Consider the following 50,172-nt stretch of genomic DNA (forward strand, 5'->3'; position numbering starts at 1 on the left):
GCTACCTAGACGGTTCGCTCGGTTTCATCTCCCAGCTAAAGAGCGTGGGAGCCTTCACCCATCGCTTTTCCGGTAATTAGAGTTAGCGGTCAAAAATCATGTACCGTTCAGAAGCTGAAGTTAGGCGACGTCTAAAAGGTACAGGAATTAAAGAGTAATGTAGATAATTCTGATTAGGAAAAGGCTAAGGATAGACAATTTTAAATCCTGTAGCGTCTAGAATTATCTCAGAACCTTGACGGAGAATAAGTCTTGTTGAACTCTCGGATATTTCAGGACGATCTGGATTATCCATTGGTTGTTCAATTACATAAAAATAATTTCCATTTCTCCACCCTATTGTACATAGCCCATCGCGACAGGTCACTCGACCGCTTGTTAAATTAATACAGTTACCTTGGGAATCACATCCCCGATAGCTCAGATTTCCGGTTCCATTCACTCCTGACCAAGAATCCCAATTACCAATCGTGATCGTCCAGTCACCATTACTTAGTGTTTGTGAATTTCCGGGATTTTCAGAGTTTCCGCCTCCAATAGTCTCCATTTGGGTAATCAGAGACTCTATTCTGGTCTTGCCACAGGGTTCAGCACTTTGGCAATCATTAACAGGAATTCTTTCATAAAAAAGGCGTACTTTTTGATTAACAAATAGGGTAGAGTTGGCACAGATATCAAAAGTCGCACCGACTTCATATTCAATATTATTTTCAGCAACCAGGGTAACGTAACACATTAGGTCACCATTAACCATACTTTTAACTCTACCAACTGTTGGATTATCGCCAACGATTGAGGTTTCCGAATCAGAAGTCGGTTGGCTTACGTTCGATGCTAATGTATCCGTACTGCTTTGGGCTGTACTGACGGAAGCTTTAGGCTTAGAGGGTAAGGGAGAATGGCAGGCGATCGCGAATGCTAACACCAGTCCCGATATAATGATAGTTTTCACGAGGGAATTGCTCCTAAAAAACAGACCGATGACCGAAGTTCTGCACCCAACGTATCACATCTAGCTTTTTCGGGATTGGTTAAATCTCTCTTGTATTTTTACTCAAGAGGGTAGTTAACGGATGCTTTTTTTTTTGTTACTTTACGAAAAATCTATTGTGACAACTGAAACGCTGTAATGTAAGTAAAATGAGAACTGTATCCCCCAATTGTACTCTATATTGAACCACAAAAACGATGAATTCTAACAAAAAAGTCCCTAGCGTTTCTATTTCCGATTCCCTCTACCAATCTCTGACAACCTACCAAAAGCAACACCAACTCGACTCCCTTGACTCGGCGGTTGTAGAAATTTTGACTCAATTTTTCCAGCTAGGAAAAGAAGCAAAACGCTATGCTACTGTCGAACAATTGGATACCCTTGCCGAAAAAGTTGACCGCCTCAGCCAACAAGTCGCGAAACTGAGTCAGGTAAAAGCTAATAATACCCCAACCGCCCCATCGTCGCCCACCCAGACAACTAAGCCAACACAACAATCCGCGATCGCGTCTGAGGTATCTAAGGATTGGAAAGACATCGATGACGAACCCGATGAAATCCTCCATGATTTCCTGGAGTATCAGTAATCACTTAACCTCGCCTCTTGCTCCCTTCTACCACCCTCCTTTATCCCCCCCTTTTAAAGGGGGGCTAGGGGGGATGGGGGTAAGGACTAAAACTTACAATAAATATATGCTTGAAGCTATTATTGTTTTATTAATTATTATTGGGATTTGCGCGTGGGTTCTATTAAGTCCACTTTTGACTAAATGGCGACGTAACCGTATCCGAAATAAACCTTTTCCTGGGCGTTGGCAAACATTTATCGAGCAAAACTTTCTATTCTATCACCGTCTCCCTCAATCCTTACAACCAAAACTCCAGGGTTACATTGCTGTTTTTTTAGCCGAAAAACAGTTTATTGGCTGTGGAGGATTACAGATTACGGAAGAAATCAAACTGGCAATTGCTGCCCAAGCTTGTCTGCTTTTACTGAATGATAGCGGTGACTATTACCCCAATTTGGTTTCAATCCTTGTTTATCCTAGCGCGTATCGGGTCAAACCGACGAAGCGAATCAGTGATTATGTCGTAGAAGAAAGAGATGAAGTGAGATTGGGGGAATCTTGGACGCGAGATCAACTTGTCCTATCCTGGGAGCAAATCGAATATGATATGCAGAATTGGCAGGATGGACATAATGTGGTTCTCCATGAATTTGCCCATCAGCTCGATCAAGGTGATGGTATGATTAACGGTGTACCGAAGCTTGAATCTAAGACTGATTATCTGACGTGGGCGCAGGTATTTACACAAGAGTATCAGCAATTACAAAGTGATGCTCAACGCGGTAGAAAAACAGTGATGAATAAATACGGTGCGACTGAACCCGCCGAATTTTTTGCTGTAGCGACAGAGACGTTCTTTGAAAAACCGACTCAAATGGTAAGGAAACATACCGTGCTTTATCGGCAATTGAAACATTATTATAAGTTAGACCCACTAGAGTGGACGTGAACGACAAGGGCTTTGTGATCTTGGACTATTCTCAGAATAGGAGGTATAGCGTGAGCATCCCAATTCATAGGAAAATGGCTCCGAACTAGAGGAGCTGAAAACATCTCTGGATAGTAGCAGACTTTAAAAAACTATCAAACATGCCATTTTTTGCTACCATAAAAGGATAAGTAAAGAACCTTTATTTTATTCATGCCGAAAACTCGGCTAACCTTTTTGATACCAAATGTTCTGAACAAATATGCCAACATAATCATAATTAAATAGTTAAGGGTAGTGTTGCTGAGGAAAAATTATGAACGCATTAATTATTTTGGCTGAAGTCAGTCTGGTAATTGTCATTTTCTTGGTTTTGACTTGGCTTGTGAGTCAGTCATCAAAGCTGTTGATTAAATACCCACTATTTAATATCAGCGCTCCACAAGTCAAAATCATGCGTCGGAACATCACCGGATTATTACTTCTGACTGGCTCAGTGCTATGCCTGGTGATTGTCGGTGTTAATGTTTTCTTGATCTATCAAGGGAAAGATTTACAAAAATATACACTCGACCTGATTAGGCTTATTCCACCCAGATTTTGGCTAGCCTTGGCAGTTGGCATGGCTCAAAGTCTTGGTGCGGTCATTTTATCGGCGATCGCTCTAGCCTTGATCAAATACTGCCTCGAACTAGGGAACACTCGTGCCAAAAACCTAGACAGCAGCAGCACCGATGATGAAAGTATTGATGCTTTTTTTAGCGAACTTTATAAAAGAATAAAATGGGGGAGTTGGCTGTGGATAATCGGTTCCTGTAGTCTGTTTTTAAATTTACCCGCCGTAATTTCTGGCTATATTTTTGTCGCCCTACGCATTTATTTGATCATCGCGGTTGGATTACTCATCATTAAAGCGACAGCCGCGATCGTGGATATCCTAGATGCTCTCAGTATCAGATACTCTAGCCCTGATAACCTATTAAGATTTTACGATCGCCTACGCCACCTCATCCCCTTTTTGAAGCGGTGTTTGGAATTGGTTCTCTACGCCTGCATCGCTACACTGGTAACTCAGCAGATTGAAGTCATCGCCAACCTGTCCGATTTTTGGCTGCGAATTATCAAAATTATTACCCTGATATTCTTGAGTCGGGTGTTTTATGATGTGGTTTATTTACTGGCGGAAGAATTAGTCTTTAAAGAGAAACATTTGACCGAGAGGCAAAGAAGCAGACGCTTAACCCTGATTCCACTGTTTCGCAGTATATTGCAATACTTAATTTATTTCACCGTTGGGGTTTCTATCCTGTATACTCTTGATATTGATCCAACTCCTATCCTAGCGGGTGCGGGTATTATTGGTCTAGCGGTAGGATTTGGCGCTCAGGAACTGGTTAACGATATGGTTTGTGGCTTCTTTATTCTGTTTGAAAACTACTATTTAGTCGGGGATTATATTGAAGCCGGGAACGTGGAAGAGAAAGTCGTCGAGGGGACGGTGGAGGCGATTGAACTGAGAACCACTCGTCTCAGACATCCTAATGGTCAATTACAGATTATTCGCAATGGTGCGATTGGCTCAGTGATTAACTACTCCAAAGAATACATATTTGCCGTCGTAGAAGTTTGCGTACCCTATAATGCCAACTTAGCCCATGTCTATCAAGTTGTTGAAGAGGTAGGACAGGAATTAAAAGCCAATTATCCCGATGTCCTTGAAACCACACAAGTAGAGGGTGTGGAAAGTCTAGGGGAGTCTAACTTGTTGCTGCGGACATTAACAAAGGTACAGCCAGGAAAGCATATTCTAATCCAGCGCATTCTGCGGAAGATGTTTATGGATACCTTGCGATCCGAAGGTATTCTCTGTCCGGCTCTGATTAAAAATGAAGAATAATTTAATAGGTGTGCCACGGCACTAAAATGTTTTAAGCTGGCTGAGTTGAGTGTCACTGTAGGAGAGTCCCATTGTTGAACAACTTCCAACAAGCAAAAGCCCATTTCATCGCCTCTCATCGGCATCCGATCAATCAGAGGCTGCACCACCTCACCAACCTACTCGCGATCGCAGCCGTAATTTTACTATTCTATGATTGGCGCTTAACCTTGGTTTGCCTCATCCTCACCCAAGTGTTTGCTTTAGGGGGACATGCGTTCTTTGAGAAAAACGAACCCGCGTTTCGCAAGTATCCCGGTATCACCATCCTCGCCTCCCTGTCTTGGTCATTCGAGAACTGGTTTGGCTTGCGTCCCGCCAGGAAGGGGTGATTGGGCATAGTGTAGAGACGTAGCATGCTACGTCTGGGAGATGGGTAATACCAAATCCCTGGGGCATTTTTTCCTTCTACCCAGGCGAGCCATTATCCGGTTAGAATTCTAACCATAAACCGCTCTAACCAAGCGGGCTAACAATAATATTACTGTCTGCGGAAGGCGGACGGCTGCCTGTGGACGCTGAGTAAGACCAATAAAAGGTAACTTTTGGAGGCGTCGGCGGATGAAACGGGAAATCCCGAAGACGAATAAGACCGTCCTTGCTTGCTAGTTGGAAGCCCCAACTTCAGCGAAGCAAGTTGGGGTACTTCACGCCTTCATCAATACATTGAGGAGTGAGAATGTATCAAGACTTGCTAGTGATCGATGCGGATGCTCATAAGCTAGAGAATCCGATGATTATGCGGGATTATCTAGAACCAGAGTATCGCGATCGCGTCGGTTTAGTGATTGATAGTCTCGGTGATCAACGGGCAAAGATTATCGACTTTAATCCAGAAACTGGGAAAAATGACTTCCTGCGGATGTTTCCCCAACCTCAGGGGTTAGGTAAAGGCGGCTTTCGCAATCTGCATCCAGATACCACATTAGGTGCGATGTTCAACCGGGTGCGGATTCAACACATGGATCAAGAGGGGATTGATGTCCATGTTATCTTTGGCACGCTGAATCTGATCTTTTCCAGTATTCTGGATAAAGACTTTGCGATCGCACTCTGCCGCGCCTACAACAATTACATGGCAGATGATTGCCGGGGTTACGATAATCGCCTCAAACCCATTGGGGTTATTTGTCTTCAGGATGTAGACGAAGCGGTTAAGGAAATGTATCGCTGCGTCAACGAATTGGGGATGATTAGCGTCGCCGTTGCGCCAAATATGCCCATTCCCCATCCCAAAGCCCCCGATGCGTTTCCCGAAATCCGCACCTGTAAGGCAATTAGCCATCCTGACTTCCGTCCGATTTTACAAGCGGCGGTAGACTTAAATATTGGCTTAGGGATTCACGGGGGACCTGGTTCCTACATGGTGGGCGGAATTGCAGATCATCTGGAAACCTTTGTCCTCAACCATATTTTCGTCCAGCGCAACCAGCAACAATTGGCATTAGCGCGGATGGTATTTGACGGGGCGTTTGAACAATTCCCCACCTTACGGGTTGGCTTCTTAGAAGGCGGTTGTGGTTGGGTGCCAGATTTAGCCCATGCATTCCACGAACACTGGGAAAAGCGGATTCGCGACTTTGACCCGAAACATCCCTATCGTCCCTCTTTAATGGAATTCACCAAGTTGATGATTCAAGAAAAAGGCGGACGCGATAATGTCAACATTATCTCTCAGGCGAAAAACCTGTTTGATTTGTTGTGGAATGCGGCACATGATCCGACCAAAATTGATGATGCTAGCTTGTATGAACATTATGACTTGCGTCACCGTGACCCCTTAGAGTATTTTGAACGAGGTCAAATTTTTACCTCCTTTGAATCCGATGATCCAGGTCCGGCTTATTTGCCCGTGGCGATGGGTGAGATTGGTAAGCATTTAACCTGTTTCTCTGGGGATTATGGTCACTGGGATGGTGTGCTGCACGGCTGTGTCCAGGATGCTGCAACTGTTGCCGATTATGACCGAGAACATCTAGGACTACTGTTGGCGGGGAATGCGTTAGCCTTATACGGCGAGCGTTTGCGTCAATCACTACCAGAAAAACTCATGGTTGGTAGCGTTTAAGACTAGAGAGCAACCTGATTAGTAGAGACGTTCCCCCGGAACGTCTCTTATTACTAGCGCTGCGGTTCCATATCCCCATACTTAATCAAAAGCGCGATCGCAATACTCACGGCAAAAATTAACACCATACTCAGCGCTGAACCAAATCCCCAGTTCTGTGTTGCTCCCAGAAATTGGTTGTAAATTAGACGAGATACCGTCATGCTGGAAGCCCCCCCCAACAACTCCGGATCAACAAAATCCCCTAACGCGGTAATAAACACCAGAATCGAACCGGCTGCAATACCCGAAAAGGTTTGGGGTATGGTTACCTTCCAAAACGTTTGCACCGGATTAGCCCCCAAATCCGCCGCCGCTTCTAATAAACGCTGATCCAATTTCTCTAAAGACGCATAGAGAATTAACACCATGTACGGTAAATAACTATACGCCATACCAATTAATACCGCCGAACTGGTATTTAAAAGTTCCAACGCGGGTAAACCAATCGCCGTTAATATGCTATTGAGTACCCCTGTGGGTCGCAGAATCGTAATCCAGGCATAAGAGCGCAACAGAGAGGAGGTAAAATTAGGCAAAATAAACCCCAACAACAGTAAATTCTGCCAACGCTTCGGTGCCATCTGAGCAATCCAGTAGGCTACTGGAAACCCCAACATCAGACAAATCACCATCGTACCCACCGCAAAAAACAGCGATCGCGCCATCACCTGAAGATTAATCGGTTCAAAGACGCGCAGATAGTTCTCCAATCCAGAGGGGTTGACAATATCCCCAGGTTTAATATCGGGAACCAAGCTCAACTCAAAGATGACCAGGGTTGGTAAAACCAACAATAAAAACAGCCACAGTCCAGCGGGTCCTAATAACGTCAAGGGTTCTAGCCACCGACGCCCTTGACCTGTGGGTTCTTCTATAAACGATGGTTCAGCCATACTATCCGTGGCTGCGGGATTGGGTAAGGAGGTAGGAGAAATTTTTTTGTTGGTAGACACAGTATAATGATAAATTATGAATTATTGACAAATGCCTGAATTTATACTAAGAGCTGGTTAGTTTTGTCCAGTAGCGTTCATAGACGGCTTCAACTTCTTCTAAAGGTTCCAAATTTTCGCACCGTTCCAGTGCTTCTTCTGGGGGAAATAGACTGGCATTATTTTTAAGTTCGGGAGGTAAAAGATTATAGGCGGCTTTATTGGGGGTAGCAAAACTGAGGCGTTCGACGATGCGTGCGGCGACATCCGGCTGCAACATAAAATTAATCCAAGCGTAAGCGCCATCGATATTGGGAGCGGTTTTGGGAATAGCTAGGGTATCAATCCAGAGAGAGGAACCACTTTCAGGAAGCACATAGCGTAAATCCTCATTTTCTGGCATGATTTCAGTGGCATCGGAAGAATAGCACATGGCGATTTTCAAATCTCCACTGAGAATTTGGGGACGCCAAGCATCGGACGTAAAAGACGCGATCGCAGGTTTTAAGTCCCTCAGGGCTTGATACGCCGCTTGAATATGTTCCACGTTGGTGGAATTGTAAGAATACCCCAACATTTTCAACGCAGCGCCCATGACTTCTCGCACATCATTAAGCAAGGTCATCCGTTTTGCCAATTGCTGCTGATACACCCACAGATAGTCCCAATCTTCTGGAGGAGGTTGGACTTGCTGGGTATTGTAAATCAAGCCTGTGGTTCCCCAACTGACGGGAACAGAGTGGCGATTCCCCGGATCATAATCGGCTTCCTGAAAACGGGAAAACAACCGATAGATCCCCTCAATGCGGGATTGTTCGAGTTCTAGCAACATCCCCATATTGATCATCTTTTGCACCATATACTCCGAAGGGTAAATGATGCTGTAAGCGCCCCCGCCACCCGCCTGTAGTCGAGCCAGCATCGCTTCATTAGAATCATAGACATCCGCGATCGCTCTAATACCTGTTTCTGCCTCGAAGCGGTCTAACAAATCTTGGTCAGTATAGCCAGACCAGGTATAAATGTATAACAGATTGCCATCGTTTTGACTCCCCGCTGCAGGGCTCACATTCGCCAGTCTCCAGCCACACCCTGACAGCGTTAGCCAGGGTAAAGTTGAAGCCGCCGCTTGTAAAAACTGACGGCGGGTTGGTCGTTTTCGGGATGTTGGCTGGTTAATCATTTTTAGCAATAGCGGACAGATTGTTCTAGGGGCAAAGGTTCGCCGGTTTCCGCATCAGTGTTGTGACAGGCAAACATGATCTTGGGGGGAAGTTTCTCAAATTCGAGATCATTCCCATTCCCTTGCAGGACATAGCCGCGTAATTCTTTTATGGGTAATTGGGTAAATTCGTCAATATCAGGCGTAAAAGAACGCAGGATTAACGAACCATGGGGTTGACATCCCCCCAAAAGTTTGGCGACAAAGAATTCCTTGATATCCAACTGTGTTCCGTAGGTTACCTTATTTCCCTGACGATTAAGGTCAATGGCAAAGGAGTCACCATTACTATTGAGGAACGTCGCGATCGCACTTGAGTTACAGTGGGACTCCAATTCGGATAAAAACAACCGTACTCCTGATTCTGCCATAGTGATTACTCCTCCAAAGCGATACAATCGGTCGTTGTCCAACGGGCGTACACTGAGGTATGGGGTTCGGGTAGCTTATTCATGGTATTATTCGGCAGCATCACCGTCAGGCGATCGCCGGTTAGGAGTTCCACGACCAAGTGAACGTGAGTTCCCAGATACATAACATGTTTGAGACGACCTTCAAAGCAATTCACGGTTGAGGAAGGCGGTGAAAGGCTCAAGCGAATTTTCTCCGGACGCACGCTAACCACCATTTCCTTGGAGTTACTCCCCCATTCTTTGACCTCAGGGGACTGCACAACCATCTCTAAACCACTGGACGTGATAATCTGTAGCGTAGAGGAATCGGCAGCGTGCAGGCGACCCTTAAACAGATTTGTATCACCAATAAAATCAGCCACAAAGGGGGTACGGGGACGTTCATAGATTTCAGTGGGATTGCCCACTTGTTCAATTTTCCCCGCCCGCATCACAGCAATCCGATCAGACAGACTCAAAGCTTCTTCTTGGTCGTGGGTCACCATAATAAACGTTAACCCCAAATCCTGATGCAAGTTGGACAGTTCCACCTGCATTTCTTTGCGAAGCTTAAAATCTAAAGCCCCCAAGGGTTCATCCAACAACAGAACCGTGGGACGATTCACCAAGGCTCGTGCTAATGCTACCCGTTGTTGTTGTCCTCCAGACAGTTGAGCGGGAAATCGATTGCTATAAGTCTCCATTTTCACCTGTTTGAGGGCTTGTTTGACTCGATCCTCAACATCTGTCCCCTTGAGCTTTTTCAGTCGCAACCCGAAGGCGACATTTTCCGCAACAGTCAGGTGATTGAATAGAGCATAACTTTGAAATACCGTATTGACCGGTCGGCGATGAGGAGGTATTTGATTCATAGGTTGCCCTTGAATCAAGACCTCACCCGCCGATGGGGACTCAAATCCTGCGACTAAGCGCAGGGTGGTCGTTTTACCGCAACCCGATGGACCGAGAATGCTAAAAAATTCTCCCCGTCGGATCTTCAGGTCAATTCCCCGAACGGCGGTCTCGCCGTTGAAAACCTTGAAAACCTTGCGGAGTTCAACATCAAGCTCAGCCGTAATATCCGGAGCGCGTTGGTCTTTGACGGAAGGTTGAAACATAATAATTCATTCACTAACACAAAGTCGCCCTGATTTGACCGATGAAACCCTATCTGATTTTTATACTTGGGTCTATTTTATCTGTCTACTAATTGTGTGGGGTGGCTTCAGATAACTGACCCGCTAAAATTTCCACTGCTCCCAGACATAGCCTGTTACCTGTAGGAACATTGCTCTCTGGCTCCATGATCCTGCACGCTGTTAGTCAAAAACGTCCCCTGGAATGCATTCTCGGAAAGGATGCGCTATTATTTCACCTTGTGTGACTGGGCTAACGACCTAGTTTGGGACAGATAAGCCACTTTTGTGAAAAAAGCGTCACAATCAACACTAGACTAAGTACAAATTACTGAAGAGAGTTGAGAAGCTGTTTACCATGACCGTAGTTCAGCCCTATTCCGTAGGTCGCCAAACGACACCCCGTACCGTTGGACGAAATTACCAATCGGTTATTGTCATGCTGATTATCAGCTTGTTCCTCGTTGGAGCCATGGGTTCTCGTCTGGCGTATTTACAGTTGGTTCAGGGAGAACGTAACCGACAACTGGCTGAAAATAACCGGATTCGGCTGGTGCCGAAGCAGCCGGTGCGGGGCAATATTTTTGACCGCAAGGGCAAAGTGCTAGCCAGTTCTCGCTTGTCTCATTCCGTGTTTTTGTGGCCCGTGGCGCTGAAAAAAGCCGAATGGCCCCAAACGCGCCAACGTTTATCCCAACTGTTAACTATTCCGGAAGAGGAGATTCAAAAACGGGTCGAACGAGCTGGCTTTAATTCACCCTCACTGATCCGAATTGAACGGGGTCTCTCACCTGCCCAAATCACCGCTTTACAGGAGTATAGTCATCAACTAGATGGGATAGAGGTGGATATCGAAGCGGTAAGAGACTATCCCAATGGGGATTTAGCTGCTCACGTTTTGGGATACACCGGTGAACTGAATGATCAAGAACTAGCAGAACGCCGCGCCAACGGTTATCGCATGGGTGATGTTGCCGGCAAGATGGGGGTTGAAGAAGCCTTTGAACCAACCCTGCGGGGAGAATGGGGCGGTCAGCAAGTTGAGGTCGATGGTGCGGGTCAAGTTCTGAGAATTTTGGGTGAAAAAGAGGCAAAATCGGGTAAAGATCTGCAAATTACTCTCGATTTAAAGACTCAGAAGGCAGCCGAAGCCGCATTGGGCAATCAAAAGGGAGCGATTGTTGCCATTGATCCCAGAAATGGAGCGGTTTTAGCCATGGTTAGCCGTCCCACATTCGATCCCAACATTTTCTCCAGCCGGATTACCCCAGACATGTGGAAGCAATTGCAAGGGAAAGGAAATCCCTTTGTCAATCGGGCGATGCGTGGGTTTCCACCGGCGAGTACGTTTAAGGTGGTGACCCAAACAGCCGGTATGGAGTCCGGAAAATATGGACCAAGTACCGTGTTGCCAACCTTTGCGGCACTGAATGTTGGGGGTACATCCTTTGGCGAATGGAACCGTGCAGGTTTTGGTCCGTTGGGATACCAGCAAGCTATGGCGTGGAGTAGTAATACGTTTCATGGTCAAATTGGCAAAGGGGTAGGTGGACCTACTTTGATTGAATGGGCGAGGAACTATGGATTTGGTCAACCCACAGGAATTGAGTTGTCTGAAGAAGCTGCCGGTTTGATTGCGGATGATGCCTGGAAGCGGGAGCGCTTTAACTGGGAATGGACAGTTGGGGATACCGTGAATATGTCCATTGGTCAGGGATTTACTCAGGCAACCCCCCTGCAAGTGGCGGTCATGTTTGCCGTTCCGGCTAATGGTGGCTATCGAGTTAAACCGCATTTATTTAAGGACAATGAGCCGGTGGACAAGTGGCGAGTGTCGATGGAGATGAAACCTTCAACTACAGAAACCCTGCGTAAGGGATTACGAGCCGTGGTTGCTGGTGGTACGGGGCAAGTGTTAAATGTGCCTCATTTACCTCCGGTAGCTGGAAAGAGTGGCACGGCTGAGGCGCCACCAGGAAAGCCTCACGCCTGGTTTGGTGCCTTTGCTCCCTTTGATAAACCTGAGATTGTTGTGGTGGCTTTTGCTGAGCATTCCGGTGGCGGTGGCGGTTCCGTTGCTGCGCCAATGGTTAAGCAGGTATTGGAAGCTTACTTTGATGCCAAGTCCCCGGACGAGGCAAAGGCAAAGTAGGTCGCGTGTCAAGCGTGGGGGAGTGGGGGAAGCAGGGGAAGCTTGTTCCAGACGTAAGGTGTGGAACTATGGCAAGCAGGGGGAGACAAGGAGGAATTTTCCCCAATCCTCAATCCTCTATGCTGTACTAGGACAAATAACGTATTCATTTTGCGCCAATTGGCTGATGCTAGTTCCGGGAAAGTTATTGTATGATTACGTTAGATTTCCGCTGCTCCTATATGTCAAAAACATTGAGTGTGCATCCTAAATATATCCAAGCTGTCGAACAAGCTTGGAGATATAAGAGTAACGGACAAGAGCAAGAGCTAGCTGAACAGCTAGGTCGCTCTCTACCTATTGTAATTAATAATCTTTTTCTCAAAGGTCAGCCGGTAAATCAGCTCAATTTCCTGCAAATTTGTCAGCTATTAGGACTGGATTGGCGAGAAGTTGCTGGCTTGGAGGGAAAAGAATCATCGTTAACCTCTTTATCTTTAGCTTTCAATTCGGGTGAAAATAAACTTAACTCCAGTTTGTTTGCCCAAAAAGTAACGGTTGATAGAGCGTTACAGGATCTGGTACGTACTCTTTGTGAAATGTTAGGTCGTATCACCCGTAAAGCTGGAGACTTGCTGAGTGCCGATCGCACCAGCATCTTTTTAATCGATCAGCACAAGGAGGAAGTAGGTTCTTTAATTGCTGAGGATGGGAAAGGGGGTTCCCTAATCATTGATATCCCAATGAACAAGGGGATTGTTGGTCTGGCTGCTCGCTCCTCAAACATGATCAATATTCCCTTTGATGTCTACGACGATCCCCGTTCAGAACAAGCGAAGAAAACGGATAAAAAAACAGGTTACCGCACTTATACGATTCTGGCTTGGCCCCTATTGAATCGGCAAAAAGACGTTGTTGCTGTTGCCCAATTCATTAACAAGCTCAAACCTAATTCAAACTCTAACGAAGACTTATCCCAGCGAATTGACAAGAAAGGGTTTACCTCGGAAGATGAATTCGTTTTTGCCAAGTTTGCCCCATCAATTATGGGTATCTTAGGGAAATGTCAGCTCTGTCATCAACTGGCTCACAAACTGCAAACGAATCAAAAAATTACCCGAGGTGGTGTTGTCCTGAGAGAAGATGAGCTGATTGCTGAACTCAGGCAGCGAGAGAAACAGCTACAGCAGAGCTTAGCTAAGCTATTATAATCCTTCTCTAGGGGCGACCCGCTGACATCAATTAACAACTCCAGTCCACCCACTCTGCAAGGGGTCGCCCTTTATTCAAGTCTTTGACTTAATTCGGGCTTGCTGCACAACGGCAAAACCCTTATCTATCAAGGCTTTGAGTAGCATGGACATTGGATCATCTTCAAGGAAATAGGGTAAAACCATTTCATACCCTTGCACCGCTATCAGGGAAAATGTATCATTGCTTCCCCTGCTTCCCCTACTTCCCCTGCTTCCCCGGCTTCCCCTGCTTCCCCTGCTTCCCCTGCTTCCCCGGCTTCCCCGGCTTCCCCTGCTCCCTACCCCTCCACAAGACTCCCTGCAGCAGACTCTAATTCGGTGGCGGCGGAAAGAAGAGAACGGGATGCCAACTACGCCGCATCAACTCTCCCGCAAAGCTACGGATGGGTAATTCAATAATACTGCCGATTGTTTCCGAGGAAACCGCGATCGCGCTGATGTCAAAAACTGTCCCAGCCTCTAAAACTTCCAGATAAGGATTACCGACGCGGACTTCTGTCTTTACCTGCAAACCCAGCGCTTCTAAGTCAGCTTTAATCTGCTTGAGCTTCTCCTGGACTACTTGCAACTGTTGCTCCTTCGATACGGGTTTACGTCCCACTTCTTCAATCACCCATATTAACAAGCACTCAGAGAGTGAGCGATCGGGGCGATTTTGAGCATAAGCTTTCACCTTTTGCAAGAGATACTCCGACGCCTTACCGCCATTATAAGGAATTAGAAAATAGCGGAATAGATGTTGACAGCGCAGATCGAGTTCTTCACAGGTATAAGTCGAAATCAGTTGGGGACGCAGAATCAGGAGTGGAATGGTAGAACTCCTCGCTAATCCGGCTGTAGTGCTACCAAAAAGCTTTTCTTGTAAAAAATTGCGGCTTTCCATCCCCATCAGAATCACATCGGCGTCGTAGCGTTTGGCAACTTTGGGTATATTATCTAAAGGACGCCCTGAGATAACTTCGATGTGAACCTCCACGCCCTCTGGTATAGTCTTTAATCCAGCTTCTAGGCGGGAGCGAGCGCGGGCAATTCCTTCCTCATCTATCCGGGGAATTTCCCCTTCCTCCCACAACGGTACGCTATGGAGAAAGATAATCTTTCGGATACCATTAGCCGCTAAACTGGGTACAAACTCGACTAACCGATACAAACCGTCGGCAAAATCGGTGCAAATTAAGCAACGCTGAAACATAGGATAGGAGAATTGTTTTTTTATCACAGATCCCAGAGGCAAAACAAGTTTGGCGTTGGGCTGCTTACGGATTCAAGCTTACCGCTTGGAGGATGTCTATGATTAACTTTTGCTTTTTCTTTGAGACAATACCAGGCAAATCAACAATGGTGTTGTTGAACGCCGTCTGCTCTAAACTATCCAAGCTCTACATCAGTTCGCTGTCCAATCATAAATGAGGACAAGAGTATTTTCGCTCAATGTAGCTAAATTATTTTTAGGCTAATCATTTCTGCCTATTCGCTGCACTCCCTTTTCACTGATGTGGCGTTGTGTGTTTGAGAGAGTGAATACTTCAAGCTAATCTAATCCAATTTTCCTAGGTTAATAGTACACCTGAAAGCAAGCAGAAAGGACAATCTTCAACAGTCCCTAACCTACCAAAGCCAAAATATAGAGTTGACGCCCCAGCATCCCCAGCTCCTTTCCACCGCAGGAACCGAGCAAGAGACGGAGGTCGCCCACTACATAGGGACCACTTCTCGTACTTTTAACTAGGTTCTAGACCCCATTCATGCTTGAGAAACTCCTTATACATATTCTCACGCATGATCATTTGCTCGTAGAGCTTGATGAGAAAGTCTTGAGCTTGCTCACGGCTCATTTTCTGCACCTGGGTTTCAAACGAGCGGATATTAAATTGTTGCTCTAGGGAAAGTTGAATGGGTTGGGACATGGTTATCTCCTCAAATGCTAGAAACAATGGACATTCAGATGACCCAAGCTGCCATTTGGCAAGGGCTAGGTTCTGTGAACGGGTCAAGGGTTCCCAAGCTATATTAAAAATAGTAACAATTGTTTGACAAATTGACCATACCTCCAAATGAAGATTTCTCTTAAATCCCAAGATGGAGAACCCCTCGGAAAAGTTTCCGCTCTTGGATTGAGGCAGTTGTATCAGCTTGTTCCTAGAGCAAACTGCTCAAGGTGAACAGTTACTTGAGTATATTTACTGAACATCAGCAAACTTTGACATCATTGCCATACTGGAGTTAAACGGCTCTAATTCCTACGAATTTGATGCTTTAGCGTTTGTTATACCAGATACAAGTATCGTTTAATACATAAGTATCGTTTAATATATAGTTATCAAGTGGGCAGGTCTGTTGTCGGGTTGAAGCCACCGTGATTTCCTGTCGCTGTTGGATTGTCACTACGCTAATCGTTGCTCTGAGCGTGGTCAATCCTTCCCAAAAATCTCAAGATTGATAAAGCTTTCCAGAAGTACCGCTACATTGAAAGCCAGAAGTGTTTTACCGTAAAGCTTTCGGATGAATGTCTCATCCATCATGTTCCCTGGAGTGTATCTAACTTGACAGAAAACCACTCTAGACGTTCATGACTCGTTGTTACTTTATACTCATCAGTGTCTTTCTTTATAAAAGCTTCATATAAATGGGGAAATTGATAAAGAGTTGATGAAAATTATCCCTTTAAGGGGGAAAGCCTCTAGACAATAGCTTATTGCATTCTAAAATGTAACCATGAGAGAAAAAGACATAGACTTCACGAGTTTCAGGTAATCAACTTAAGCCTAACTCTTCTCAAGTCAGGACAATTCCAAAAAATCTAAATTTTTCCCTCAACTATTCTATGTGCCAAAATTAAATCCTCAAGGGGAGGATCTACTGCCATGAAATTGCCAATTATTTCTACCTTAAGTCTCACTGCCGCTACAGCTACTGCCCTACTAATAAGTTTTGCCGCTCCTGCAGCCGCTATTAATCTAGGCGTTGATGTTATCGATGATAGCCCTTTTATGAAAGGTATCGGTCCAATGCCCATTCCCCATGGGACTCAAAAATTCATAGGTGATGGCAAAACCTACGAATTTAGTGTTGTTGTTCCACAAGGGCTAGGTTCCAGAGGTGCGACTTTCTCTGATTTCGGTTTTATGTCTGGGGGAGCTTTCACTTCACTGTTTACAGAAGACTTGAATAAATATGATCCTGGCTCCAATCGGAACAATGATTGGTTAGGTACTTGCAATATCAGTATCAGTCAACCTTGTACCATCCAATATACCTTTGCTAAAGATGTGGAATACCAGCTCGGGTTATTAGACCGTGGCTTCGGCGGTGGTGCTAGCAACTTTTCTGGCTTCGGGATCGCCCAAAAAGATAGTTATACTTTTAGCAAAGAGACAGACGAGTTTTACCCGAACCTAATGACGCCGGAATATGTGGCGAATAATCCCGATAAATTCGTGACTGTAATTGAGAAGAATGCCTACTTCCTCGGTATGGAAGATGGGATGTTCAAGAAAGATTCTACCAACTACTACTATGACTACCAGGACTGGGTAGTGAAGGTAACAGATGTGTCCGTACCTGAACCCGGTACGGTTGGAGCGTTGTTGGGCGTAAGTGCGCTAGGCTTCATCAGTCGTCGCCGCCAAACTGTGAAATAACCAGGAAGGCATCGCTTTTGGACTGAGCCAAATCCTGTTTCCTAACCCCTTCACATGGGTCATAGCTTAATATTCTCAGAGCAGGGCAAAATCCGACTAAAGCCGATGTCTTTCTTCATGAAAGCTTCATATAGATGGGGAAATTGATAAAGAGTTGATGAAAACCCCCCTTTAGGTGGACGATTATCTATACGAGAGTTTATTAAGGTTTAATATGTAATCAGGGGAGAAAAACAGGGTAGCTCCGAATAGCTTCAGCTCATCGGCTTCTGCCTAAGTCTTCCCACACCGCAATAATTCTTCACAGTTTAGATTCCTATTATCTGCTCTAATCTAGAATTAAAGCCTTAACAGTTAAGGATATACTATGAAATTACCATTCACTTCTACCCTAAGTATCGCGGCTGCTACAGCTACTGCCCTAGTTTCCTTTGGTGCTCCGGCGCAAGCCGCTAGTTTCCTAGGCATTGATATCGTTGAAGATAGCCCAGTGACGGGTACAGCTCCAACAATCCCCCACAAAACCAATGTATTCGCTGGTGATGGCTTAACCTACGAATTCAGTGTATTGGCTCCAGATGGGCTAGGTTCCAGAGGCTTATTCTACTCAGACTTTGGCTTTATGTCCAATGGGCAGTTTACTGCACTGTTTATGGAAGGTGCTAACCCAACCGCCGCTAAACCAAATGGCAATTCTTTTGATATCCCTAACAGTGCCTTCATCAATGATTGGCAAGGGACTTGTGACATCACAATCAAATCACCCTGTATGGTTGAGTATACCTTTGAAGAAGGTGTTGAATACCAGTTCGGAGTTTTGGAGCGTGGCTTTAGCGGCAGTGGAACACCAATGTTCCGTACCTTTGGGGTGGCTCAGCTAGACAGTTTCAAATTCCCCAGCTTGACCGATCAAGCTCCAAATAATCCAATCATAGAGGTATCTGATCCAGGATACTACTTCATCGGTATGGAAGATACTCGCTTCCCTCTTGCTAATGGTGAATTTTACTATGACTTCCAAGACTGGGTTGTAAAAGCGCAAGCAGAGTCAGTTCCTGAACCCGGTACAGTGGGAGCATTGCTCGGTTTAGGTGCGCTAGGTTTCATCAGCCGTCGCCGTCAATCTGTTAAGCGGTAATTGCTGACGGTGTGAATCAAAAACCGTTTAATCGAGATCTAGAGTAGGGGTACGACATGTCTAGAGTAGGGGCACGACATGTCGTGCCCCTACTCATAGTGGTTAAACGGTAAAACCTGCGTCCTCGTTTGATGGCTTGATAGTCTGCTCCGAAAAACTCACCCAAAGAATAGTCCTGTACAGGCAGATGCAACTCGGTAAAATGGGGCTATGTCTCAATCAAAGCCTGTGCCTAACTCCTCTCCCTCTGCTGAACCCATAACGACAGAGAAACCCCTGTTTATCCTGGTTGACGGTCATTCTCTGGCTTTCCGTTCCTATTATGCCTTCATTAAAGGAGGTGGATTGCGAACAAAGACAGGGATACCTACCAGCGTGTGTTTTGGCTTTCTCAAATCCCTGTTAGAGGTGATCAGTTCTCAGCAACCTCAGGCGATGGCGGTGGCGTTTGACCTAGAATTGCCCACGTTTCGTCACGAAGCTGACGATACCTATAAAGCCGATAGACCGGAAACACCAGAAGACTTTATCCCAGATTTGCAAAATCTGAAGGAATTGCTGACGGCGTTGAATTTACCCGTTTTGGCAGTACCTGGTTACGAGGCTGATGATGTGTTAGCCACCTTGGCACATCGGGCGACTGATGAAGGGTATCAGGTGAAAATTGTAACCGGCGATCGCGACCTGTTTCAACTCATCGATCCGCAAAAGCCGATTACAGTTCTCTATCTTAGCAAGGAGGATTTGAAGCGTAGCAGTTCCACAGGAATCCAAGAGTATAGCACCCAAGAGGTAAAAAATAAACTGGGTATTACACCCGAACAGGTGGTGGATTACAAAGCTCTTTGTGGCGATAAATCCGATAATATTCCGGGAGTGAGGGGAATTGGTGAAAAAACGGCGGTTAAGTTGCTGAATGATTTTGGTTCCTTGGAGAGCATTTATGCATCCCTTGATCAGATTAAAGGCGCAGTAAAAACTAAGCTGGAAACGGGAAAACAGGACGCTGAACATTCTAAGTATTTAGCGCAATTGAAGTTTGATGCACCTGTGGATGTAGAGTTAGAGGCGGGGAAGTTAGAGGGATTTGATACCTCTGTCCTCAAACCCCTCTTACAAACGTTGGAGTTTGAGTTTTTTCTGAGTAAAATTGACGAACTCCAGCAGCGTTTTGGTGGAAACGTCGTGGAAGAGACGGGGACAGAACCAGAACCATCCGTTGAAGACAGTAGTCCTGATCTTTCTTTCTGGACAGCCGATGAAACGGAAGACTACCAGAAGCAAACTGCACTCAGTTGTCCAATTCAACCTCAGATTATCGACACAAAAGATAAGTTGGAGCAGCTTGTCGAAATCCTGAAAAACTGCACTAACTCCGCAACTCCAGTGGCTTGGGATACGGAAACCAGCGCTTTAAAGCCACAGAACGCCGAATTGGTGGGAATTGGCTGCTGTTGGGGAATCGAACCAGCAGAAGTTGCCTATATCCCCATCGCCCATGAGCAAGGTGACAATTTAGAGCAACAGAGAGTTATAGAAGCACTCCGTCCTATTTTAGAGAGCGATCGCTATCCCAAAGTGCTACAAAATGTAAAGTTTGACCGTCTGGTGCTGCGAACTCAGGGGATTAAACTAGCTGGGGTAGTCATGGATACGATGTTAGCCAGTTATGTCCTCAATCCAGATAATAGTCATAACCTTAATAGTTTGACTGAGCGTTATTTACAAATTCGGCTAGAAAGCTACAAAGATTTAAAGATCCCCAAAGGAAAAACTATTGCTGCACTGAGTTGTCAAACAGTGGCAAATTACTGCGGGATGCAAGTTTATGCCACGTTTCAACTGGTTCCAAAACTTAGAGAAAAACTGGAGGAAATTCCAGCGCTAGAAAAGTTGTTGCTGAAAGTTGAACAACCTCTAGAACCTGTATTAGCCCAGATGGAATATCAGGGAATTCGGATTGATACGGCTTATCTCAAAGAACTCTCGGAATCCCTAGAAAAAAAACTCGCAGACATTGAACATAACGCTTATCAAGAAGCCGGAGTTGAATTTAATTTAGGCTCTCCTAAACAGTTAAGTGAGTTACTGTTTGAAAAACTGAACCTTGACCGCCGCAAGTCACGCAAAATGAAAACGGGGTACTCAACAGATCATGCCACATTGGAAAAACTACAAGGGGATCATCCGGTTATTGATGCTATTCTCGAACATCGTACCCTCTCTAAATTAAAATCCACCTATGTTGATGCATTACCGAAACTGGTTGATGAAAATACCCAGCGAGTGCATACGGATTTTAATCAAACCATAACCAGTACTGGACGTTTATCTTCATCGAATCCTAATTTACAGAATATTCCAATTCGGACGGCGTTTAGTCGCCAAATTCGTAAAGCATTTTTACCTGAATCGGGTTGGTTGTTAGTATCAGCAGACTATTCCCAAATTGAGTTACGCATTTTGGCACATCTGAGTCAAGAACCTGTACTGGTGGAAACATACAGGAATAATCAGGATATTCACGCGGTAACGGCGAAGTTATTGTTTGAGAAAGAAACCGTAACACCAGACGAACGGCGATTGGGTAAAACGATTAACTTTGGCGTGATTTACGGTATGGGACCCCAGCGATTTGCTAGGGAAGCGGGAGTATCGGCGGCGGAAGGAAAGGAGTTTATTGACCGATTGAAGCAGCGTTATCCCAAAGTTTTCGGGTATTTGGAGCAAATGAAACGGGACGCGATCGCGAACGGTTATGTGGAAACTATTTTAGGTCGTCGGCGTTACTTTGAGTTCAATAGCAACAGACTGCGCGAGGCTAAAGGGAAAAATCCTAAAGAGATTAATCTTGATGAATTTAAGGGAATCGATCAATATGACGCTGGGTTACTCAGAGCCGCTGCAAATGCGCCCATTCAAGGCTCTAGTGCTGATATTATCAAAATTGCCATGGTAAAAATGCATGAGGTTTTACAGAATTACCAGGCGCGGTTACTATTGCAAGTGCATGATGAATTAGTCTTTGAAGTTCCACCGGATGAATGGGAGGAGTTGCCAACAAAAATCCGAGAGACGATGGAATCAGCGGTTGAGTTGACTGTACCGTTGGTGGTAGATGTGAGTGAAGGGGAAAATTGGATGGAAGCGAAGTAGTAGAAGATGGGGAAGATGAGGAAGATGGGGAAGCAATTGGAACATCTGTTGTAGGGGCGGGTTTTACCACTAACCTTTGCTTTGCACCCTGATATAACTAAACCCGCCCCAAAGGATTACCAGTATTCTGCAACAAATGACGAATGACAAATGACAAATGACAATAAATAGAGTTTGCTTTGTCGGTGACTCTTTTGTGAAATGACAAATATTGAATTTGTGACGGTTACTGCTGTCCTATATTATTCAAATATTGCATAAATAAAATGCAATATAATCATAACCAAGCTCTATTTGCAAATTTGGCTACAAAATAATTGAGTTGAAGCGGATAAATTGAAGGGCATTGTCGGAGTTCATTTGCACACCATGCCCGATTTCGTTTTTCCCAAACAGATTTTTAAATTCTGTGGCTCAATTAAATTTGCGATTCCGTTACTCGCCGTTATTACAAGTATTTTAATTTGGGCAACCTTTTATGAATCTCAAGTAGGTTCGAGTTTAGTCCAACAAGACGTTTATAAAAGTCCTTGGTTTGGGGCATTAATGTTTTTACTTGCCTTAAATCTCACATTTTCTGCCTTAACGCGCTATCCGTGGCGAGGGGCGCGTAAAATTGGTTTTGCTTTGACTCACCTTGGTTTAGTCGTAATTATTATCGGTTCGGCGGCGGTGATTCACCTCGGTGTAGAAGGCATGATTTTAGTCAGAACGGATGCCGGGGCGAATAATCAAATCCGCTTAGAAGGCGATATTTTGGAAGTATTAATGCCGAATCAAGAATTACGAAAAACTGATGTTTTTGTTCATGCTGATGGACGGATTACCCCGCCTAAACTTGCCAATTTAAGCTTAGAAAAATATAGCAAAAATACCGTCAAAACTGTTCGTTTTGTCGAAGGCGCTACGGTTGAAAATCCGGCAGTTCAGTTATTATTAAGCAGTGATCGCATGAACCAAAAACTCGAAAGATGGCTCGCGATCGCGCCCACGGCTTATAGTCAAGTTCCTGTCGGTCCGGCAATCCTAGAAATTGTACAACCCCAAAATCAATCAGAATTACAACAACTCCTGCACCCCCCGCAAAACGTCAAAAAGCCTTGGGGAACATTACAAATTCAAACCCAAAATCAATCCCATTCTCTCGATATTGCCACCCACCTTAACCAATCGCAAAAACTCGATGACCATGTAACTCTCACGGTTAAGCACTTTTGGTCTGACTTTCGCCTCAACCGCGACAATCAACCGAGTAGTGTTTCAGAAGAACTCAATAATCCTGCGGTACAACTCGAACTCATGTCTTCTCAAGGTCGGGAACGGTGGTTTGTCTTCGGAAAACCGGAGATTCCTCCTGTTCGTACTGTAATTGAGGGAAAAGCCGCAGAAAATGTCGCCATTGCTTACAATTTCACACCCTCAGAACCCGATGATTACTTTCGCTTAATCGTCGCCCCTAATCGACAGCTATTTTACGCCGCTAAATCCTCTCGTGACTTTCACAGTGGCGCGATCGCCCCTGGGGATACTATTCGTCCCGGTTGGGCAGACTTCCAAATCACCTTTGCTGCCTATACTCCTCACGCGCAAGTCCAGCGTCAAGTCATCCCCGTCGCCGCGACGCAAGCCTCTGGGACTCCTGCATTATTGGTTCAAACCCCCGATTCTCAACCAACCTGGTTACCTTGGGGCGAACCCACCGCCATCGACACCCCTAACGGTGAAATGTTCGCTGCCTTTACCCCCAAACTTCTCGAATTACCCTTCGCCATTGCTTTAGATGATTTTATCGTCGAACGCAACGAAGGGTCAGAATCCGTGGCTATGTGGACCAGCAAAATCCGCATCCTCGACCCCGAAACCCAAACCGCCGTCAATCGCACCGTCTGGATGAATCACCCCACTTGGTATCGAGGCTGGAAAATCGCCCAAGCCTCCTGGAACCCCGGCGATTTAAGTCAATCTACCCTGCAAGTCAAACGGGAACCCCTCTGGGTCACAGCCACCACTTGGACGGGATCGACCTTAGTCATTCTCGGCATTGCCACCCTGTTCTACGGTCGCGCCTTAGCCAAAAAACTGCAACAAATTCCCGTCCTCACCGAGACGGAAAACCCCGTCGAACCTGAACCCCAACTTTCAGCCTTGAAATCCTAGTCCATTTAATCCCCCTCTTATCCCCATTAATATCAACCACCCATGAAACTGCTTAAATTCTTTGTCGGCTTTTGCTTAGGCATTGCCCTCCTCATCGTTCCCCTCAACCAATTCCACAGCAACCCCCTCAACAGCGTCCAAACCCTAGCCGTCCAACTCGACGGACGCAAAAAGCCCCTTTACGCCGTCGCCAAAGAAACCGTCACCCAAATTCACGGTCGTTCCACCTATACCCCCCAATCCGGGCAGAAACTCGACACCCTCAACACCTACCTTTCCCTCTGGTTTAATGACCGGGATTGGAACGCAGAACCCTTTATCCTCGTTAACTACCGCCCCCTCAAAACAGACATCGGTCTCGACCCCGAACGCAAATACTTCACGTTTGCCGAACTGATACGGTCTGGCTTGGGGGCAAAAGTGCAACAAGCCCGCCAAAAACAAATCGCTGACCTCGACCTCACTCGCGACGACCAAGAAGCCCTCACCATCGAGGATCGCCTCGCGTTGATGCTGCAAACCGTCGGGAACAATAACTTGCCTTTGATTCCTCACCCCAACGACCCCAAAGGCACTTGGGTCAGCTTAGAAGATGCCCAACAATACTACGCGGCTGAAGCAATTGCACCCATTGTGGACGAGTACGAGACCCTGCGCCAAACCTATCGTCTCACACCAGAACGCGCAGGCGCGATCGCGAATATTGCCAATCAACTGCAACAAGATATTCGTTCCCTCAGCCCCAAAATTTACCCCACCTCCGCCCCCCTACAACGAGAAGTGAACTTTTATTCCCTCCAGCCCTTTGCTAAGGCTTGGCGGGTCTATATCGCTGCCTTCTGGGTCATGTTAGCGGTTCTCTGCTTCAAGAAATTTAACTTCTACTGGGGTGCAATAGGTATCTTTACCGTTGGTCTAGGGATTCAAGGTTACGGCTTCCTCGAACGCATGGTCATCTCCGGACGACCTCCCGTCACCAATATGTATGAATCCGTGATTTGGGTCGGCTTTGGGGTTGCCCTCCTCGCCCTCCTGTTTGAACTCATCTACAAAGCCAAATACTACCTCCTCGCCGCCGCCCCCCTCTCCGTGGTCTGTCTCCTTCTCGCTGACGGTTTACCCGCCGTCCTCGACCCCAGTATCAAGCCCCTCGTCCCCGTCCTCCGGGATAACTTCTGGTTGAGTATTCACGTTCCCACCATTACCCTCAGTTACGCTTGTTTTGCCCTCAGCATGGGGATTGGTCACATTATCTTGGGTCACTACCTCCTCGCCCCCCAAGCGACTGGTCGCATTCGCCAGCTTTCCGGGTGGAATTACTCCCTACTCCAAGTGGGTGTTCTGTTACTCACCACAGGCATTATCCTCGGTGGCATTTGGGCACACTTCTCCTGGGGTCGCTTCTGGGGTTGGGACCCGAAAGAAACCTGGGCGTTGATTGCCCTTCTTGCTTATCTCGTTCCCCTTCACGGTCGCTTGGTAGGCTGGTTAAGTCACTTTGGCATGGGAGTCGCCGCTGTGGTTTGCTTTAATGCCGTTCTCATGGCGTGGTACGGTGTGAACTTCGTCCTCGGAACTGGATTACACAGCTATGGCTTCACCACAGGCGGGTCGCAATTGATGGTTGCAAGTATCGTGGGCTTAGATTTACTGTTCGTCCTCGCCGCTACCATCCGCCATAAAAAGTGGTTTTCTAGTATCCAGTTATCAGTCATCAGTCAACAGTCATCAGTTGTTGAGAACCAACAACAAACAACCAACAACAAACAACCCATAACCAACCATCAATAACAAAAAATAACGAGGTAAAAACAATGGATCGCCGTCAATTTTTAGGTTGGACAGGAATCGGAATGCTAGCTAGTTCTTTTCCTCTGGTTTTAGCCGCTTGTAACAATGATGAAGAAGAAACAGCCACCACCGAACCCGCAGCCAATACAGAAGCAAAACCCGAAATCGACCGTTCAGTACGAGAAGATGGTTTCCAGGCGGTGGGAACAATCCAAGACCTCGAAAGCGAAGGTCGTATCCTCGATAAAATGGCAGATGTCCTGGTCATCCAATCGCCCCAAAGCCAAGAAATCGCTGCCTTTAACCCTCTTTGCACCCATCAAGGTTGTACTGTGGCTTGGAACGCCGAAGCAACCCGATTTGACTGTCCTTGTCATGGTTCTCAATTCGATGCGTCTGGAGAAGTGGTTTCTGGTCCTGCAACGAAACCCTTAGCCAGTTATGAAGTCAAAACTGAAGATGATTGGGTACTGGTGAAAGTCTCCTAATTTGAATGTCACTGACTGGTATGCTGGTGGGCATTGCCCACCCTACTTTTTTTAGGAACCAAAGGACTTTGTAGTAATGACAGTTTTAACGCCCCAAGAACTCCTACAACAGTTAAAACAAGGCAAACAGTTTAAAGAAGCAGAACTCAGTCACATTGACCTCCACGGAGAAACACTGAATCGCGCTAATTTTGAACAGGCTTATTTACGCGGCGCAAATTTGGCGAAAGCGTCTTGCCAGCAAACAGATTTTACCCAAGCGGTTTTAATTTTTGCGGATTTGTCTGAGGCGAATTTAACTGCCGCTAATTTAGAAAATGCAAATTTAACCAGTGCGAATTTAACGGGAGCAAACTTTAGAGCAGTGCAAGCTCATAAGGTGAAGTTACGTGGCGCAAAATTAGACCGTTTAGAAGCACCCTATTCCCATTTTATTGAAGCCGATTTAGAAGTTGCTCGCGGTATAAACTTAAATTTTAGCGGTGCTAATTTTTCTAAAGCAAAATTGACGAGTATTCAGTTGTTTCAGGCGAATTTTAGTAATGCTTCTTTACGGGAAGTAAATCTCATGGATGCTACTTTGGGTGAAATATCAGGGCAACAAATTAACCTTGTGAAGGCTCTTTTAACTCATAGTCGTTGGTCAAATTCTGATCTCACAGAAGCAGATTTAATGGCAGCCAAAGGTAAATCTTGTCAGTGGATCGATCTGATTTTACGGGATTCGGATTTATACAGTACTACTTTAACCCATTCTCAATTAACTCGCGTTGATTTTAATCATGCGTCTTTGCTTTCGGCGAATTTAGAAGGAACTCATTTTACAGAAGTTAATTTTACCAATGCCAATTTACAAGATGCAAATTTAGAGAAAACAATTTGGCAAAATGTTGATTTTTCTAATTGTGTTGTGACGAGGGCGGTGTTTACTGATGCTCAAGGCTTGACGGCTGAACAGAAAGAATGGCTACACCATCACGGAGCTTTAAATATTCCCGATTAAACTTATATTTATAGGGGGATAATGCCCACAATTTGCGGTTAACTGTTCACTCTATAATTGCTGTAAAAGGTTGGCTAAAACAGCTTTAGGAACTTTGCCATAAAGGGTTTTTTGGGGAATGCCTTGAGGGGAAACCAGGGTAAATTGAGGAACGCTCCTGACGTTATAGTGTTGGATTTGCTCTGACCATTGGGGATCGTCAATGTTGAGCATCACAAAGTTGATTTGAGACGATTGGCTGTCATGTAACGCTTTAATAGTGGGAGCCATCGCTTGACAGGTAGTACACCAATCAGCGTAAAACTCAATGAGGGTCGGTTTAGGGTTTTTGAGGGCAGTAGAGTAAGCTACAGATTGTTTCGCCAGGTGCTTGAGTTCAACTAATCCGGTGAGGCTGGAGGGACTTCTTAAAGATAAGGCAGAAGCAGGATAAATGAAGCTAAAAAGGGTTAAAAGAAAACAGGCGATCGCGCAAAAGTTGAGCAAAACATTTTTTATTTTCATGACTTTTTTACTGATAGTAATACGCCAAAAAAATGTGAATAACAAGCATAACACAAAACACGCTGACTAAAAAAATATGAGTCGTCAGCCAAAGCGATCGTAAACTGCGAATGAGTTTGCCTTTAGGAATCCCTGGTGTTTGCTTAGAACCTTCAACCTTTCCGGCTTTTGCCAGTTGTAAACCAAAATACCGTTGTGGCGATTCGACAATTCCGGTTTCAGCAACAACGCCGACTAAAGCAGATAGCGTAACGAAAAAGAAAACCCACAGAAACACAGCGTTAAAGTTGAACCCATTTGCCCCAATGGTATGCACTAGGGTAATGCCTAATAAGCCAACTCCCGCGAAAATATGCAGGCTACGCCAAAATTGCATCGAACCGGGGAGGGGAATTTTAATCTTCCAGCCGCGACTGCGTTTGCGGAGGGTTAATGCCATTTCAAGAAAGACGAAAGCTAGGGCAGTAAAGCCGGTAATTTGTTTGTATAAATTGCCCTGTAAAAGCTGGAGTAAATCGAAGGCGTCTTCCCGCAATACTTCGATATACATCGAACTTAGAGCAAAGGGAGTTAGCAGGGCAACACAAACAAAAGTTAGGATGATGAGGGTCGAAAAATTGGGCTTCATAATCGGTTTGTCTTCCCAAAAGAGGGATAGGTTCATCCCTCTTTTTAAATTAAAGAGAATTAGATATTATCCACGGGCAAATTGATAATAATACCCCCCATGACATCCCCCATTTCAAATTGTTTGTCGGGGTAGCGTTCTAAGTGAACGGGGTGCGTGTTGTGACAGCTAATACAAGCTTCAGCAACCGCTTTATCGGGATACACGGCAGAAAAATACTGTTGTCCGCCAATTTCTTGATAATCTTTGTAAGGTTCGCCTGTATCCACCACGGCTTGCATCGCGGTTTTTTCAAATTCGGTTTTGGGGGCTTGGCTATCGTTGATATTCCAAGGAGAAATCAAGCCGTAGGTAAAAAGCCCTTCTTCGGCGGCAATTTCTGACCCTAAACGGAACATTTGAGCGGGTAAGGGAATACCGTCAGTTTGTTGCCAAGTTTCGGTGGCTTCAGCCGGAACAACACCGTCGTCTTTTTCTTTGCCTTCGAGGGTTTTTAAGCGGTTAACAACGTGTTTGGTATAGGCGGTTCTATCTGCGAGTAAAACCGTGTGAATATAGTCGGCTACCACTTCAGGAGAAACGCCTGCTGCGGCTTGGGGGGCTCCACTACCACCATTGCCGCCACAGGAAATAATGGTTAAGCAAATGGTGAGGGATAAAGCAATTAAAGCAACGGTTTTGGTTTTGAGGTGTTGCCACCAATAAGATGCAGTCATCATCGTTGAATTTCCTTGTAAAAAGATGAGCAAATGTGATAAAAGCTTGGGTTTACTGACTTGTTCTGCGTTTTTCGAGATCGCGGACTAATTCAAAGGTTTTTAACTCTAAATGTGGGGGCTTATCGAAGTTCGCTTCGACTAAATCATCGTCAAAGATGCTGTTGTAAGAATACTCGACCCCATGACAATTGAGACAGACTTCTTTGACCATGCGATCGCGCGGTAAAAGAGTATAAGTGTTGTTGTGATTGACTAATACCGTTTTACCTCGTTCTTGACGCGGTAAGTGGCAAGTAGCACAAGTTACAGATTCCGTACTGGGTCGAATTAAGTCTTTTTGCTTGGCAAAAATTTTAGCGTGTCGCGAGTTTTCGTAGTTCAAGGAATGGGAGTCATTGTGGCAAGATAAACAGGAATCCACTGATGCTTGTACCGTATTTACCGAGTGAACGTTGTGACAAGCATTACAATTCATGAATTTATCTTGTGCCGATTTTTTCATCGGCAACTTTGCCATAGCCGGGGTGAGGGGCGATAAGCCTTCATGGATTCTAATCCCATGCTTTCCCCAACCAAAAGTTTCCACGGCAAATTCATGACAGCTTTGACAACTTTCGAGGGTGGGTTGAGCAATAAATTGTTTGGTTTTTTCGTCTTGATGACAACTCGAACAATTGACTTGTGCCAAGGCGTGAGCGCTATTTTGCCACTGTTGGTCTATTTTTTGCAGTTGTGCTTCTGTGACAGAATTGGCACTCGCGATCGCGCCCCCAGGATATAACCAAATTAGCACCGCTAACCCCAAGGCTAGAATTGGTTTCACGATCGTCCCTCCAAAAACTCGTCGCTTAAATCCGGTTTGGGTGCGGTTTCCACGGTGGCTGTCACGGTGCGTTGGGGTAAACCGGGTTCGGGTAGCATGGGTGGTTCATCGAGGTGTTGGCGGATAAAACCCGTTGAAATCGAGCGATGATCGTGGAAGTTGTGACAACCCGCCGTCCAACAACCATCAGGAGAAAAGCCCGTATGACTGGCTAATTCGCCTTCAATTAAACCTTGATGACAAGCCATACATAAATCGGGTTTGAGATGAACGCCACGCCCAAACATATAAACGTGTTCTTCGTGACAAGCCGTGCAAGTTAGCACATCAACACGAGTTAATAATTCCGCCCAACGCGGATCGCGAAACTTCTTAGCACCGTGGGCATCTTCGGCTAATTCGGCTTCGTGACAACGATTACAAGTTTCGTTAGAAACAGGTTTAAATCCTTCGTGGCACGAATTACAAGAAACCTCAAACAGATAATGACCATCTGAGGTTTCTCCGGGCAAGAAGATGCTGCGTTGGTCGAGGGAAAAAGCCGCACCGAACCAAATACAAAGCAGAATGACAACGCCAATGATGGCAGTGCGTAGCGAAAGAATTTTGAAGGCAGAGAATTGACCAGATTGGCGCGTCATAGTTTACCCAAAAATCCGTTGAGTAAAATAAGGTAGTGCTGATGCTTTACGGAAAAATACAATCAAGTGCTGACTCCTGAATGAGCATAAAAAATTTATTTCTTGCTTCAGCCTTAAGAATAAGCTAAGAGGTTAAGAATCGGGCTTCATTTTGTCCGCCATTGCTTGAGCATCGAGATTCAGATCTTCGGCGGAATAGTCAGCACCATCAAGCATTATCTCGGTAATTGCACCGTAAGCATCAACCCAAGCTTGTTTAGTTTCCGGAGTCCAATCAGCCTTTAAAAATTGCTCAAAGGTCATTAATAAAGCATTCCCAACTAAGGGATAATGTTCGGGAAGTGCGCCGTATTTAACGTGCCGCGATCCTAAGCCTTTGAGGGAATCACTCAAGACTGCGGGTTTGCGAAGGTTTTCGACAACTAAGACCAAAGAAGCTAACAGCTTTTTGCTTTGTTCTTCCATGTTAGTGTTAGCAAACAAAGGCTTGGCTTCGGGATAAGTCGTGAATAAGTTGGTATAAAAGCTAGAGGCAAATTCATTGGCGTGAGGTTTGACTTTGCCAAAGCTTGTTTCCAGCAGTTCAACGTTTAGTGACATCGCTTTGTTGGGGTGAATTTTACGGTAGGTAAAAAAGTTATGGCAAAAAATTGGGCAGTTTATTTAACCCGAAATTCAGGAGATTTTGAGATTTATGGATTGGGGTTAATTTTTTAGCGACTGTTTTAATTTGCCACCTTAGTGTTGTACGCAAAAAAAAATTTTATTAATGTAAAAAGGAATACAAAAAACCTTGAATGTTTCCTTAATTGCATTGTAAAAATGCAAATTCTGCATTTGAGCAGCCCAGTTGAGTTGTCTCGATGCCACAACAATCCCCTAGGGCGATCGCGCTCAAGGGGTGACAAGATAGCTAAAAGGATACAGGGTGTAGGGTATGGGGTGTGGGGTGTAGGGTGTTTGAGAGGCGATGTGTCGCACTAAGGCGGTAAACAATCCTTCTTTTGACGCTCCTCTCCCTAAAGGTGAGAGGATTCTTGGTTCACGGACACACCTTGCAATTATCTATCCTTTCGGTAATACTTAAACCAAATACCCGTAGAGTACTACTAAGTATCGAGCTTAATTTAGATAACCCCAGAGGGAGCCTGCTCCTCAAGCGTTTAGGTACTTACTAAGAGTGTCTAACACATCCGTTTCTCTCTTTCCCTACGTTCCTGTCCGCCCGACAGTAAGCTTGTCTTTAGTCTAATGATTGACTAATGTTTTTACTTTTCTGGTATCGGCACTCGTTTAAGCCCATGCGTTTTTCAAGAGGTCTTTCGCTCCTCACGTACTAGCATCACTTTACGTGATAGGTATCAATTGCTTGATTGGCGATATTCACGAATTTTCGCCTGTGCTAGACTACTTTTCTAGTATACACTCATGAGATAGAATATTCGGAAACCTTGAAAATCCCGATGGCAGGGGGAGGCTTGTAACCCTATTATCCGGTCAGAAAAATGCTTGGCAATCGTGGTTTACATAACTTCATTAATCAGCGATCGCGCTTGCCAAAATTTCGCTAACCCAGATTGCGTCTTCAGGTGCAAGGGCGGGTTTGACAGGTTGTGAGTAATCAATGGCTAGGTCAAATCTAGCACGCTCATACATCTGATTAAGTAACTGTTGTAGGTCTACTATGGGTTTTGATGCTGGTATAGATGCGTTCCTCAATCGCCACCCGATATTTAGGAACGATTTGAGGGGTAATGGCATCTGCTACCGCCACAATAAGTCGATTATGGACTTGATGCCATAGGTCTGGCAACTCCAAGTAGGGGTTCATTCCTGGGAATGGATTGTGCATTATTTTTTGCCTAAATCATGCCCCAATACTCTTATAGCTTACTGCGATAGTACTATTGATTGCTTGACAAAACCCAATGGAGCCAGTTTTTTGTTTCCCCCAAAGTTAGTTCAAGTTCTAAATCCAATCTAAATGTATCGGTTATTCCTGCTTGCAGTTTACGGTTGTTCCTGTGCTATTTAGGTAGTAACACAGTAACGTTCTCCCTTAGTTTAGTAATATGTCTGACAATTTCCCATCTTCGGCTCAACTTCCACCAACCAGCGCCATCCAAAGTCACTCTTTAACCGCCACCACCGAACACTGGTTTGAATATCCGGTGCGGGCACATCCTCACCACAGCGATTATGCAGGGGTGGTTTGGCATGGTAATTACTTAACTTGGATGGAAGAAGCACGGGTAGAATGCTTACGGTCTATTGGGATCGAGTATGCTGACTTAGTGGCGATGGGATGTGAATTACCCGTAGTTGAACTCTCTGTGCGCTATCACCGTCAGCTTCGCATGGGTCAGACGGCGATTGTCAAAACCCGGATGACAGATATGGACGGAGTCCGCATCTATTGGGATTACCAGATTCAATCGCCCGATACCAAAGAACTCTATGTAACCGGTCGGGTGACGTTAGTGGCGGTTGACCGGGAGAAAGGCAAGATTTTGCGAAAATTACCGTCAGCCGTCAAAGATGCACTCGTGAAGCTTTCCCTTTAGTGTCTGTGATAGTTTACGACTCACTATGATTTGTCAATTATGTGAACGAGAGGTTGAGCGTTTAACTATTCATCACCTAATTCCTCGACAGAAGGCAAAGAAGAAAAAAGTCGAGACAATTCCCACTGCGATGATTTGTTCAGCCTGTCATCGGCAGATCCATTCTCTGTTTGATAATACTCACTTATCCCAAGAACTCAATTCTTTGGAAAAGCTAAAAAATGAACCTCAAATGCAGAAGTTTTTAATCTGGGTGCAGAAGCAAGATCCTTCTAAACGGGTACGAGTGCATCGTCAACATTTCTAGAGCTAGAGTGTTGATTGCCAGGAATCAGGAATCTATAAAACAGCAGTTGATTCTCCAAGGCGCAACGCGATCGCGAAAAACCCAATATCTTCGGTACAATCTCAAGGGTAATGGTTTATCCTCAACGCTTGTGAGTTCTCATCCCACCAACCCAATCCAGACTCATCCAGACTCAGCCGCCCCCAACTCCATATTCCCCGGAGAAGTCTTTGCCAAGACGGCTGAGTTTGATCTTTATATCCGGCAACTCTTACCGCGATATGATGAAATGCTAGAGGCGATCGCACGCTGTATTCCGCCTCAGGCGAAACGTATACTGGATTTGGGTTGTGGGACTGGCGAATTGAGTTTCAAGGTACTCCAGCGCTATCGAGATGTCCAAGTCGTCGGCGTGGATTATTCTCCCCGGATGATTGAGTTTGCCACAGCCAAACTAGAGACAGCCGGATATCGTCAACGGTGGATGGGTATTGAAGGAGATTTTGGCGATTGGGCAAATCATCAGTTATCGGTGGGAGAGGGTTTTGATGCTTGTATTTCCTCTCTAGCTATTCATCATTTAACCGATGAAATGAAGGTAAAACTGTTTACCAAAATTCGGGAAAGCCTTAACCCGGGCGGTGTGTTTTGGAATGCTGATCCGGTTGTCCCTGAATCACCCATTTTGTCAGAAACCTATAAGAAAATTCGCGAGGAATGGTGTATACAACAGGGAACTACGTTAGCCGAAGTCAGGAAGAAAACAGGCAAAAGTATCCCCTATGGTTATTCTCAACCCGATCAACTAGCAACATTAGAAGCCCATCTAGAAATGTTAAAAGCGGCTGGATTTGAAAGTGTAGCCGTACCTTGGAAATATTATGGGTTAGCGATATTTGGTGGAAACAAACCATAGGGTAGAGGTAGCAGGGGTTGTAGAGACGCCTCCATCTCATCAAAACTCATAGGTCAGGTTCAAGTCCTGCGGCTCGCAATTGTGCGGCTAATCGCTCTGCTTTTTGACGTTCTTGTTGGAGTTGTTCTTCCGCAACAATTGCCCGATTTTGGGCAGCTTGTAACTGTTGCTGCACCTCTAGATAATCAGCAAACGGTTGACCGTCAGGGCGGTAAATCACTAATGTTTCTTCAGTGAGTTCAAAGCGAATTCCCAACCGCGAGGAAACCCAACCATTCATCTGATCAATGACATCGAGCCACGATTCTGAGCGCATCCATCCCATTAAGCGATTTTTATAGGGATCGTAGAGATAGTATTCTTCGACTCCATAGCGATCGTAAAATAACAACTTCCGGTTCATTTCCTTGCGCGTGTTTCCTGGAGAAAGAATCTCAAACACAACCTGGGGAGCGATATCATTTTCTTGCCACTGCTGATAAGAACCTCTGTCTACTTTAGGCACTCCAAACACGATCATCACATCTGGGGCTTGACGCAATTTGTTATTCCCTTCCTCCGGATACCAAATTAAGTCTCCCGCCACGAAAACATTATTGTCTGAGGCAAATAACCAAGCTAAATTATAATAAATGGCGTTAATCCAGCGAAATTGAATCGTATTATCTGCCATCGGTTGTCCGTCACTATCAGGATAAATGATTTCGCTAGCGGTTTGGGACAGCAGTTGTGTTGTCATAGTTGCTTTTCAATTAGCTGTACTACTGTGTATTTTATGGCTGTTTTTATATTATAATTAGCAAAAGTTTAGTTATAGCAGTAGACACATCGATTAGGACAAGTAGAGACGTTCCGCCGGAACGTCTCTACCATAAGATGTGTCCTAACTTGTGTCCTTACCGAAAAAGGGGTAGTTAACCCGAATTTAGTATTAGTTGGATTTTTGGGATCTACCCAAATCGATAATAGGCTCGCATCCCTTACTAGGAACTACGAATGCCTGGAATATGATTTATGGACTTTCCTCCCCTTCCGGAAGTGGTTCGGGAAAATCGGGTGTCTCGTTATTACCAGGGGATGCAGTTGGTGCAGGTGTAGGCTGTTCACTTAATGTGGCAAGTTGCTTGACTTGATCTTTGTGCTCCTGCGGTGCGAGAGAAACCGCCGTGGTAAATAAAGGCTTAGCTTCTTCCGTTTTCCCTTGTTGGCGGAGAATTAGTGCTTTAGCCAATACCGGGCGAAAATCTTGGGGGTTTTCTTCGATCAGTTGATCATAAATGGTGAGGGCTTCTGTAAAACGTTGTTGACTCAGGTAGACTTCACCTAACAAAAGTTGGACGGAACTCACATCCACTCTACCGGGTTGAGTCTGATTCTGTTGTCCGGCATTTTTGATCGTATCTTGCAATAAACCAATTGCCGCTTCTGGACGGTTTTGCTGAATATACAGGGCGGCTAATCCTTTCAAGGCATTGATATCTCCGGGCTGTGAGGCTAAAATTTGACGGTAGGCTTGGGCTGCACCTTCGCGATCGCCTGTTTGTTCTTTCGCTTGAGCTAGCAACACCCCAAATTCCGGTTGGTCAGGATTCAGTTCAGCTAAGGCTTCTAGGGGTGCGATCGCGCCTTGAACATCCCCTAGCCGCAGTTTTGCCTCTAATAATCCCCGCAACGCGGTTTGATTTTGCGGTTCTCGCTGTAAAACCAGTTGATACCCTTTGGCTTGGTCTTCGAGTTGAGTTTGCTGTTCTGTTGATAGGCTGGGTTGGGTATTCGGTGTGGCGACAGCAGAAGGCTGATTGCTCTCTAGGACAGTTCCCAACAGAGGAATAATTGATACACCTACTAATGCTAAAACTGCCAGCCCTAACACGACTTTGATCCAAACCCTGCGTTTTTGAGACACAAAAATTCCTTGAACTCTACTGACATTATGAACGCCTTGCCGTCTTTTGTGCCTCCTCAGTAGAGATTTCTGCTATCTTAATTAAGATGAAACGATATCTGAACGTACTACAGTTGTTCTGGAGTACTGCCCTCGCCGCTGAGCTAGAGTATCGCCTCAACTTTCTGATTGCTGCCTTAAGCAGTCTAGGAAACTTAGTGGGCAGTGTATTTGGGTTATTTTTGTTTTACCGCACGGGCTATACCTTTCAGGGCTGGAGTTGGGAAGAAGCCTTAGTGATTCTGGGGATTTTTACCTTTCTGCAAGGGTTTGCGGCGACGCTGCTGAGTCCTAATCTCAATCGCATTGTCAACCATGTCCAACAGGGTACCCTGGACTTTATCCTGCTTAAGCCGATTAGTTCTCAATTTTGGCTGTCATCGCGCACCCTGTCTCCTTGGGGATTGCCCGATTTAATTTTTGCTGGAATACTTCTAGGATATGCAGGTGAACGCCTTGAGGTCAGTTGGTTTAATTACCTCTTGGGCGCAGTTCCCCTGTTTTTTGGTCTGATCAGTCTTTACAGCCTCTGGTTTATACTCGGAGCCACGAGTATTTGGTTTGTCAAAATTTACAATGTGACTGAAGTGCTGCGCGGGTTTTTGGAAGCTGGGCGTTTTCCGATGGTGGCTTATCCCGCCGTTTATCGATTTTTCTTTACCTTTGTCGTCCCTGTGGCGTTCTTAACTACGATACCCGCAGAGGTGATGCTTGGTCGCGGTGAGTTGGTCTGGGTGGTTGGTGCTGCTATTCTGGCATTAGGATTACTGCTAGCTTCAGGTATCTTTTGGCGGTTTGCCCTACGGTTTTATACCAGTGCGTCGAGTTAATTAGGGGAATGTCATTCGTCCTTTATCAAGGAATAGGGAACTTTTAAAGGAAAAACAATGCGATCGCAATGGGACTGTTTACTACAAAATTTAGGCGAATGGCAAGGCTCATTTACCCGCTTCTCGCCACAAGGAGAACCGTTGACGGATACGCCAACGGTTGTCAGCTTGGAGGGACTCAATCAGAATCAAACGGTGCGCCAGGTGATTCGTCGCTATCCCCCTGATCGCGCCGTAGAGGAAACGGTCTTAGAATACAGTTCCTTAGCCAGAAGTGTGCTAGTCTTCGAGACGGGCGCTTTTTCTCAAGGCTCAATGCAGTGGGGTCCTTTTTCCGAATTTGGTGCTGAATTAGGCTTAATTGCCGGAAATCGTCGCCTGCGGTTAGTGCAACTCTACAATAAAGAAGCTCAACTGTCTCAGTTAACCTTAATTCGGGAAAAACGCGCCGGAACCGATACCCCAGAACGTCCCCCCCTAACTGTTGATCAATTACTGGGAGAATGGCTTGGCGAAGCCATCACCCTCTATCCCGACTGGCGTTCGCCAGATACCTATTCCACCCAACTCACGATTGAACGTCAAGACAGCAACCACCTCATCCAACGGCTAACCTTTGGCGTTGGTGAATCCGTTCAGACCCTAACCTCCAGTGCTAGAATTGACGGAGCAATACTTCATTTCCAGGACGGCGCATTACCCGTTCAAGTGGTACTGCTTCCCGATGGCGCGTCTTCTAACTGTCCATTAACCATTAAATCTGGTCACAGTTTCGTCCTAGAAGTCGGTTGGTTAGTCGAACCCAACCTACGCCAGCGACTGATTCGTCGCTATAGCGATCGCGGATCTTGGGTGAGTTTGACGTTAGTCAGGGAGCAACGAGTCAGGAACCCCATAGCTGAAGCTAGGGGCTTGTAGATTGCCCGACTCTTTGAGCGGGAAGGAAGTAAGCCCACCTGACCAGAAGACCAGAGAAATCTGGTAGCCGTTATTAGGAAGAGTTCAAGTTCTCACCTGGGAATGCGTGCCAGTTCCAAGCTGCTGAAACCTCAGCATTAAACAGGTCTACAAGGGTTAAGCCAGTGTGTTGAGGAAAGTACCGCCTAATAACTACTTCGAGGCAAACTTCCACCCCGTAAGGGAGATATCCAACTCATGTTTATCCTAGTTGTAGACAAAAACAGAAAACCAATTAACCCCTGCCATCCATCACGGGCAAGGAAGTTCTTGAAGCAGGGGAGAGCCGTTGTACTCAGACGCTATCCCTTCACCATCATGATGCTTGACGTTGAAGAAAAGGAGGAATCAGAACAACAGGAATATCGAATCAAATTAGACCCCGGCTCGAAGACGACGAACCCTTAATTATCACTGCTACGGGGCATGGCACCCGTCAGATGTGTGGTACTGATCGATATGGGTTCCCGACTCGCCATCGGTCAAATATAACAAATTACCAACCCCAATTTTTCGGTGAAAAATCTTGCGTAAGCAGTTATCAATGATCATTATCAGTGGTTGCTGCTAAACCTATCGCTCACCACCCTAAAAAATAATCAATCATGACATCATTAATCTAGGCAACTTTCACGTTTATCGAACTTGGCGAGAAGACCCCAACTAACCCTCGACAGGTATAGTTGGGGAAAATGTTAAAGTAATCGGTAGACCCTTACTATCTAATAGTAAGTAGTTACCCAGCGTCACAGTACCCAGGAGGGAGGGTGAATATGTGGACAGTCTTGGCGAACCAATTTTTAGGGTCATATATTCCTCATGGACATTGTTATCTTTGGCAGCCAAGACTGGTATGGCTTCATCTATTGTCTGATTCGTTAACCGCACTGGCTTACTATTCGATTCCGGTAACCTTAGTGTACTTCGTCCACAAGCGACAGGATTTGCCCTTTGACTGGATGTTTTGGTTGTTTAGTGCCTTTATCTTGGCGTGTGGTACTAGCCATATTATGGACGTGTGGACGCTATGGCATCCCGACTATTGGGTCAGTGGAGTCATCAAAGCAATCACCGCGATCGTTTCCCTGTCTACAGCCGTACTGCTGGTACAATTAATTCCCAAAGCCCTAGCATTACCCAGTCCGGCTCAACTCGAAGCCGTTAATCGCCAACTTGAACAAGAAATCAGAGAACGCAAAACGGCAGAAACACAATTACAGCATACCCTAAAACGCCTCACCTTTCATGTGGAAAATTCTCCCTTGGCGGTAATTGAGTGGGATAGTGACTATCGAATCCAGCGCTGGTCTCCACAGGCAGAACAAATGTTTGGCTGGACAGTTGAGGAAGCCGTAGGTCGGCAGATTAATGAGTTGCAACTTATTTTTGACGACGATAGGGACGCGGTAAACGTGGTCATGAAGAATTTATTTGACGCGAGGACTCCCCGTTGTATTTGTTGCAATCGCAACTACACTAAAGAGGGTTCGGTCATTGATTGTGAATGGTATAATTCAGCGCTTTGCGATGATGACGATAATTTAGTCTCAATTTTGTCCTTGGTTCTGGATATTACCAGTCGCAAGCAAGCGGAAACTGCGCTTGTGCAAGTCAACGCGGAATTAGAACATCGAGTTGAAGAACGAACCACTCAATTACAGCAACTTAATCAGGATTTAGAACAGGAACGCCAGCAACTCCGACAAATTATTACCGTTGCACCCGTGGCGATGGCTATGTTTGATCGTCAAATGCGCTATTTGGCTCACTCTCAACAGTGGCTCACCGCTTATGGTTTAAACGAAAAATCCCTGATCAATCGGTGCCACTATGATATATTTCCCGATCTACCAGAACCTTGGCGAGAAGACCATCAACGGGCGTTACAAGGAGAAATTATTACCAAGAGTGAAGATGTCTGGCAACGGGCTGATGGTAAGACAATTTATGAACATTGGGCAATTCATCCCTGGTATACCCCAACTGGGGAAGTAGGCGGAATTGTACTTGCCTGTTTTCCAATTAATGAGTTAGTAGAAGCGCGAGAAGCGGCTTTAGCAACGGCACGGCTCAAGTCTAAATTTCTGGCAAATATGAGTCACGAAATCCGCACTCCGATCAACGGTGTCTTAGGGATGATGCGGTTACTCTTGCAAACGCATCTAAACCCGCAACAAGTTAATTACACTCGAACGATCGAAAGCTGTGCTAAACATCTGCTCACGGTGATTAATGATATTCTTGATGTTTCTAAACTAGAAGCCGGTAAAATGCTTTTGGAGCAGATCGACTTTAGCTTAGACAGTTGCCTGGATTCTGTGATTGATGTCTTAGCGGTACAGGCAGAGGCAAAGGGTTTAGAATTAGCAATCCTGGTTGAACCTAATGTTCCTCGGCAGTTACAGGGTGATCCAGGACGTTTACGTCAGATTCTGTTGAATCTGGTGGGTAATGCAATTAAGTTTACGGATGCAGGGGAAGTTGTGGTGCGGGTAGCGGTCAGTGGGCATCAACCCACAGATACCTTATGTCAATCTTCGATTACACTGCGATTTGCTGTTACTGATACCGGAATTGGCATTAGCGCGGCTGATCAATCCAAGTTGTTTCAAGCATTTTCCCAAGTCGAGGCTTCAACAACGCGACGCTATGGGGGAACGGGTTTGGGACTGATGATTTGTCAGCAACTGGTTGAGTTGCTGGGGGGTAAAATTGGGGTTAAGAGTGAGATAAGTCAAGGCTCAACGTTTTGGTTTACCGTACCCGTTAAGACACAACCGCTACCGCCCGCCCAAGCTGTTCCCTGGGCACTACGCCAGCTCAAAATCTTGGTAACAGCAGAAAATGCGACAACTCGCCAAACCGTGCGATCGCTTGTGGAAGCCTGGGGGATGCAGATTGATGAAGCCACGGATAGTACCAGTACTATGGATACCTTACGGAATGCGGTGACGCGATGCCATCCCTATGATGTAGCTATTCTGGATTTGCAACTCCCTGGGAGTCAGGGTGAATGGATTGTGCCGATGATTCGCTGTAATCCCAGTTTGGCTTCCACTAAATTGATTGTGATGACAACGATGCATCAACTCGATGCGGTGCAAGAGTTGGAGTCGATGGATATTTTGGGCTACCTGATTAAACCCGTGAAAGCGTCACAGCTATGGGAGAGTCTATTGGGTGCGGTGACGCCTGAGAAAGATCTGGAGAATTGGCAAGCCATTATCCATCAACCCACTCGTCTTAATCACCCGTCCAACTTGAAAATTTTACTGGTTGAAGATCATCCAGTGAATCAAACTGTGATTCTCAACCAGATGCAAATGCTGGGTTATGAACCTGAGTGCGCCAGTAACGGCTCAGAGGCTCTGGCTAAATTACAAGCCCAATCTTACGATATTGTGTTTATGGACTGTCAGATGCCTGTCTTGGATGGTTATGATGCCACTCGTGAGTTACGACGCCAAGAAGGGTCAAATCGTCATACGATTGTGATTGCTTTAACGGCTAGTGCCATAGAGAGCGATCGCGAAAAATGTTTGGCGGTGGGGATGGATGACTTTCTTACTAAACCCTTTGAGCAAGCTACCTTACAGGCAATGATCGAACGTTGGGCAAAGTCAGGGGAAGCAGAGGGAGCAGAGGGAGCAGAGGGAGCAGGGGGAGCAGGGGGAGCTGGGGAAGAGGAAATTAATTTGAGTCGTTTGGCGTCTACAGACTTCTACCTTGATGACACATTGTTCGATACAGAACGTCTAGAGGTGATCTCCAGAGGTCAAATCATCCTGCAAAAGCAACTCATACAAGCCTTTATGAAACATACTCAACCAGGACTCGAACAAATGTATTATGCTCTCCAGATTCAAGATTTCGAGATGATTGAGCAACAAGCGCATCGGCTCAAGGGTGCGAGTGCGAATATTGGCGTGCGACTCATTCCCAAAATCGCCGCCCAATTAGAGCAACAGGCGCGGGACAAAAGCTTAATCGGTGCAAATGAGCGACTGGATTCCTTAAAACGACAATTAGAGAAAGTGCAAACGTTTCTGCTTGGCACAGTAAATTTGAGGTAGGATGGGCAAGATGAAGCAACGTCTATGTAGGGACGGGTTTAGGGATCAATCTTGATTATTTCCCTTGATTGGGATATCAAACCAGCCCTCTTGCCACAATCTGTCCAAACAATCTTCATTCGATAATCTGTAGCTCGCACATTTTGATCCGCTTGCCAGACACCCAGTCTGCCAAGTTGCGATCGCGTCTGAAGCAGGTTCTTGAACTGGATTAGGATAGCCATTCATCAATGTCTTTTGAGCGTGTTGCTTCAACAAGTTGACGCCAAATAGACAAGCCAGACTTGCCCTAACTATCTAGAAGCAATGGGCAAGAAAACGTTTTTAGGACAGTCGAAAAAAAATGAGGCAGTATTCCTCACTCACAATTATTTCTTATCTCATCGGTCCGACGCTAATTATCTTCAGCCATATCGGCTCGTTGCTAGTTCTAGTGACTGGCTTATCGTGGGGCGCTCTGATATGGATCATATTGTTATATGTAATCCGTATGCTGGCAACGACGAGCATCTACCATCGACTGCTCACCCACAAAAGCTATCAGGCTCCTGCTCCAGTTCTATGGGTGGGATGTATTGTGGGGGCGGCGGCGGGGCAGATGGGTCCTAGTTGGTGGAAAGCGCACCATGTAGCCCATCATCAACATGTTGAGCAAGATCTCGATCCCCATTCCCCCTATACACCGATTCAGGGGATTGGAGGATTCTATTGGTCTCAAGGGGGTTGGCTCTTATCCCCCCGGTTCTTTCCTGACAAGCTGCCGATGGATGTTGAGAATGATGCCATTTTAAGGTTAATTGACCGTTTGCACTTTATCCCTTTAGTAGCACTTGGGGCGATTTCCTATTTCATCGGTGGTGTCGAATATCTCGGTGCATTTTTTCTCAGCACAACTCTGCTTTTCCATGGCGTGCAAACCGTCAACTCCCTTTGCCATATTGTGGGTAAACAACCGTTTATCACCGACGATCTCAGTCGAAATAATCAGTTGGTTGCATTTCTAACTTTGGGTGAAGGCTGGCATAATCTCCATCATGCTTTTCAGTCCTCCAGTCGCCATGGTATCACTATTCGTTCGGGAAAGATTGTCTATCTTCCAGACCCCACATTTAGCTTCATTAAAATGCTTGAGTTCCTCAAGTTAGCGTCAAAGCTGAGACTGCCGACTGAAACCAATCTTCTGGCGCGTTCTAAGGAGCAAAGTTTTCCGCATTTAGAGTTGCTAGCTGCTGTAAAAACCTCGGTAGATTCTTAACGGTTGAATATTAACTAGACACGGCATTTGCGGTTGATATAAATAGCAGAGACTTAGCCGGCTAAGTCTCTACAATATTGTCGCTGAAAGTTAACTCACCACCGACGGTTGTTTACTAAAGAACGCTTCGCGCACTTGTTCCGCCATTTGGGAAGGCGTTAACCCTAAAGCGGCTTTCGATTCATCGGGTTTAGCATGGTCTACTAACTTATCAGGTACACCAAACCGCTTCACTGGCACCAAAACATTATTGTCCGATAACGCTTCAGTCACGGCTGACCCAAAGCCCCCCATTAAGCACCCTTCTTCTAAGGTGACAACCTTACCAATTCGCTGCGCTAGGGGCAAAATCAACTCCGTATCCAAAGGCTTGACAAAACGAGCATTAACCACGGTTGCTTCAATTCCGTGTTCGCTCAAAATCTCCGCCGTTTGCAATGCCGGATAGACCATGGAACCATAGCCAATCAGCAGTATATCATCGCCATTGCGGAGAATTTCCCCTTTGCCAATGGGTAGCGCTTCCCATCCTTCCTCCATTAAGGCAACTCCATAACCATTACCCCGTGGATAACGCATAGCAATGGGTCCATCGGTGTAATTCACACCCGTCACTATCATCCGTTGCAGTTCAGCTTCATCTTTGGGTGCCATGATCACCATATTGGGAATGCAGCGGAGATAGGCAATATCATACATGCCTTGGTGTGTAGGACCATCGGCACCGACAATACCGGCGCGATCTAAGCAGAAGAACACGGGTAGGTTTTGGATGCATACATCGTGAATGATCTGGTCATAAGCCCGTTGTAGGAAGGTGGAGTAAATTGCCGCCACGGGTCGCATTCCTTCGCAAGCCAGCCCTGCGGCTAGGGTAACGGCGTGCTGTTCGGCAATTCCGACATCAATATATTGTTTGGGCAGTTTTTCCTGGAGTTTGGTCAACCCTGTCCCCGTCGCCATAGCGGCGGTAATGCCGATAATTTTGGGATTGTTTTCGGCTAATTTGACCAAGGTGTGGGCAAAGACTTTGGCATAGCTAGGGGGTTTAGGCTTGCTGGATGGAATTGCTTTGCCGGTGGCTAAATCAAAAGGGCTTTGGGCATGATAGCCGACTTGGTCTTGTTCTGCGATCGCGTAACCCTTTCCTTTGGTTGTCACCACATGCACCAAGACAGGACCTGAATAGGTGTGTGCTGCTTTGAACGTCGAAATCAAGTCTTCTAAGTTATGACCATCCACGGGTCCCATGTAGGTAAAACCTAGTTCTTCCAAAACCGCCCCTACCTTGGGTACAGCTAACCGCTTCATCCCCTCTTTTACCCGCTGCAATTCTGGGGTCAAGGATTCCCCAAACAAGGGAAAATGCTTGAACTGTTCCTCTAAATTATCCGCTAAGAACTGCATCGGCTTACTCAGGCGCACTTTGTTCAGAGAACGGGAAATCGCGCCCACGTTGGGAGAAATGGACATTTCATTATCATTGAGTACCACCAACAGTCGGGTGTTAGGTAAATGTCCAGCATGGTTAATCGCTTCTAATGCCATACCCCCCGTCAAGGCACCATCCCCAATCACCGCTACTGTCTTGAAGTTTTCCCCTTTGAGATCTCGCGCCAGCGCCATCCCCAAGGCGGCGGAAATACTGGTAGACGCATGACCCGCACCAAAGTGATCAAACTGATTCTCACAGCGCTTGAGGTAACCAGCAACCCCATCCTTTTGCCGTAGGGTGTAAAAGCGATCATAGCGTCCTGTAATCATCTTATGGGGATAGGCTTGGTGACCGACATCCCAAATCACCTTATCCCGATCCAAGTCGAGTGTCTGATATAATCCCAGGGTCAGTTCGACAACCCCTAACCCAGGACCTAAATGACCACCGCTTTTGGCTACAGTTTGCAGATGCCGTTCCCGAATTTGACGGGCAATTTCCTCAAGTTGACGAATCGACAAACCGTGTAGCTGGTTCGGATGGGTAATTTCACTGATATGCATATCGTCGTAATCTTCTTTAAATCTCTACTGGATATTATTTGTCTATTTGATAGTCTAAAGTATGTGATGTACCCAGCGCAGCCTGTTCCTTTGCTCTGTGTTGGAGGACGGCGTGGGCTTAGAGATGTCTTGAATAAGACACTCCGAGTTTTCCGGCAAGATGGAATTTGTCTAAACTCCAGTACCAAAAAGAGGGGGAGTAACTGTAGTTAACCCCCATGTAGTATGACAGGTTAGCAGGGACTGTCTACCTCTTGGGGATCTTCTGCTGCTATGGATCGGGTGCAGCGCCAATTACTCGGAAGTGCGGAGGGCCATCCCATCCGCAGGGCTTCTGGACAGACGCTGTGTATGGTAAGCTGACAGTCAATAAGCTGGAACCCCTCCTTTTCCACCTGCTTCATTGCCTGTTTTAATATCGAATCATTCTTAAATTCAATGGTCTGGTTACACTGAATGCACACCAGATGATGGTGATGATTAGGGAACGGCTGATTCAGTTCGTAGTGTTTATGTCCTTCGGCTAACTCCAATTCCCGCAGGATACCCATGCGAGCCATCAACTTGACGCTGCGATAAATTGTGGATAAACTAATTGGCTCTCCCCGCTTCTCCAGCAAATGGAAGAGTTCCTCGGCGCTGAGATGGTTTCCTCGGGGAAGGTTCTGAAAAACGTGGAGAATCGTTTCTCGCTGCGGCGTTAACCGCCAACCCCGGGAATTGAGTTCAGCTTTAAGTGAAGCGGCTGTGTACGGAGGCATAATCACCCTCTCAAAAAAACCCGATTATTGACAATGATAGTGACTGACGCTACCTATTTGCAAGAAAATCGGTTAATTGAGAATAAATTGCACGAACGGATTGGTCATAAGTCATTCATCATTCGTCCTGGGTTAGGGAACAGGGAACGGTAAGGTAGAATTTTGAGTTAACGCCCCCACCTCCCCTGCTTCCCTTTTGCGATCGCTGGAAACTACAATTGAAGTAGAGGGGCTTGCATGGTTCCCGTCATGGCAGGTATCAATTAAACAAAGAATATTGCTTTCCATGGGAAAAATCCTACCGATTAACTTTTGTCATGACCCTACCCTAGCTTAAGCAACGATTTTCTTGCTCCAGCCATTCTCTTCCCTCAAGCCAGATTGCTGTCACTGACCCCCAACAGCTCAGACAAGATAATGTCCAAATTCGATTCCTATTTAAGATGTTCTTTTTGTGGTAAGTTCTCGGAACAGGTTAATAAGTTGATTGCCGGTCCTAGCGTTTTCATTTGTGATGAATGTGTAGAACTGTGCAACCAAATTTTAGAGGAAGAACTGCTTCAATCTCATGAAGAAAGCCTCAACTACCCATCCTTAACCGCAGAGCCCCCTTATCCACAACCCGACTATTCCCCTCGTCAAACCCGGTATCACTTGCTCAAGCCGATTGAAATTAAACAAGCGCTAGACCAGTATGTCATTGGTCAAGATCAAGCGAAAAAAGTTCTCGGTGTCGCAGTTTATAATCATTACAAACGCCTTAACCTGGTTCAAAATAATTATGACTCCAGTGGATTAGATGACAACATCACCCTGCAAAAGTCCAACATCCTATTAATTGGTCCGACGGGTTGCGGTAAAACCCTTTTAGCTCAAACTCTCGCCAACCTGCTTAATGTTCCATTTGCCATGGCTGACGCCACAACGCTGACAGCAGCAGGTTATGTAGGGGATGATGTGGAAAATATCCTGCTGCGGCTTTTACAGGTGGCTGACTTCGATATAGAAGCTGCTGAGCAAGGTATTGTTTATATTGATGAAATTGATAAGATTACGCGCAAGAGTGAAAATTCCTCAATGACGCGGGATGTTTCGGGTGAGGGCGTTCAGCAAGCCTTGCTGAAAATATTAGAAGGAACTGTGGTTAATGTACCGCCCCAAGGAGGGCGCAAGCATCCCTATCAAGAGTTTATTCAACTGGATACGAGTAATATTCTATTTATCTGTGGGGGGGCTTTTGTCGGGTTAGAGCAAATCATCGAGCAACGCATTATGAAACCTTCGATGGGCTTTGTTCAACCAAGTCAGACGCCTTCGCCCCAACTGTCTTCATCGGAATTGTCCAAACACTTAGAACCGGACGATTTAATCAAATTTGGGGTGATTCCAGAAATCATTGGGCGCTTACCGGTGATTACCGCTGTGGAATCCCTGAATGAAGACTCCTTAGTGGAAATCTTAACCCAACCCCGCAACGCCTTGGTCAAGCAGTACCAAAAACTCCTGAAAATGGATAACGTGCGCCTGGAGTTTCACCCAGAAGCCCTCCGCGCGATCGCACAAGAAGCCTTTCGCCGCAAAACTGGGGCTAGGGCGTTGCGGGGAATTTTAGAGGAGGTGATGTTAGAAGTTATGTACGAGGTGCCCTCGCGCAAAGATATTACCCGTTGCGCCATTACCCGCGAGATGGTTGAGAAGCGCTCCGCCGCCGAATTGTTAATCCATCCCTCTTGGTTACTTAATCCTGAATCAGCTTGAAGATAGGGAACGGTTGTATGTATGTAGGGCTTGCTGCACAACTCCCTCTGCTCCCCCGGCTAAGAGACGTTCCATGGAACGTCTCTACATTGCTTCCCCTGCTCCCTACCCCCACCACAAGACTTATTCAGCAGCCCCCAATTATTTAACCCAGCCTTGAATTTCCGTTGAAGTGAGTCCCCGTTCTAATTTGGCGCATTCTTGTTTGGTGGCGTCTAAGATATGTTGCATCGTCACGGGTTTGCCTTCATCAGCGGCAAAAAAGGCAGCATTCATGGCAATGGAACGGATATTTCCTCCCGTAGCTTGGAGTTTGCCTAATTTACCATAATCCAGTTTCCGAGTTGGGGTTTGTTTAGGAAACATTCTCTCCCAAATTTTGGCACGAGAATCGGCATCAGGATAGGGAAATTTGACAATAAAGCGGATGCGGCGTAAAAAAGCTTGGTCAACAGATTCTTTTAAATTAGTCGTGAGAATCGCTAACCCTTGATAGGCTTCCATCCTCTGCAGCAGATAGCTAACTTCTACATTAGCATGGCGGTCATGGGAGTCTTTGACTTGAGTGCGTTTGCCAAAGATGGCGTCAGCTTCATCAAATAGGAGAATCGCCCCACCGATTTCAGCGGCGTCAAAGATACGGCGTAGATTTTTCTCGGTTTCACCGATATATTTACTAATTACTGCAGATAGGTCTATGCGATATAAATCTAAGCGTAAGGCATTTGCCAAAACTTCCGCCGCCATGGTTTTCCCTGTACCACTTTGTCCGGCAAATAGGGCGCTGATACCCAAACCCCGATTACTTTTCTGGGCAAATCCCCATTCTGTATAAACTTTAACCCGTTGGCGCACCTGATTCACCATATCTTTGAGCAGTTTAAGTTCGGGTTCCGGTAGAACAAAATCATTCCAAGTGGCGGTGGGTTCTAAGCGTTGGGCTAAATCTTCTAAACGGGGGCGGGATTGGATGCGACAGATATCCCAGAGGTGGGAGGTGAGGGGTGAAGGTTGGGGTTGGGTGTCAGGGGGGGTTTTTTTACGCCCTTTGGCTTTGGGTTGGTTTTCCAGTTGGGCGATATCAGAATGGAAGGCGATGCAGGCGGCTTGGATATCGGTGTGGGTGAGGTTGAATTGGGCGACGATGGCGGGGATTTCCCCATTGAGTTGGGAGGCGGTTTCGCCTAGGTGGGTGTGCCAGAGGTGGAGTTGTTCGAGATGGGTGAGGGCGGGGATATCGTAGGTGATAAAGGGGCGTTGGGCAGAGGGGAGGCGTTGGGGGGAACTTCAGCAAAAATTGCTACACTGTATGCATATCTTGGCTTAGAGCGATTTGGCTTGGGGCTTCACTGGGTACAAATCAGGCTAACGCCCAATAAATCTAAAGCCTTTCTTTGTACAGGAGTAGGTTCGGTTACCTTGTCAAAGTCGAAATGAACACCTGGGATATTAGACTGAATTCGATTGTTAACAATTGTCCCTAAATCAGCTAACAAGGTTTGAAAGCTATGTACAGGTAAATTATCGGCTGTCCGCTTCTTTTGGGCTTTGGAAGAAGCTGAATTGCTCTTCATCGAATGGCTCACAATTCCTTCGCGTAACTCAAGGGCATTATCCCAATCATCTTCATCGAAAAGAATCGGGGCTAAACATCGGCGCATATGCCATTCCACATAGTACGCCAACATACATAAGAAAACATGGGCTTTGACTCTATCGCTGTTACGATGATAGATAGGGCGAACCTTTAAATCAATAGTTTTATAGCTGCGAAAGGCTTGCTCAACTTTGGATAAACTCTTATAGGCTTTGACAGTCTCTTCGGCATTCAAGATTTCTTCTCTTACGGAACTTCTCACCACATATAATCCATCTAATGTGGCTTCTTCATTGATACTTTCACTGTTTCTTTGGTAAGAAAAGCTATCGGGAGTTATCTGGATTTTGAAATGTTTAGATACACCATACTTATTGATGACTTCACCCACTCTCAGTCCAATTTCAGCTTCACCCCTTAATGGGCATCTTTGCCGCGATGTGGCGCTGACTATTTTATCTAGTTTTTGCTCCGTAGCTTGTAATAACTCTTCTCGGTTTCTCTTTCTTTCTTCAGCTAAAAAGGGATTCCGACAGGCGACTAATCTCTCTCCAGGATAGTCTTGGCAGGTAATTTCGGCTAAGTCTTTTTCATCAAAGAGAGACAGTTGAATGTACGACTGATTAACCAGTTTCCGGATTTGGCTTGAACGCAGGGCAGTTATCCAATCCACTCCTGAATTTTCCTTCAGGTCTTCTCGGATTCTCGCTTGTGTAATCATTCCCCTGTCCCCCACCCAGATTATTTTCTCTAATCCAAACCGTGAGCGGACTTTTTCTATTTGTTGCGTTAATGTGCTGGGGTCGGCTGTATTTCCTTCAAATACTTCTACAGAAATCGGACATCCTTGGGCGTTACACAATAATCCAAATACGATTTGCAGTTTTCCTTTTTTCTTGTCTCTATTATATCCGAATTTTGCCAAAGGACAAGTCTTTCCTTC

44 protein-coding genes and 1 pseudogene are annotated in these 50,172 nt (G+C 45.8%); 23 read left to right on the forward strand and 22 right to left on the reverse strand.

The window, feature by feature from the left end; translation table 11 throughout:
- Positions 1-184: 184 nt before the first annotated feature.
- On the reverse strand, positions 185-952 hold the full coding sequence (locus ACLGGO_RS21365) for a hypothetical protein (protein WP_446420821.1): 768 nt from the start codon (positions 950-952) through the stop codon (positions 185-187).
- 236 nt (positions 953-1,188) lie between these two features.
- Here ACLGGO_RS21365 and ACLGGO_RS21370 point away from each other — a divergent pair, with 236 nt between their 5' ends.
- From ACLGGO_RS21370 to ACLGGO_RS21390, 5 genes are all read left to right on the forward strand, one after another.
- Positions 1,189-1,578, forward strand: a complete 390-nt coding sequence (locus ACLGGO_RS21370; protein WP_446420822.1) for a hypothetical protein — start codon at positions 1,189-1,191, stop codon at positions 1,576-1,578.
- Between the two features lie 106 nt (positions 1,579-1,684).
- Positions 1,685-2,509: a M90 family metallopeptidase gene (locus ACLGGO_RS21375; protein WP_446420823.1), complete on the forward strand. Its 825-nt coding sequence runs from the start codon at positions 1,685-1,687 to the stop codon at positions 2,507-2,509.
- A gap of 295 nt (positions 2,510-2,804) precedes the next feature.
- Positions 2,805-4,385 (forward strand): mechanosensitive ion channel family protein, encoded by a 1,581-nt coding sequence (locus ACLGGO_RS21380; RefSeq protein WP_446420824.1) that lies wholly within the window; start codon positions 2,805-2,807, stop codon positions 4,383-4,385.
- Between the two features lie 74 nt (positions 4,386-4,459).
- A complete protein-coding gene (locus ACLGGO_RS21385; protein WP_446336287.1) occupies positions 4,460-4,756 on the forward strand; it encodes an Mpo1-like protein in 297 nt (98 codons plus the stop codon).
- A gap of 347 nt (positions 4,757-5,103) precedes the next feature.
- Entirely contained in the window at positions 5,104-6,492 is a 1,389-nt protein-coding gene (locus ACLGGO_RS21390) for an amidohydrolase family protein (protein ID WP_446336281.1), read from the forward strand.
- 53 nt (positions 6,493-6,545) lie between these two features.
- Here the strand turns inward: ACLGGO_RS21390 and ACLGGO_RS21395 are convergent, their stop codons facing one another.
- The 4 genes from ACLGGO_RS21395 to ACLGGO_RS21410 all read right to left on the reverse strand — a co-directional run bounded on the left by ACLGGO_RS21395 (position 6,546) and on the right by ACLGGO_RS21410 (position 10,198).
- On the reverse strand, positions 6,546-7,427 hold the full coding sequence (locus ACLGGO_RS21395) for an ABC transporter permease (RefSeq protein WP_446420853.1): 882 nt from the start codon (positions 7,425-7,427) through the stop codon (positions 6,546-6,548).
- A gap of 106 nt (positions 7,428-7,533) precedes the next feature.
- Positions 7,534-8,649, reverse strand: a complete 1,116-nt coding sequence (locus tag ACLGGO_RS21400; RefSeq protein WP_446420825.1) for an ABC transporter substrate-binding protein — start codon at positions 8,647-8,649, stop codon at positions 7,534-7,536.
- Positions 8,650-8,651: 2 nt separating this feature from the next.
- A complete protein-coding gene (locus ACLGGO_RS21405) occupies positions 8,652-9,059 on the reverse strand; it encodes a hypothetical protein (RefSeq protein ID WP_446336279.1) in 408 nt (135 codons plus the stop codon).
- Between the two features lie 5 nt (positions 9,060-9,064).
- Complete coding sequence (locus ACLGGO_RS21410; protein WP_446420826.1) at positions 9,065-10,198, reverse strand: ABC transporter ATP-binding protein; 1,134 nt, start codon at positions 10,196-10,198, stop codon at positions 9,065-9,067.
- Positions 10,199-10,574: 376 nt separating this feature from the next.
- Between ACLGGO_RS21410 and mrdA the strand changes: the two genes are divergently transcribed.
- The gene (mrdA, locus tag ACLGGO_RS21415; protein WP_446420827.1) at positions 10,575-12,368 is read left to right on the forward strand and encodes a penicillin-binding protein 2; all 1,794 of its coding nucleotides are present in this window, start codon (positions 10,575-10,577) and stop codon (positions 12,366-12,368) included.
- Positions 12,369-12,559: 191 nt separating this feature from the next.
- The gene (locus ACLGGO_RS21420) at positions 12,560-13,558 is read left to right on the forward strand and encodes a GAF domain-containing protein (protein WP_446420828.1); all 999 of its coding nucleotides are present in this window, start codon (positions 12,560-12,562) and stop codon (positions 13,556-13,558) included.
- Positions 13,559-13,910: 352 nt separating this feature from the next.
- On the opposite strand, the gene ACLGGO_RS21425 is transcribed toward ACLGGO_RS21420, so the two are convergent.
- Together ACLGGO_RS21425 and ACLGGO_RS21430 are read right to left on the reverse strand one after the other, a co-directional pair.
- Positions 13,911-14,792 carry a universal stress protein gene (locus tag ACLGGO_RS21425; RefSeq protein ID WP_446420829.1) on the reverse strand — a complete coding sequence of 294 codons (882 nt, stop codon included), beginning with the start codon at positions 14,790-14,792 and terminating at the stop codon, positions 13,911-13,913.
- Positions 14,793-15,321: 529 nt separating this feature from the next.
- On the reverse strand, positions 15,322-15,507 hold the full coding sequence (locus tag ACLGGO_RS21430) for an NblA/ycf18 family protein (RefSeq protein ID WP_446336274.1): 186 nt from the start codon (positions 15,505-15,507) through the stop codon (positions 15,322-15,324).
- Positions 15,508-16,464: 957 nt separating this feature from the next.
- On the opposite strand from ACLGGO_RS21430, the gene ACLGGO_RS21435 reads away from it, so the two are divergent.
- From ACLGGO_RS21435 to ACLGGO_RS21465, 7 genes are all read left to right on the forward strand, one after another.
- Positions 16,465-17,241, forward strand: coding sequence for a PEP-CTERM sorting domain-containing protein (locus ACLGGO_RS21435; RefSeq protein WP_446420830.1), 777 nt, complete (start codon positions 16,465-16,467; stop codon positions 17,239-17,241).
- 367 nt (positions 17,242-17,608) lie between these two features.
- On the forward strand, positions 17,609-18,379 hold the full coding sequence (locus ACLGGO_RS21440; protein ID WP_446420831.1) for a PEP-CTERM sorting domain-containing protein: 771 nt from the start codon (positions 17,609-17,611) through the stop codon (positions 18,377-18,379).
- A 210-nt stretch (positions 18,380-18,589) separates the two neighbouring features.
- Entirely contained in the window at positions 18,590-21,535 is a 2,946-nt protein-coding gene (gene polA, locus ACLGGO_RS21445) for a DNA polymerase I (protein ID WP_446420832.1), read from the forward strand.
- A gap of 369 nt (positions 21,536-21,904) precedes the next feature.
- Positions 21,905-23,692: a cytochrome c biogenesis protein ResB gene (locus tag ACLGGO_RS21450; protein WP_446420833.1), complete on the forward strand. Its 1,788-nt coding sequence runs from the start codon at positions 21,905-21,907 to the stop codon at positions 23,690-23,692.
- A 42-nt stretch (positions 23,693-23,734) separates the two neighbouring features.
- Entirely contained in the window at positions 23,735-25,483 is a 1,749-nt protein-coding gene (locus ACLGGO_RS21455; protein ID WP_446420834.1) for a cytochrome c biogenesis protein, read from the forward strand.
- Positions 25,484-25,506: 23 nt separating this feature from the next.
- Positions 25,507-25,971, forward strand: a complete 465-nt coding sequence (locus ACLGGO_RS21460) for a QcrA and Rieske domain-containing protein (RefSeq protein WP_446420835.1) — start codon at positions 25,507-25,509, stop codon at positions 25,969-25,971.
- 76 nt (positions 25,972-26,047) lie between these two features.
- Positions 26,048-26,974, forward strand: a complete 927-nt coding sequence (locus tag ACLGGO_RS21465) for a pentapeptide repeat-containing protein (protein WP_446420836.1) — start codon at positions 26,048-26,050, stop codon at positions 26,972-26,974.
- Between the two features lie 51 nt (positions 26,975-27,025).
- Here ACLGGO_RS21465 and ACLGGO_RS21470 read toward each other — a convergent pair whose 3' ends face one another.
- The 8 genes and pseudogenes from ACLGGO_RS21470 to ACLGGO_RS21505 form a co-directional block, all read right to left on the reverse strand.
- Complete coding sequence (locus ACLGGO_RS21470; protein ID WP_446420837.1) at positions 27,026-27,478, reverse strand: thioredoxin domain-containing protein; 453 nt, start codon at positions 27,476-27,478, stop codon at positions 27,026-27,028.
- A 7-nt stretch (positions 27,479-27,485) separates the two neighbouring features.
- Positions 27,486-28,106, reverse strand: coding sequence for a hypothetical protein (locus ACLGGO_RS21475; RefSeq protein ID WP_446420838.1), 621 nt, complete (start codon positions 28,104-28,106; stop codon positions 27,486-27,488).
- A 59-nt stretch (positions 28,107-28,165) separates the two neighbouring features.
- Positions 28,166-28,825, reverse strand: a complete 660-nt coding sequence (locus ACLGGO_RS21480; protein WP_446336263.1) for a Tll0287-like domain-containing protein — start codon at positions 28,823-28,825, stop codon at positions 28,166-28,168.
- A gap of 49 nt (positions 28,826-28,874) precedes the next feature.
- A complete protein-coding gene (locus tag ACLGGO_RS21485; RefSeq protein WP_446420839.1) occupies positions 28,875-29,648 on the reverse strand; it encodes a cytochrome c3 family protein in 774 nt (257 codons plus the stop codon).
- The gene (locus ACLGGO_RS21490; protein ID WP_446336261.1) at positions 29,645-30,289 is read right to left on the reverse strand and encodes a cytochrome c3 family protein; all 645 of its coding nucleotides are present in this window, start codon (positions 30,287-30,289) and stop codon (positions 29,645-29,647) included. Before ACLGGO_RS21490 ends, ACLGGO_RS21485 begins: the two co-directional genes overlap by 4 nt.
- Positions 30,290-30,421: 132 nt before the next feature.
- Positions 30,422-30,889, reverse strand: a complete 468-nt coding sequence (locus ACLGGO_RS21495; RefSeq protein WP_446420840.1) for a globin family protein — start codon at positions 30,887-30,889, stop codon at positions 30,422-30,424.
- Positions 30,890-31,825: 936 nt separating this feature from the next.
- Positions 31,826-31,945 carry a DUF4058 family protein gene (locus ACLGGO_RS21500; protein ID WP_446420841.1) on the reverse strand — a complete coding sequence of 40 codons (120 nt, stop codon included), beginning with the start codon at positions 31,943-31,945 and terminating at the stop codon, positions 31,826-31,828.
- A 46-nt stretch (positions 31,946-31,991) separates the two neighbouring features.
- A pseudogene (locus tag ACLGGO_RS21505) lies at positions 31,992-32,141 on the reverse strand (DUF4058 family protein); the annotation flags it as partial.
- Between the two features lie 220 nt (positions 32,142-32,361).
- On the opposite strand from ACLGGO_RS21505, the gene ACLGGO_RS21510 reads away from it, so the two are divergent.
- The 3 genes from ACLGGO_RS21510 (at position 32,362) to ACLGGO_RS21520 (ending at position 34,055) form a co-directional block, all read left to right on the forward strand.
- On the forward strand, positions 32,362-32,853 hold the full coding sequence (locus ACLGGO_RS21510; RefSeq protein ID WP_446420842.1) for an acyl-CoA thioesterase: 492 nt from the start codon (positions 32,362-32,364) through the stop codon (positions 32,851-32,853).
- A 25-nt stretch (positions 32,854-32,878) separates the two neighbouring features.
- Complete coding sequence (locus ACLGGO_RS21515) at positions 32,879-33,160, forward strand: HNH endonuclease (protein WP_446336257.1); 282 nt, start codon at positions 32,879-32,881, stop codon at positions 33,158-33,160.
- Between the two features lie 130 nt (positions 33,161-33,290).
- Positions 33,291-34,055, forward strand: a complete 765-nt coding sequence (locus ACLGGO_RS21520; RefSeq protein WP_446420854.1) for a class I SAM-dependent methyltransferase — start codon at positions 33,291-33,293, stop codon at positions 34,053-34,055.
- Between the two features lie 46 nt (positions 34,056-34,101).
- On the opposite strand, the gene ACLGGO_RS21525 is transcribed toward ACLGGO_RS21520, so the two are convergent.
- Both ACLGGO_RS21525 and ACLGGO_RS21530 read right to left on the reverse strand, forming a co-directional pair.
- Positions 34,102-34,794: a Uma2 family endonuclease gene (locus tag ACLGGO_RS21525; RefSeq protein WP_446420843.1), complete on the reverse strand. Its 693-nt coding sequence runs from the start codon at positions 34,792-34,794 to the stop codon at positions 34,102-34,104.
- Between the two features lie 273 nt (positions 34,795-35,067).
- On the reverse strand, positions 35,068-35,961 hold the full coding sequence (locus tag ACLGGO_RS21530) for a tetratricopeptide repeat protein (RefSeq protein ID WP_446420844.1): 894 nt from the start codon (positions 35,959-35,961) through the stop codon (positions 35,068-35,070).
- 86 nt (positions 35,962-36,047) lie between these two features.
- Between ACLGGO_RS21530 and ACLGGO_RS21535 the strand changes: the two genes are divergently transcribed.
- The 4 genes from ACLGGO_RS21535 (at position 36,048) to ACLGGO_RS21550 (ending at position 41,860) form a co-directional block, all read left to right on the forward strand.
- Entirely contained in the window at positions 36,048-36,830 is a 783-nt protein-coding gene (locus ACLGGO_RS21535; RefSeq protein ID WP_446336254.1) for an ABC transporter permease, read from the forward strand.
- Positions 36,831-36,887: 57 nt separating this feature from the next.
- Positions 36,888-37,748, forward strand: coding sequence for a DUF3598 family protein (locus ACLGGO_RS21540; RefSeq protein WP_446420845.1), 861 nt, complete (start codon positions 36,888-36,890; stop codon positions 37,746-37,748).
- 237 nt (positions 37,749-37,985) lie between these two features.
- Positions 37,986-38,195: an RRXRR domain-containing protein gene (locus ACLGGO_RS21545; protein WP_446420846.1), complete on the forward strand. Its 210-nt coding sequence runs from the start codon at positions 37,986-37,988 to the stop codon at positions 38,193-38,195.
- Positions 38,196-38,560: 365 nt separating this feature from the next.
- Positions 38,561-41,860 (forward strand): response regulator, encoded by a 3,300-nt coding sequence (locus tag ACLGGO_RS21550; RefSeq protein ID WP_446420847.1) that lies wholly within the window; start codon positions 38,561-38,563, stop codon positions 41,858-41,860.
- 38 nt (positions 41,861-41,898) lie between these two features.
- On the opposite strand, the gene ACLGGO_RS21555 is transcribed toward ACLGGO_RS21550, so the two are convergent.
- A complete protein-coding gene (locus ACLGGO_RS21555; RefSeq protein WP_446336251.1) occupies positions 41,899-42,084 on the reverse strand; it encodes a hypothetical protein in 186 nt (61 codons plus the stop codon).
- Positions 42,085-42,203: 119 nt separating this feature from the next.
- Between ACLGGO_RS21555 and ACLGGO_RS21560 the strand changes: the two genes are divergently transcribed.
- Positions 42,204-43,115 (forward strand): acyl-CoA desaturase, encoded by a 912-nt coding sequence (locus ACLGGO_RS21560; RefSeq protein ID WP_446420848.1) that lies wholly within the window; start codon positions 42,204-42,206, stop codon positions 43,113-43,115.
- Between the two features lie 90 nt (positions 43,116-43,205).
- On the opposite strand, the gene dxs is transcribed toward ACLGGO_RS21560, so the two are convergent.
- Together dxs and ACLGGO_RS21570 are read right to left on the reverse strand one after the other, a co-directional pair.
- Positions 43,206-45,113 carry a 1-deoxy-D-xylulose-5-phosphate synthase gene (gene dxs, locus ACLGGO_RS21565; RefSeq protein WP_446420849.1) on the reverse strand — a complete coding sequence of 636 codons (1,908 nt, stop codon included), beginning with the start codon at positions 45,111-45,113 and terminating at the stop codon, positions 43,206-43,208.
- Positions 45,114-45,346: 233 nt separating this feature from the next.
- Complete coding sequence (locus ACLGGO_RS21570; RefSeq protein ID WP_446336248.1) at positions 45,347-45,874, reverse strand: transcriptional repressor; 528 nt, start codon at positions 45,872-45,874, stop codon at positions 45,347-45,349.
- A 417-nt stretch (positions 45,875-46,291) separates the two neighbouring features.
- On the opposite strand from ACLGGO_RS21570, the gene clpX reads away from it, so the two are divergent.
- Positions 46,292-47,632, forward strand: a complete 1,341-nt coding sequence (gene clpX, locus ACLGGO_RS21575) for an ATP-dependent protease ATP-binding subunit ClpX (RefSeq protein ID WP_446420850.1) — start codon at positions 46,292-46,294, stop codon at positions 47,630-47,632.
- Positions 47,633-47,773: 141 nt separating this feature from the next.
- On the opposite strand, the gene ACLGGO_RS21580 is transcribed toward clpX, so the two are convergent.
- Positions 47,774-48,499, reverse strand: coding sequence for an ATP-binding protein (locus ACLGGO_RS21580; protein WP_446420851.1), 726 nt, complete (start codon positions 48,497-48,499; stop codon positions 47,774-47,776).
- A 479-nt stretch (positions 48,500-48,978) separates the two neighbouring features.
- The coding region (locus ACLGGO_RS21585; protein WP_446420852.1) for an IS1634 family transposase at positions 48,979-50,172 on the reverse strand (1,194 nt) is incomplete at its 5' end.

Origin of the sequence: Coleofasciculus sp., assembly GCF_046565525.1 — a bacterium.
Taxonomy (GTDB): Bacteria; Cyanobacteriota; Cyanobacteriia; order Cyanobacteriales; family Coleofasciculaceae; genus Coleofasciculus.

Bases quoted from the DNA above. Each gene is read 5' to 3' on its own strand.
- ACLGGO_RS21370 (WP_446420822.1), top strand. From the start codon at position 1,189: ATGAATTCTAACAAAAAAGTCCCTAGCGTTTCTATTTCCGATTCCCTC.
- ACLGGO_RS21375 (WP_446420823.1), top strand. From the start codon at position 1,685: ATGCTTGAAGCTATTATTGTTTTATTAATTATTATTGGGATTTGCGCG.
- ACLGGO_RS21380 (WP_446420824.1), top strand. From the start codon at position 2,805: ATGAACGCATTAATTATTTTGGCTGAAGTCAGTCTGGTAATTGTCATT.
- ACLGGO_RS21390 (WP_446336281.1), top strand. From the start codon at position 5,104: ATGTATCAAGACTTGCTAGTGATCGATGCGGATGCTCATAAGCTAGAG.
- ACLGGO_RS21395 (WP_446420853.1), bottom strand. From the start codon at position 7,427: ATGGCTGAACCATCGTTTATAGAAGAACCCACAGGTCAAGGGCGTCGG.
- ACLGGO_RS21400 (WP_446420825.1), bottom strand. From the start codon at position 8,649: ATGATTAACCAGCCAACATCCCGAAAACGACCAACCCGCCGTCAGTTT.
- ACLGGO_RS21405 (WP_446336279.1), bottom strand. From the start codon at position 9,059: ATGGCAGAATCAGGAGTACGGTTGTTTTTATCCGAATTGGAGTCCCAC.
- ACLGGO_RS21410 (WP_446420826.1), bottom strand. From the start codon at position 10,198: ATGTTTCAACCTTCCGTCAAAGACCAACGCGCTCCGGATATTACGGCT.
- mrdA (WP_446420827.1), top strand. From the start codon at position 10,575: ATGACCGTAGTTCAGCCCTATTCCGTAGGTCGCCAAACGACACCCCGT.
- ACLGGO_RS21420 (WP_446420828.1), top strand. From the start codon at position 12,560: ATGATTACGTTAGATTTCCGCTGCTCCTATATGTCAAAAACATTGAGT.
- ACLGGO_RS21425 (WP_446420829.1), bottom strand. From the start codon at position 14,792: ATGTTTCAGCGTTGCTTAATTTGCACCGATTTTGCCGACGGTTTGTAT.
- ACLGGO_RS21430 (WP_446336274.1), bottom strand. From the start codon at position 15,507: ATGTCCCAACCCATTCAACTTTCCCTAGAGCAACAATTTAATATCCGC.
- ACLGGO_RS21435 (WP_446420830.1), top strand. From the start codon at position 16,465: ATGAAATTGCCAATTATTTCTACCTTAAGTCTCACTGCCGCTACAGCT.
- ACLGGO_RS21440 (WP_446420831.1), top strand. From the start codon at position 17,609: ATGAAATTACCATTCACTTCTACCCTAAGTATCGCGGCTGCTACAGCT.
- polA (WP_446420832.1), top strand. From the start codon at position 18,590: ATGTCTCAATCAAAGCCTGTGCCTAACTCCTCTCCCTCTGCTGAACCC.
- ACLGGO_RS21450 (WP_446420833.1), top strand. From the start codon at position 21,905: ATGCCCGATTTCGTTTTTCCCAAACAGATTTTTAAATTCTGTGGCTCA.
- ACLGGO_RS21455 (WP_446420834.1), top strand. From the start codon at position 23,735: ATGAAACTGCTTAAATTCTTTGTCGGCTTTTGCTTAGGCATTGCCCTC.
- ACLGGO_RS21460 (WP_446420835.1), top strand. From the start codon at position 25,507: ATGGATCGCCGTCAATTTTTAGGTTGGACAGGAATCGGAATGCTAGCT.
- ACLGGO_RS21465 (WP_446420836.1), top strand. From the start codon at position 26,048: ATGACAGTTTTAACGCCCCAAGAACTCCTACAACAGTTAAAACAAGGC.
- ACLGGO_RS21470 (WP_446420837.1), bottom strand. From the start codon at position 27,478: ATGAAAATAAAAAATGTTTTGCTCAACTTTTGCGCGATCGCCTGTTTT.
- ACLGGO_RS21475 (WP_446420838.1), bottom strand. From the start codon at position 28,106: ATGAAGCCCAATTTTTCGACCCTCATCATCCTAACTTTTGTTTGTGTT.
- ACLGGO_RS21480 (WP_446336263.1), bottom strand. From the start codon at position 28,825: ATGATGACTGCATCTTATTGGTGGCAACACCTCAAAACCAAAACCGTT.
- ACLGGO_RS21490 (WP_446336261.1), bottom strand. From the start codon at position 30,289: ATGACGCGCCAATCTGGTCAATTCTCTGCCTTCAAAATTCTTTCGCTA.
- ACLGGO_RS21495 (WP_446420840.1), bottom strand. From the start codon at position 30,889: ATGTCACTAAACGTTGAACTGCTGGAAACAAGCTTTGGCAAAGTCAAA.
- ACLGGO_RS21500 (WP_446420841.1), bottom strand. From the start codon at position 31,945: ATGTATGAGCGTGCTAGATTTGACCTAGCCATTGATTACTCACAACCT.
- ACLGGO_RS21510 (WP_446420842.1), top strand. From the start codon at position 32,362: ATGTCTGACAATTTCCCATCTTCGGCTCAACTTCCACCAACCAGCGCC.
- ACLGGO_RS21515 (WP_446336257.1), top strand. From the start codon at position 32,879: ATGATTTGTCAATTATGTGAACGAGAGGTTGAGCGTTTAACTATTCAT.
- ACLGGO_RS21525 (WP_446420843.1), bottom strand. From the start codon at position 34,794: ATGACAACACAACTGCTGTCCCAAACCGCTAGCGAAATCATTTATCCT.
- ACLGGO_RS21535 (WP_446336254.1), top strand. From the start codon at position 36,048: ATGAAACGATATCTGAACGTACTACAGTTGTTCTGGAGTACTGCCCTC.
- ACLGGO_RS21540 (WP_446420845.1), top strand. From the start codon at position 36,888: ATGCGATCGCAATGGGACTGTTTACTACAAAATTTAGGCGAATGGCAA.
- ACLGGO_RS21545 (WP_446420846.1), top strand. From the start codon at position 37,986: ATGTTTATCCTAGTTGTAGACAAAAACAGAAAACCAATTAACCCCTGC.
- ACLGGO_RS21550 (WP_446420847.1), top strand. From the start codon at position 38,561: ATGTGGACAGTCTTGGCGAACCAATTTTTAGGGTCATATATTCCTCAT.
- ACLGGO_RS21555 (WP_446336251.1), bottom strand. From the start codon at position 42,084: ATGGCTATCCTAATCCAGTTCAAGAACCTGCTTCAGACGCGATCGCAA.
- ACLGGO_RS21560 (WP_446420848.1), top strand. From the start codon at position 42,204: ATGAGGCAGTATTCCTCACTCACAATTATTTCTTATCTCATCGGTCCG.
- dxs (WP_446420849.1), bottom strand. From the start codon at position 45,113: ATGCATATCAGTGAAATTACCCATCCGAACCAGCTACACGGTTTGTCG.
- ACLGGO_RS21570 (WP_446336248.1), bottom strand. From the start codon at position 45,874: ATGCCTCCGTACACAGCCGCTTCACTTAAAGCTGAACTCAATTCCCGG.
- clpX (WP_446420850.1), top strand. From the start codon at position 46,292: ATGTCCAAATTCGATTCCTATTTAAGATGTTCTTTTTGTGGTAAGTTC.
- ACLGGO_RS21580 (WP_446420851.1), bottom strand. From the start codon at position 48,499: ATGGTGAATCAGGTGCGCCAACGGGTTAAAGTTTATACAGAATGGGGA.